At 59.0% G+C, this 57,671-nt stretch carries 43 protein-coding genes and 2 pseudogenes (1 of these 45 running past the window's edge); 26 read left to right on the top strand and 19 right to left on the bottom strand.

All coding sequences use genetic code 11. The features are described 5' to 3' along the window. On the bottom strand, positions 1 to 1,629 hold the 5' end (the start) of the coding sequence (locus tag AACY50_RS11655; protein WP_339495159.1) for a Tc toxin subunit A. It extends 2,109 nt beyond the left edge of the window; only the first 1,629 of its 3,738 coding nucleotides appear in the window; it begins with the start codon at positions 1,627 to 1,629; its stop codon lies beyond the left edge, outside the window. Between the two features lie 144 nt (positions 1,630 to 1,773). Then, positions 1,774 to 4,944 carry a hypothetical protein gene (locus AACY50_RS11650; RefSeq protein ID WP_339538590.1) on the bottom strand — a complete coding sequence of 1,057 codons (3,171 nt, stop codon included), beginning with the start codon at positions 4,942 to 4,944 and terminating at the stop codon, positions 1,774 to 1,776. A gap of 226 nt (positions 4,945 to 5,170) precedes the next feature. Between AACY50_RS11650 and AACY50_RS11645 the strand changes: the two are divergent. Beyond that, positions 5,171 to 5,317: pseudogene (locus AACY50_RS11645) on the top strand (DUF6124 family protein); the annotation flags it as partial. A gap of 144 nt (positions 5,318 to 5,461) precedes the next feature. On the opposite strand, the gene AACY50_RS11640 reads toward AACY50_RS11645, so the two are convergent. After that, positions 5,462 to 5,821 (bottom strand): PilZ domain-containing protein, encoded by a 360-nt coding sequence (locus AACY50_RS11640; RefSeq protein WP_339431007.1) that lies wholly within the window; start codon positions 5,819 to 5,821, stop codon positions 5,462 to 5,464. A gap of 231 nt (positions 5,822 to 6,052) precedes the next feature. Further along, positions 6,053 to 6,439: a tetratricopeptide repeat protein gene (locus tag AACY50_RS11635; protein WP_339431008.1), complete on the bottom strand. Its 387-nt coding sequence runs from the start codon at positions 6,437 to 6,439 to the stop codon at positions 6,053 to 6,055. Positions 6,440 to 6,631: 192 nt separating this feature from the next. Between AACY50_RS11635 and pyk the strand changes: the two genes are divergently transcribed. From pyk to AACY50_RS11615, 4 genes are all read left to right on the top strand, one after another. Next, positions 6,632 to 8,083 (top strand): pyruvate kinase, encoded by a 1,452-nt coding sequence (gene pyk / locus AACY50_RS11630; RefSeq protein ID WP_339431009.1) that lies wholly within the window; start codon positions 6,632 to 6,634, stop codon positions 8,081 to 8,083. Positions 8,084 to 8,282: 199 nt separating this feature from the next. Then, complete coding sequence (locus AACY50_RS11625) at positions 8,283 to 9,017, top strand: hypothetical protein (protein WP_339538605.1); 735 nt, start codon at positions 8,283 to 8,285, stop codon at positions 9,015 to 9,017. 275 nt (positions 9,018 to 9,292) lie between these two features. After that, positions 9,293 to 10,570, top strand: coding sequence for a delta-60 repeat domain-containing protein (locus AACY50_RS11620; protein WP_339538588.1), 1,278 nt, complete (start codon positions 9,293 to 9,295; stop codon positions 10,568 to 10,570). A gap of 214 nt (positions 10,571 to 10,784) precedes the next feature. Beyond that, on the top strand, positions 10,785 to 12,071 hold the full coding sequence (locus tag AACY50_RS11615; protein WP_339538587.1) for a hypothetical protein: 1,287 nt from the start codon (positions 10,785 to 10,787) through the stop codon (positions 12,069 to 12,071). A gap of 188 nt (positions 12,072 to 12,259) precedes the next feature. On the opposite strand, the gene AACY50_RS11610 is transcribed toward AACY50_RS11615, so the two are convergent. From AACY50_RS11610 to AACY50_RS11600, 3 genes are read right to left on the bottom strand one after another with little or no spacing between them, the layout of a single operon-like run. Continuing rightward, positions 12,260 to 13,009 carry an enoyl-CoA hydratase-related protein gene (locus AACY50_RS11610; protein WP_339465227.1) on the bottom strand — a complete coding sequence of 250 codons (750 nt, stop codon included), beginning with the start codon at positions 13,007 to 13,009 and terminating at the stop codon, positions 12,260 to 12,262. Positions 13,010 to 13,038: 29 nt separating this feature from the next. After that, positions 13,039 to 13,974, bottom strand: a complete 936-nt coding sequence (locus tag AACY50_RS11605; protein ID WP_339434287.1) for an iron-sulfur-binding ferredoxin reductase — start codon at positions 13,972 to 13,974, stop codon at positions 13,039 to 13,041. Then, positions 13,967 to 15,073 carry a GGDEF domain-containing protein gene (locus AACY50_RS11600; protein ID WP_339434288.1) on the bottom strand — a complete coding sequence of 369 codons (1,107 nt, stop codon included), beginning with the start codon at positions 15,071 to 15,073 and terminating at the stop codon, positions 13,967 to 13,969. The genes AACY50_RS11605 and AACY50_RS11600 overlap by 8 nt, the downstream gene beginning before the upstream one ends. Positions 15,074 to 15,532: 459 nt before the next feature. Between AACY50_RS11600 and AACY50_RS11595 the strand changes: the two genes are divergently transcribed. The 7 genes from AACY50_RS11595 to AACY50_RS11565 all read left to right on the top strand — a co-directional run bounded on the left by AACY50_RS11595 (position 15,533) and on the right by AACY50_RS11565 (position 32,007). Beyond that, positions 15,533 to 17,056: a fumarate hydratase gene (locus AACY50_RS11595; RefSeq protein WP_221730643.1), complete on the top strand. Its 1,524-nt coding sequence runs from the start codon at positions 15,533 to 15,535 to the stop codon at positions 17,054 to 17,056. Positions 17,057 to 17,258: 202 nt separating this feature from the next. After that, positions 17,259 to 21,776, top strand: a complete 4,518-nt coding sequence (locus tag AACY50_RS11590; RefSeq protein WP_339538586.1) for a SpvB/TcaC N-terminal domain-containing protein — start codon at positions 17,259 to 17,261, stop codon at positions 21,774 to 21,776. After that, positions 21,773 to 24,562: an RHS repeat-associated core domain-containing protein gene (locus AACY50_RS11585; protein ID WP_339538585.1), complete on the top strand. Its 2,790-nt coding sequence runs from the start codon at positions 21,773 to 21,775 to the stop codon at positions 24,560 to 24,562. Before AACY50_RS11590 ends, AACY50_RS11585 begins: the two co-directional genes overlap by 4 nt. 4 nt (positions 24,563 to 24,566) lie before the next feature. Next, a complete protein-coding gene (locus tag AACY50_RS11580; RefSeq protein ID WP_339538583.1) occupies positions 24,567 to 27,203 on the top strand; it encodes an RHS repeat domain-containing protein in 2,637 nt (878 codons plus the stop codon). A gap of 84 nt (positions 27,204 to 27,287) precedes the next feature. Continuing rightward, on the top strand, positions 27,288 to 29,048 hold the full coding sequence (locus tag AACY50_RS11575) for an ATP-binding protein (RefSeq protein ID WP_339466634.1): 1,761 nt from the start codon (positions 27,288 to 27,290) through the stop codon (positions 29,046 to 29,048). Next, positions 29,048 to 30,379 (top strand): sigma-54-dependent transcriptional regulator, encoded by a 1,332-nt coding sequence (locus AACY50_RS11570; RefSeq protein ID WP_339466621.1) that lies wholly within the window; start codon positions 29,048 to 29,050, stop codon positions 30,377 to 30,379. The genes AACY50_RS11575 and AACY50_RS11570 overlap by 1 nt, the downstream gene beginning before the upstream one ends. A gap of 308 nt (positions 30,380 to 30,687) precedes the next feature. Next, the gene (locus AACY50_RS11565) at positions 30,688 to 32,007 is read left to right on the top strand and encodes an MFS transporter (protein ID WP_221734371.1); all 1,320 of its coding nucleotides are present in this window, start codon (positions 30,688 to 30,690) and stop codon (positions 32,005 to 32,007) included. A 75-nt stretch (positions 32,008 to 32,082) separates the two neighbouring features. Here the strand turns inward: AACY50_RS11565 and AACY50_RS11560 are convergent, their stop codons facing one another. Beyond that, positions 32,083 to 32,841 (bottom strand): COG4705 family protein, encoded by a 759-nt coding sequence (locus AACY50_RS11560; RefSeq protein ID WP_339434054.1) that lies wholly within the window; start codon positions 32,839 to 32,841, stop codon positions 32,083 to 32,085. A 341-nt stretch (positions 32,842 to 33,182) separates the two neighbouring features. Between AACY50_RS11560 and AACY50_RS11555 the strand changes: the two genes are divergently transcribed. Beyond that, positions 33,183 to 33,437, top strand: coding sequence for a hypothetical protein (locus AACY50_RS11555; protein ID WP_339538581.1), 255 nt, complete (start codon positions 33,183 to 33,185; stop codon positions 33,435 to 33,437). Between the two features lie 254 nt (positions 33,438 to 33,691). Then, on the top strand, positions 33,692 to 34,321 hold the full coding sequence (locus AACY50_RS11550) for a flavin reductase family protein (protein WP_339538580.1): 630 nt from the start codon (positions 33,692 to 33,694) through the stop codon (positions 34,319 to 34,321). A gap of 4 nt (positions 34,322 to 34,325) precedes the next feature. Here the strand turns inward: AACY50_RS11550 and AACY50_RS11545 are convergent, their stop codons facing one another. After that, entirely contained in the window at positions 34,326 to 34,568 is a 243-nt protein-coding gene (locus tag AACY50_RS11545; RefSeq protein WP_339434057.1) for a hypothetical protein, read from the bottom strand. A 43-nt stretch (positions 34,569 to 34,611) separates the two neighbouring features. Further along, entirely contained in the window at positions 34,612 to 34,965 is a 354-nt protein-coding gene (locus AACY50_RS11540; RefSeq protein ID WP_339434058.1) for an antibiotic biosynthesis monooxygenase family protein, read from the bottom strand. A gap of 336 nt (positions 34,966 to 35,301) precedes the next feature. On the opposite strand from AACY50_RS11540, the gene AACY50_RS11535 reads away from it, so the two are divergent. Then, positions 35,302 to 36,231 carry an AraC family transcriptional regulator gene (locus AACY50_RS11535; RefSeq protein WP_339434059.1) on the top strand — a complete coding sequence of 310 codons (930 nt, stop codon included), beginning with the start codon at positions 35,302 to 35,304 and terminating at the stop codon, positions 36,229 to 36,231. 142 nt (positions 36,232 to 36,373) lie between these two features. Here the strand turns inward: AACY50_RS11535 and AACY50_RS11530 are convergent, their stop codons facing one another. Together AACY50_RS11530 and AACY50_RS11525 are read right to left on the bottom strand one after the other, a co-directional pair. Then, positions 36,374 to 37,822 carry an aldehyde dehydrogenase family protein gene (locus AACY50_RS11530; RefSeq protein ID WP_339495185.1) on the bottom strand — a complete coding sequence of 483 codons (1,449 nt, stop codon included), beginning with the start codon at positions 37,820 to 37,822 and terminating at the stop codon, positions 36,374 to 36,376. Next, a complete protein-coding gene (locus AACY50_RS11525; protein ID WP_339466628.1) occupies positions 37,822 to 39,459 on the bottom strand; it encodes a 5-guanidino-2-oxopentanoate decarboxylase in 1,638 nt (545 codons plus the stop codon). Before AACY50_RS11525 ends, AACY50_RS11530 begins: the two co-directional genes overlap by 1 nt. A 146-nt stretch (positions 39,460 to 39,605) precedes the next feature. Between AACY50_RS11525 and AACY50_RS11520 the strand changes: the two genes are divergently transcribed. Continuing rightward, complete coding sequence (locus AACY50_RS11520) at positions 39,606 to 40,487, top strand: LysR substrate-binding domain-containing protein (protein ID WP_339434062.1); 882 nt, start codon at positions 39,606 to 39,608, stop codon at positions 40,485 to 40,487. Between the two features lie 122 nt (positions 40,488 to 40,609). Here AACY50_RS11520 and AACY50_RS11515 read toward each other — a convergent pair whose 3' ends face one another. Then, on the bottom strand, positions 40,610 to 41,224 hold the full coding sequence (locus tag AACY50_RS11515; RefSeq protein WP_339466630.1) for an NAD(P)-dependent oxidoreductase: 615 nt from the start codon (positions 41,222 to 41,224) through the stop codon (positions 40,610 to 40,612). A gap of 45 nt (positions 41,225 to 41,269) precedes the next feature. Then, entirely contained in the window at positions 41,270 to 42,148 is an 879-nt protein-coding gene (locus tag AACY50_RS11510; protein WP_339434064.1) for an MBL fold metallo-hydrolase, read from the bottom strand. A gap of 114 nt (positions 42,149 to 42,262) precedes the next feature. Between AACY50_RS11510 and AACY50_RS11505 the strand changes: the two genes are divergently transcribed. Further along, complete coding sequence (locus AACY50_RS11505) at positions 42,263 to 43,168, top strand: LysR family transcriptional regulator (protein WP_339434065.1); 906 nt, start codon at positions 42,263 to 42,265, stop codon at positions 43,166 to 43,168. Between the two features lie 120 nt (positions 43,169 to 43,288). Beyond that, positions 43,289 to 43,465 carry a hypothetical protein gene (locus tag AACY50_RS11500; RefSeq protein WP_339434066.1) on the top strand — a complete coding sequence of 59 codons (177 nt, stop codon included), beginning with the start codon at positions 43,289 to 43,291 and terminating at the stop codon, positions 43,463 to 43,465. A 56-nt stretch (positions 43,466 to 43,521) separates the two neighbouring features. Here the strand turns inward: AACY50_RS11500 and AACY50_RS11495 are convergent, their stop codons facing one another. Beyond that, a complete protein-coding gene (locus tag AACY50_RS11495; protein ID WP_339538578.1) occupies positions 43,522 to 44,406 on the bottom strand; it encodes a helix-turn-helix domain-containing protein in 885 nt (294 codons plus the stop codon). 177 nt (positions 44,407 to 44,583) lie between these two features. Here AACY50_RS11495 and pobA point away from each other — a divergent pair, with 177 nt between their 5' ends. Together pobA and AACY50_RS11485 are read left to right on the top strand one after the other, a co-directional pair. After that, the gene (gene pobA, locus AACY50_RS11490; RefSeq protein ID WP_339434068.1) at positions 44,584 to 45,777 is read left to right on the top strand and encodes a 4-hydroxybenzoate 3-monooxygenase; all 1,194 of its coding nucleotides are present in this window, start codon (positions 44,584 to 44,586) and stop codon (positions 45,775 to 45,777) included. A 79-nt stretch (positions 45,778 to 45,856) separates the two neighbouring features. Continuing rightward, positions 45,857 to 47,374: an MDR family MFS transporter gene (locus tag AACY50_RS11485; RefSeq protein ID WP_339434069.1), complete on the top strand. Its 1,518-nt coding sequence runs from the start codon at positions 45,857 to 45,859 to the stop codon at positions 47,372 to 47,374. Between the two features lie 32 nt (positions 47,375 to 47,406). On the opposite strand, the gene AACY50_RS11480 is transcribed toward AACY50_RS11485, so the two are convergent. From AACY50_RS11480 to AACY50_RS11465, 4 genes are all read right to left on the bottom strand, one after another. Continuing rightward, positions 47,407 to 48,255 (bottom strand): cache domain-containing protein, encoded by an 849-nt coding sequence (locus AACY50_RS11480; RefSeq protein WP_339434070.1) that lies wholly within the window; start codon positions 48,253 to 48,255, stop codon positions 47,407 to 47,409. Between the two features lie 137 nt (positions 48,256 to 48,392). Continuing rightward, positions 48,393 to 49,247 (bottom strand): ATPase, encoded by an 855-nt coding sequence (locus AACY50_RS11475; RefSeq protein ID WP_339434071.1) that lies wholly within the window; start codon positions 49,245 to 49,247, stop codon positions 48,393 to 48,395. A 116-nt stretch (positions 49,248 to 49,363) separates the two neighbouring features. After that, the gene (locus AACY50_RS11470; RefSeq protein ID WP_339538577.1) at positions 49,364 to 50,356 is read right to left on the bottom strand and encodes an NAD-dependent epimerase/dehydratase family protein; all 993 of its coding nucleotides are present in this window, start codon (positions 50,354 to 50,356) and stop codon (positions 49,364 to 49,366) included. A gap of 54 nt (positions 50,357 to 50,410) precedes the next feature. Then, the gene (locus AACY50_RS11465) at positions 50,411 to 51,304 is read right to left on the bottom strand and encodes a LysR family transcriptional regulator ArgP (protein ID WP_339434073.1); all 894 of its coding nucleotides are present in this window, start codon (positions 51,302 to 51,304) and stop codon (positions 50,411 to 50,413) included. Positions 51,305 to 51,399: 95 nt separating this feature from the next. Here AACY50_RS11465 and AACY50_RS11460 point away from each other — a divergent pair, with 95 nt between their 5' ends. From AACY50_RS11460 to AACY50_RS11435, 6 genes and pseudogenes are all read left to right on the top strand, one after another. Next, positions 51,400 to 51,801 carry an ACT domain-containing protein gene (locus tag AACY50_RS11460; protein WP_339434074.1) on the top strand — a complete coding sequence of 134 codons (402 nt, stop codon included), beginning with the start codon at positions 51,400 to 51,402 and terminating at the stop codon, positions 51,799 to 51,801. Positions 51,802 to 51,806: 5 nt separating this feature from the next. Further along, positions 51,807 to 52,409, top strand: coding sequence for a LysE/ArgO family amino acid transporter (locus AACY50_RS11455; protein WP_339434075.1), 603 nt, complete (start codon positions 51,807 to 51,809; stop codon positions 52,407 to 52,409). A gap of 176 nt (positions 52,410 to 52,585) precedes the next feature. Next, positions 52,586 to 53,182, top strand: a complete 597-nt coding sequence (locus AACY50_RS11450) for a superoxide dismutase (RefSeq protein WP_095191553.1) — start codon at positions 52,586 to 52,588, stop codon at positions 53,180 to 53,182. A 119-nt stretch (positions 53,183 to 53,301) separates the two neighbouring features. After that, positions 53,302 to 53,433 (top strand): annotated as a pseudogene (locus AACY50_RS11445) (IS110 family transposase); the annotation flags it as partial. Positions 53,434 to 53,921: 488 nt separating this feature from the next. Further along, the gene (locus AACY50_RS11440) at positions 53,922 to 55,973 is read left to right on the top strand and encodes a putative bifunctional diguanylate cyclase/phosphodiesterase (RefSeq protein ID WP_339434076.1); all 2,052 of its coding nucleotides are present in this window, start codon (positions 53,922 to 53,924) and stop codon (positions 55,971 to 55,973) included. Positions 55,974 to 56,181: 208 nt separating this feature from the next. Further along, on the top strand, positions 56,182 to 57,516 hold the full coding sequence (locus AACY50_RS11435; protein WP_339434077.1) for an imelysin family protein: 1,335 nt from the start codon (positions 56,182 to 56,184) through the stop codon (positions 57,514 to 57,516). Positions 57,517 to 57,671 lie beyond the last annotated feature (155 nt).

Genomic DNA, 57,671 nt, shown 5'->3' with positions numbered 1-57,671 from the left:
CACCAGACTATCGGTAAGATCATGAGCCTGGGCTATCGCCAACGCCAGGTAGTGGTAAGTCTGAAGATCAATGCCCAAACCACTGCATAGCTGGCTGACCGTCAGATTGTCTTGGTCCGATGTCGGTATCAGCGCAAACGGTGTGCCGTCGAGTCTCAGCGGCTCGCGATAATTATCTTGATTGTTGAAGACCTGATCGAACTGCGACAGTGCATCACCGCGACCGTACAGTGACAGTTCATCGAGAAACACGGCGAAATCCGCTGCCGTGCAGTTGTAGCGTTCACGCAGTCGCTGAAACAGGCCCAACGCATGGATCACGTTGACCGAAATCGCCCACACCTCAGGCTTTTCGGCTCCACGCGCTTGCGCCCTGATCGCTGCCACCAACAGGGCGTCAGTCTGCTCAGGGGACAGATTCAGCCATTTGTCCAGGCGCAACTTGCGGTTGAGTCGATCAAATGTATTCAAGCCTCTTGGGGTATTGGGATTCACGATTATCCGATGAAAACTATTCCCTGACTGCGTGGTGATACCGATAGCGGGGTGAGCATTATCATTGATGTAAACCGAGCCGGATCGGCCGCCTTCCGGGACATCGGGCTCACTGGAGTAATTCACATTGGCCGAACGCCGCGGCGCGTAGTCCCCAACCGAAAAAAGACTTGTAATCTCCTCGGCCACAAGATTTGTACGTTGAGCCAAATAAAATATCTGATTGAGATTCAGATACTCAGTGTCTTCGGTGCCAAAGTTCTCCAGATAGAACTGATACATATCCTCGGGATATGTGTATTCCTCAGTAAGAAGCTGCTGCTGGTAAGGGCCCAGCCGAGAGGCATGAGCCAGAGCAGCAGCGGCAAGCCTGGTCAGGGACGCGGAGTGCAAGAAGTTGGGGAATTTCCTGTCAACGATGTTGGCAAAATCCCCCACTGATCGTCCGCTGAAACCCGCAACCCCATCAACCGTGACCCAATGCTGGTAATACGGCAGACCGTTGGGATAGCGTGCTGTGATCAATGCCTGTTCAATTGGAACTACCGTGTTCGCAGCGATGAACGCCTGTAGCACGCGTACGATCACGTCGACTGATGACTCCGGCGCGTTCACCGCTTTACTGTCGACCGTCAACGTCATCAAATCCGTGCGACGCTCATGCAACGGCAGCTGGGTGTCGTCACCAACGGATTCGATCAAGTCGCGAATCAAGCGATACAAAAAGACCAGATACGCCGAAGGCCCGAACATGGACTCCAGAGAATCCGAGGGGCACTTGGCTCTCAATTGCAGATCGAATATTCGCTCCAGTTGCGGCCCGTCAACGAGCGACATCAAACCACTGGACGGTCCTATCGACCCGGCTTTATCCCTCTCCACGTGATGTTCAATAAACCGACGCCGCACATAGCTCGCCAGGCTGTTGGCCCGGCGCAAAAAACGTCGCGCCTCTTCCTGCTCAAGTCCGTACTCGCCGACCAGCACCGGAATACCCTTTTCGACCAGTGGGAAAAACGATCCCCCTTCCTCAACGTAACTCCAGAGTTTCGAAAGCCGGTTTTGCGCAGTGGACGTTTGCTGACCAAACAGCTGAATGAACAACTGCGCAGCGGGACGGAGTGAATCAGCCATGGTCACATTCCTTGAGTCGATAACGGGCCCGGCCCGCCTGACTGTCGTGTCAGGCGGACCCAGCGTTCCATAAGGATTTAGCGCTTGAACGCAGCAGCCGCCAACTGTCATAAATGACAGGTTTAATGCCCGTTCATCGGAATTTTACAAGTGTGATTTACCCGTCGGTACTGATTCGATTTCAAACCGCTCACTGGCGACCCAGTCGGAACCCAGCGGATCGCTATCGCTTGGTTGCAGCTTGAAACGGCACCAGTTGCCACCCAACGGTAGCGCTTGGTCAGACAGGCCTTGCCAGTCAGGGTCGACCTGAATCGACGCTGCCCATGTCTTGTCCGGGTTGAAGGGGTCGACCAGAACACCGACACCTTGACGGCCCGTGCCGGCAAACAGCACCGGGTTGCTGACCCAGCGTCCCGGCGCGGGTATCTCAATGGTGGGCAGATAAGTTGCCAGCTGAAGCGTGCGTTTCGCGCTATCGGATTCAAACCCTTCGTAAGCCGCCACAACTTCGAGTTCATGATTGCCTTCGTTTTGCCCAGGCTTCAGCGTTACCGACCACGTCCGGTTTTCCCGCACCTCGACGCTTGCCTGGTCGCTACCCAGCGTCACGGTCACGGTGTCGCCGGGCGTCGCGAAACCCGACACCACGACCCGTCGGCCGACATGGTCATCGGCAGTCGGGGTTTCGATAAACGGAGCCGCCGGCACGACCTTGTAACGCAAACGCTCATTGGGCTGAGAGCGTTGTGGAGTGCCATTGTGGACGAAGGTTTGAAAAGCCCAGATGGTTGTGTTTCCCACCGGCAGACTCACTTCGGCTTCCCAGCTGTCTGACGCGTTCACTTCAATATCCGTCAGCAATGGCTCAGTAGCGCCTTCCAGCCAGACCTCCACCCGCGCGCCAGGTCGGCCAGTGCCAGCAATTTTCGAGGTGCGCGGCGCTTTCCCGCCAGGGATCGGCGTCGTGAATCGAGGCGGCGGCACCACCACCTTGAGTTCGTGCACAGCGCTGTTGGTCGACTCTTGCCCGTTAAGTATCTGTTGCGCGTGGAGGAAGTAATGCCTCAGCTCCAGATCGCGTAGTTCGATCGACCATTTGCCCTCCTCAAGCAATTCGAGCGGAGCGCCCAGCGTTCCTCCCATCTGGCTGTCATGCAATTGCATCATCGCGCCCTGCATGCCGTTATCACCTTCAATGGTGACGTCGTACCCCACTTCTGAGCCGGATACCGGCGCGACGATGAGCGGTTGCAACATGACTCTGTGGACAGTGAAGGTTTTCGATGCCGGCACTGAAGGGACATCGACAACGATCTGGGTAACGGTGACGCGGTGGAGGACTCCCGGTTCAAATGCTTTGGTTCGCTGAAATGCCCAGCGCTCACCCTCCACATCCGCTTCGTACTCCGAGCCGTCGTCGCTGAACCGGAGCTTCACCACCGCTTCAGACCAACAAGTGCCACTGAATATCGGCTCCAACCCCTCCTCGGAAGGATCATCCAGGCCTGGCGCCAGCGGTGGAATCGTGACGTGCAGTATGAAAGGACGTTGCGAGGGATGGTCTCCCAGATGCTGTGTAATGTGGACTTCCCGCTTGTTGGTTGGCCCCCACTTCACCAATGCCGGGGTCGACCATTTGCCGTTCACGACCGCTACACTTCGTGCAGCCTCGGTTGTATCGGGAAACCTGAGCGAGACGGTGGCGCCTGTGTAACCTTCACCGCTGAAGACGGGTAGATACTCCTCGGTGTAGCTCGCCTCGGTGATATCCGGCATGTTGTTGTGGACTTCGAATTCAAGCGGCAGCGATTCGATCCAGCCATTGGCGTTGTCGGCGATTTTTTGAATCACCTTCATCTTGTAGGAGCCAAGAGGCCAGACAACGGGGGCGGTTTCCCACTGACCCAGCCCATCGACGCGGATGTTGGGAGGTAAAGGCAGCGAGCTGTCGCTGGCAGAGAACTGGATTTCGGTGGAGAGGTTTTGATCGAAATGGCCCGTGCCGGAGAACTTCAAGCTTGTATCCGGGAGTAAGGTGACATCAGGTTTTTCCAGTTCGGGAGGGCGGATTCTGAAGGCTCGCGGTGCACTGCGTTCGGATGACACACCGCCCAGATCCTGTTCGACAACGAGACTGATCGGCCCTGGTGGCAAATCAGCGACAGAAGCAACCCACGAACTACCTTTCTCAGGCACAACCGCCGAGCCGACCAGCGAATTGGTGAGATCCAAATACACCGAAATACTGGCGCCGCTTACACCGTTGTCCCCTTCCAACACAAAATTCGGCTCCTGCGTAGAAGAGGGTCCTGGTTTGAGCACTTCAAGCACGCCGACGGCAACAAACGTGACCGCTCTTGAGTATCCGTGGCTGATATTGGGGTGTGTATACTGTACTTCAACAGTGAGTTCCCCAGATCGGATGCGTTCTTTTAATGGTGCCAACTTCCAAGAATCGGAAGCAGTTACTGAAGCTTCACTTAATACGTCATAGTGATCATCTCGACTCACTACCTGAAGTCTTAATCCGCGATGCCCCTTGCCACTGAAACTCAACTCGGACGTTCGCAAGACTTGCCCTTGCCGGGGAGACTCCAGCTTTGGCAAATATAAATAAAACATTTCTCTGACTGCAGATAAGCGAAAGTACTGACGATTCTTATAACGAGCCGTTTGGAACATCCCAATGGATTTTTTTCCTGGGGGGTACACCGTATCAAGCGGCGCAACCCAAGTCTGACCACAATCCACTTCAGCACCAAGTGCGTTGTGACTCCCGGGACCCACCTCCAACGCAAAAGCCGTCGTTCCGCCCCCCCCATAACCGCGAATGGTAAAGTCTTCTGAAATATCTTCGAAACTTAAAACGTCATGAATAATGTAGTAATCGAGATACCTGTAATCCGAAAATTCATCTCCGAGACGCCACTGGATGCGTAGCGACCTTGCGCCGTCGCTCGTATACGCTGTATTGACGACATTAACAACACGCCCGGGAAACCACTCGGAAACCTGATGATGAATGACGCCATCGACCATGTAATCTATCCATACTTGATGGGTTCCGTCCCAAGGAATTCGGAACTCCAATTTGAACGCCCATCCTTGAATGACAGAGCTATATGGCGCTAACAACTCTACTGGGGGAGGTTTCGACATAGAGGAAGCAAGATCATCACTCGATTGTTGCGGCCCCGCGCCAGAAACCAATGCATCTTCAGTTACTTCGCGAAGATCAGTTTGATTGACGAGTTCTTTGTCTTGCTGCCCGGAAATTTCCAGACTGGATTTGTCGCTGTCGTCGGAAGTCATTCACGGGGCTCCAATTGTCGGCGTCGCTAGTGGCGGGTCGTCCTAAGTTACGGCGGCCTGACTTACGCGCGCACCTGTCAACTTTGACAGTCCCGACCAACGGTAACTTTTCTCACGCTACAACATACGGATGTCCTTCAGCTACTAACACCCGGCTACACCAGGTTGCGCAGTTGCCGACAACTCACTCAGAATCCGCCGGCTTGTGCGCTTTAAAGTTGCCCCGGTCAGCATTCTGCTGCTCGACCTGGCCGACAACCTCGATGACAGGCCAAGGCATCTGGCGATGGCGATGGCGATCTATCAGATGAGTGAGATGGGGTTATTGCTGGCGGAAGAGGCGCTGGATCAGGAGCGGGCGATCGCGGTGGCCTGGTTTTGGATCACGGGCGCCTTTGAAGACGCCATCGCCAGCAAGCCCGCTCCCACAGGGTCTGCGTCGACAGCAACATCCATGCACAATGCAAAACTGTGGGAGGCGGCTTGCCAGCGATGGCAACAGCGAGCGCCGCCGAAATCAAGCCGAAGCCGGCAACGGCTGAAAACTGAAATAACGCTGCAACGCCTGCACCAGTTCCCCATATTCCGGCGGCGGTCGCTGCACAACGAACCCGGCGTCGTAATGCAGCGGCGTGGCGTCTTCATGGCACCACACGCAATACGCGGTGAAGTCGATGACTTGCTGGCAGCCATCGCTGGCGGGGATTTTCAGATGCAACTGGAAATCCACGCCAACCATCATGGGCAAATGGCTGATCAGCATCAGCCCGTCTGCGGACACGTTGCCGAGAAAACCGATGGGCTTGTCGGTAACGCTATTGAACACTCTAAGGAAATACGGCAGCTGATGCCGTTCAATCCGGCGGTCGGTAAACATGCGCAGTTCGCCATGCAAGGCTCCGTCACAGAGCCGCACCTTTGCTTCGGAACGTGCCTGAGTCGCAGGCACGCTCTCCCCGCTTCCGGTGTGACGGTCGCTACGTCGCCGTCACCTGACCACTTGCCAGTCGCAGGTGTTGCTCCGGGTTTACAGATTCGGCTCTAAACCCGGGTTAATCGACTATAGCTCAGCTTGTACACACAGCCAGATTTTGTCTGACAACTTCCATTAAAAGCGGGTTGGCCGCACGGCGGGGGTGGCGACCGGGATCGGGTAATGGCCCAGGCTCTGCAAGGTTTCCAGGCGCGCGCGTGCGCGGTAGGCGTATTCGCTGTTGGGGTACGAGGCGATGATGAACTGATAGGTCTGCGCCGCGTCGACAAACATTTTCTGACGTTCCAGGCACTGGCCGCGCATCATCGACACTTCCGGCCACACGTACGGGCGGGCACGGCTGGCGCGTTCGACCTTGGACAGTTCAAGCATGACCTGCTCGCAATTGCCGCGATCATAGGCGCTGTAGGCGTTGTTCAAATGATGGTTCATCGACCAACGGGTACAGCCCGTGACGGCGAGGACGCTGAGGGCAAGGGCGGCAATGGGCAACAATCGCATGAGGGTTCTCCTGTCTTGTGCTCTGTATCGACCCCTGCTCGGAAATCTTCAGGCGCGTTTGTCCCAAAGTTGCCGAGTTCAATAAAGAAAAGATTAGAACGAAGCGCTTCGCAAAAAGTAGTGCAAACGAACAATGACTACACCCCTCGAGCATAGTAGCCTTCGCTAGCGCTTGAACTCAGGAGTCTTTGCATGTCCGTCCGTCGTACCAAAATCGTCGCTACCCTTGGCCCGGCCAGTAACTCGCCGGAAGTTCTCGAACAGCTGATTCTGGCTGGCCTGGACGTTGCCCGTCTGAACTTCTCCCACGGCACCCCCGACGAGCACAAGGCTCGCGCGAAACTGGTGCGTGACCTCGCTGCCAAGCACGGCCGCTTCGTCGCCCTGCTGGGTGACCTGCAAGGCCCGAAAATTCGTATCGCCAAATTCGCCAACAAAAAGATCGAGCTGAAGATCGGTGACAAGTTCACTTTCTCCACCAGCCATCCGTTGACCGAAGGCAACCAGCAAGTGGTCGGCATCGACTACCCGGATCTGGTCAAGGACTGCGGCGTGGGCGACGAGCTGCTGCTCGACGACGGCCGCGTGGTGATGCGCGTTGAAACCGCCACGGCCACCGAACTGCATTGCGTCGTGACCATCGGCGGCCCGCTGTCCGACCACAAAGGCATCAACCGTCGCGGTGGCGGCCTGACCGCTCCGGCCCTGACTGAAAAAGACAAGGCCGACATCAAGCTCGCCGCTGAAATGGAAGTCGACTACCTGGCGGTGTCCTTCCCGCGTGACGCCGCCGACATGAACTACGCCCGTCAACTGCGCGACGAAGCCGGCGGCACTGCCTGGCTGGTGGCGAAGATCGAACGCGCCGAAGCCGTGGCCGACGACGAAACCCTCGACGGCCTGATCAAGGCCTCCGACGCGGTGATGGTTGCCCGTGGTGACCTCGGTGTGGAAATCGGCGACGCCGAACTGGTGGGCATTCAGAAGAAAATCATTCTGCACGCACGCCGCCACAACAAGGCTGTGATCGTGGCGACCCAAATGATGGAGTCGATGATCCAGAACCCGATGCCGACCCGCGCCGAAGTGTCCGACGTGGCCAACGCCGTGCTCGACTACACCGACGCCGTGATGCTTTCGGCCGAATCCGCCGCTGGCCTGTACCCGCTGGAAGCCGTGCAAGCGATGGCGCGCATTTGCGTCGGCGCTGAGAAGCACCCGACCGGTAAAACCTCCAGCCACCGCATCGGCAAGGAATTCACCCGCTGCGACGAAAGCATTGCGCTGGCGACCATGTACACCGCCAACCATTTCCCGGGCGTCAAAGCGATCATCGCGCTGACCGAAAGTGGCTACACCCCGCTGATCATGTCGCGTATCCGTTCTTCGGTGCCGATCTACGCCTACTCGCCACATCGCGAGACTCAGGCGCGTGCGGCGATGTTCCGTGGCGTGTACACGATTCCGTTCGACCCAGCCTCGCTGGAACCGCACGAAGTCAGCCAGAAGGCCATCGACGAACTGGTCAAACGCGGCGTTGTGGAAAAAGGCGACTGGGTCATCCTGACCAAGGGCGACAGCTACCACACCACCGGCGGCACCAACGGCATGAAGATCCTGCACGTGGGCGACCCGCAGGTCTGAGTGACCGGATGCTGAAAAAAACCGCCATGTGAATGGCGGTTTTTTTTCGCCCCTGTAAAGGCCGACACTGCAATTATTCATGCGTCAACTGTCAGGTCTTACAGTAAGGAGCCTGCCAAGGTCGATGCCTGCATCCCATCAAGAACGAAAGAAGGCCTTGCCTTCCTGAAGCCAAACAGATGAGAGCCAGCGGCACCCCATCGAAAAAGCACTGTTTCGGATGGCGCTGAACGGTACTGCGGACGCTACCTTCGGCAACAATGGTTTAGTCATCGTCGATCTACCGGCCACCCGCTGCGCATCAACACCTGCAACTGACCGTCAACCCAATAACGATCAGGCTCAGGCATCAGTAATGCCCGATGGCAAAAACCTTTTGCTGCAGAACCTGGACAGCCCATTCGGCGTCATCACTGTGCTGAACAGCGATGGCTCGCCGGACAAGACTTTCAACAAAACGGGTTATCTGAGTGTTGGTGAAAAAAAGGAATACTTTGCAATTCATCAATTGGCCTTGCAGCCCAATCAATGCGTTTTTGCCATCGGTGAAGCTTCTGCAAGCGTCAGAAAAGGATTGCTGATCAGTCGAGAGCCAAACGGCAAAGCCAATATTCAGTTCAACCGCACACAACCGCTCAAGACAGTGCTCGACTATGCAGAAACCGGGTGGCTTGCGGGCACAGCGCAGAGCGACGGAAAACTTCTCGTGGCAGGGAGAGCAGACTTGCCGATGGAGGCCACACGGAACGTTGTGATCGCTCGCTTGATCAGTGACGGCACACTCGACAGCTCATTCGGCAAAGGCACCGGCTCCCTGCGTTTCCCGCAGACCACGGGCTCATCACTCGCCATCGCGTTCATGCCTGACAACGTACTGTTTTTCAGTTGGACAACCGATACGAACATCAAAATCATGCGCGGCCTGCTTGGTTGAAGGTATGCAATCACCTCTGACAACCTCTTCAACCATGGGTATCGATGGCGTCAGGATATGGGTCCACCTGACTTTCTGAAAAATAAGCCCCGCCATTTGAATGGCGGGACTTTTTGCGTCCGGGTCAGGCAGGTGTGGCGCCTGTGCCGGCCTCATCGCTGACACAGCAAGCGTAAATCACAGAGTGACATCCCCCGTCTACTGTCAGACCTGACAGTAGACGGGGGATGGTGAGGGGTAGCTACTTGAGTCGCCCCCTACTCAAGGACAGCCACATGAACCACTCAGATCGATCTGTGCAGGCCGCAGGGTCGCTTGATGAAAGTTTTGCAGATGCAGGTATTTTTCGTCTCGACCTCGCGCAATTGGGCTCTGAAACAACCATCCTCGGCGTCACCACAGCCCTGGAGCACCTGTATTTCACCGGTCAGATACGACGTGGTGTCACCCATTCGCCCTACCTGCTGGGGCGCTTGCTGGCTGACGGAACGCTGGACAACCGCTTTGGCACGAATGGCGTCGTGACCGGTTTTTTTGCCGGAACAAACGAGTCCCGGGGGAACGCCGTGAGCGTTCTCAGTGACGGCAAAATTCTCGTGACCGGGTCTGTAGGAGGCGCACGTGATCCGGCATTGGCCCGATACCTGCCCGACGGAACGCTGGACGTCGAATTTGGAATGGCGGGGCATGTCGTACTTCCGCGACCTCAAGAGCTCAATGCCCTGATGTTCATAGACGTGGGGGGAGGTAAAGATCAGAGCGTGCCGGCAAACGTCTTGCCCCTCGACAATGGAAAAATCCTGATCGTAAATTCTTACGTCATCACTCATCTGGCGGACACCCGCGCCTTTATTTTCCAGCTCAACAACGATGGTTCGCTGGACACTTCTTTCAATGACAAGGGGTATGTCCAGGTCATTTATCCGGGTGCCGATCCTGCTGACGTCAAAGTGCATGGCGGTTTGATCGATCAGGACGGCAACATTGTCGTCTGCGGCCAACTGGCGCCACGCTCAGGCACGTCGGCGCCTCTGTTCGCGCGCTACGGACTCAACGGCAGCCTCGATCAAGGCTTTGGCAATGGCGGGTTTGTCATTGTGCCAGTGTCGGAGTCCGCCAGACTGGTGGCCATTATTCAACAACCGAACAACCGTCTGCTGGGCATCGGCAGAACCGAAACGCCCCAAGGTCTCTTGATCGGTCTGGAACCGGATGGCAGCGCCAATCTCCAGTTCAATCGAGGTCAACCCTTGCTCACCCGATTGAATAATGAGCCCACCTACTGGGCCGGCGGACTCATGCAACCGGATGGCAAGATCGTTTTGATAGGCAAGCAACTGGATGAAACAGCGACAGCCGTCGTCGCAAGAATACTCAGTGACGGTTCGTTTGATACAACATTCGCGGGCGTCGGTTGGGTGGGTACGGACGTTGGCGGCAGAACAACTTTCTACGCTGTCACGCTACAGAAGGATGAAAAGATCGTAGTGGCAGGAACCGGGACTACCCCGCAGTTTCAAGGTCAGGTACTGCGCTTGCACGGACTTGGCTGATTGTTACTTCAAGCGAGCAGAAAGCAAAAGCCCCGGCCGATGAATGACGGGGCTTTTGCTTTCTGCATGCGGCGCTCGAAAGGCAGCGCCCCTTGACCGTGAGGCGCGGCACGCACAACGAACAAACCAGTGTCAACTGTCAGACCTGCCAGTAGACGCGGCAGGATGATGGGCAGCTACTAAAGCCGAAAACAATCCATTCAAGGAGCGTTACATGGCCACTCCAAGCCCATCAGTCCGACAAGCCGGTTCACTGGATGAAAGTTTTGGTGAGAAAGGCATTTGGCACCTGAACATCCCTAACCTGCGGTCGCAAACCACACTTTTAGACGTTACAGCGCAATCCCTTTCGACACTGGAACGCCTTTATTTTACTGGCGATGCTTTTCATGATTCCGGAGGGCACTACATATTGGGCCGCTTGTTGCCTGAAGGATCGCTGGATAAATCGTTTGGCGTGGATGGCATTGTCAGCGGTTCACTTGGCTCTGCACCGGTCTCCATCGGCAATTCCATCATCCTGCAGGCCGATGGCAAGATTCTACTGATTGGACTGTCAGGCAACGTCCCCGTACTGGCCCGTTTCTTCTGCGACGGCAAACTGGATCGCGAATTCGGCTCCAACGGTCTTGTGACTCTGCCAATACCCCAAGGCTTGCAGGCTCAGTTCCCCGGTCAATCGAAACGTCAGGATCAAGACTCTTCATACAGCGTAAGCGCATCGACTGAAGGCAAGATCCTGATCGTAAAAACCTTTAATAATGGCTTGTCCCCCACCCCCCTCGCCTATTTGCTGAACATCGATGGCTCTCTGGACACTTCCTTCAATGGAAAAGGTTATGTCCAAGTGGTTCATCCGGAACATGACCCCAATGCCATAACAATGAACAGCGGATACATCGACGAAAAGGGCAGGATCATGGTCGGTGGCAATCTGTTGCTAGCTTCGGGTCGCTCAATGCCATTATTCGCGTGCTACACCCCTGACGGCCGGCCCGATACCGCTTTTGGCAACGGCGGATTTGTCGTCCTTTCATCGCCGTCAACACAGTTCACGACCGTCAGAGAAGTGATTCGCCAGCCGAACAATCGGCTTCTGGCGTTAGGGTGGGCAGGCAGCGCTGAACAGGGCCTTTTGATCAGCCTCGAACCGGATGGTAAAGCCAATATTCAGTTCAACCGTGGACAACCTTTGCTGACCCAAGTGGATGGCCGCAACACCACATGGCGAAATGCGGTCATGCAACCTGACGGAAAAATCGTGCTGCTCGGCAATAACCACTGGCCAGGAGAAGATAACAACGTGATAGTGGCCAGACTTCTGAGCGATGCGAAAGACGATCTCTCTTTCAACGACCAAGGTTGGGTCATTACTTCACTAGGGGCGGTTAATCGTTTCGACGGCCTCACTCTGCAGGACGATGGAAAAATCGTGATCGCGGGCTTTCTGTCAACGTCGGTGACTCAGGGCGTGATCCTTCGTTTCCACGGGAAGAGTTGAAGCCGACACACAGTCTGTCTGCAATTCAATGTCGCCCCGTCATGTGAATGGCGGGGGGCTTTTGTCTTTCTGATCCCAGAGGGGTTTTGACTGATCAAATGCAATCGCGAGCCTGCTCACTACAGGGGAATGAATTTCAGATTGGGGAGGACGCTTGCTCCCGAAAGGCCGCTACCGTCAGCGAAAATTCAATGCCGCTTGATAAACCCGGTCAACGCCGCCAGCGCTTCGGGTGAGCGCAACCGCTGAGTAAACAGTGCGCCCTCCTCTTCGATCACTTGGCGGATCTGCTCGCGATCCGGCGCTTTCATCAATTGTTTGCTGATGCGCACCGCTTCGGGCGGTAATTCGTCGAAGCGCAGCGCCATCTCCCGCGCCTTGGCCAATGCCGCTTCGCCGCTGCCCAACGCTTCGCTGGCAATGCCCCAGGCCGCGGCCTGCTCACCGCTGAAACCTTCACCGAGCAACAACAACTCTGCTGCTTTGGCCTGGCCAAGCAAGCGCGGCAGGATCAGGCTGGAGCCGAACTCGGGGCATAACCCAAGGTTGACGAATGGCATGCACAACCGTGCATCGCGACTGACATAGACCAGATCGCAATGCAGCAACAGCGTGGTGCCGATGCCCACCGCTGCGCCGGCCACAGCCGCGATCACCGGTTTTCGGCATTCGAGCAGGCCCTGCATGAAGTGGAACACCGGGCTGTCGAGGTCACTGGGCGGTTGCTGGATGAAGTCGGCGATGTCATTGCCGGCCGTAAAGCATTCGCTGCTGCCGGTGATCAGTACGGCGTTGATGTCGGGGTCGCTGTCGGCCTGCTTCAACGCCTCGGCGAGACGGCTGTACATGGCGCGGGTCAGGGCGTTTTTCTTGTCCGGGCGATTGAGGCGCAGGGTCAGTAAACCGCGCTCGCGTTCCAGCAGGATGGCTTCGGTCATGGCGTGTCTCGCGTCTGATGGATCAGCGCTCAACCACGGCTGAGGAATACGTCGGCCAGCAGTTGATTGCGCGGCAATCCGGCCAGGTACAGACGCCGGGCGAAGGCGTCGACACTGGCCGTCGAGCCGCAGACTAAGGCCAGGGTTTGCCGGGAAACAAGGCGCAGTTGCGCCAAAGCGGCGGGCGCCTCGGCCGCCGTCCATAGCTCGACGGTCAGGTTTTCACGCTGGGTGGCCAGTGCGCCAAGGGGTTTGGCCAGATAATGCTCACTGGCGTCATGGGCCAGGTGAATGACGCGGATGGCGCCCTGGTGATCCTGACGCAGCGCTTCACGTAAGACACCGAACAACGGGCCGAGGCCTGTACCCGCCGCCAGCAGCCACAACGGTCGGGTATGCCAGTCGGCGTCGTATTGCAACGCACCACCGCGCAGTTCGCCGAGGCGGATCGGGTCGCCGATCTGCAGACAACGTGCCGCGTCGCTGAACTCCCCGGGCTGGCGGCAATCGAGGTGAAACTCCAGAAAACGGTCTTCTTCCGGCAGGCTGGCCAGCGAATACGGACGTGCGATGTGATTGATCCACAACACCAGATGTTGCCCGGCGCTGTAGCGCAGCGGGCGCTGCGGACTCAGACGCAAACGCAGAACGCTGTCGCTCAGCCAGTCCAGCGCCTCGACAACTGCCGGGCGTCCGTCCGTCGCCGGATCGAAGGTGTGCACCTGCAAGTCTTCGACAACCTGGCACTGACAAGCCAGCCGCCAACCCTGCTGGCGCTGTTCGGCACTCAAGGCATCCGGGCGATTGTCGGCCGGCAGGCCTTGCACGCACTGCACCAGGCAGGCATGACAACGGCCGGCGCGGCAGCTATATGGCACCGGCACGCCGTTCTGATTGAGGGCATCGAGCAGGTTGCTACCCGCCGCTACCGACCAGTTCTGCTGACCCACACGAAGCTCAGGCATCTACGTTCTCCCAGGCTGCCGCACAGCGATTGCGCCCGTCACGCTTGGCTCGATAGAGCGCCTGGTCGGCGCGCTGCAAGGCGTCATCCAGATCATCGCCCAAGGTCAACAGGGTCATGCCGGCCGAGAGGCTGAGATCACGCACATTCACGCCGACCAATTCGACGTCGGTAAAGGCCACGCGCAGACGTTCGCAGCAGGCGGTCAGGCGTTCGGCGTCGCAGTCGGGCAGCAACACCACGAATTCCTCACCACCATAACGCGCCAATACGTCGCCGTCGCGCAGACACGCTTGGGCGACACCGGCAAAGGCCTGCAGCACCTGATCGCCGGCGGCGTGACCGTGCAGGTCGTTGATGCGCTTAAAATGGTCGAGGTCGATCAGCGCCAGGCCGTGCACCGCTTCGCTGTCCATCGCATTCAGTTCACGCGAGGCCAGACGCAAAAAGTGTCGACGATTGAACAGCCCGGTCAACTCGTCGGTGGCGACCAGGTCTTCGAGCTGGCGCATCATCCCGCGCAAGGTGTCCTGATGTGCCTGCAAGGCAAACCGGCGCTGGCGTATGCGTTGACGCGAAACCTGAACAAAGCGCGCATAAATCACCAGCCACGCCAGCACCATCGCCAGGATGCACACTTGCAGCACGGCGAGCGCTGGCTCCGGCAGGCGGAAGTGGTAACCGTCCCACAGGGTAATCGCGCAGAAACTGAAGAACACCAACAGAGCACAGCGGATGAACGCCCGTCGGCTCAGATGAAACAGACCGAACAGCAGGATCAGCACGTAGAACACCAAAAACGCGCCCCGGGCCTCGTCCAGGTGAGCAATCAGCCACGTCTGCCAGCCGAGCCCGAGCAGCACTTGCGCTTCGGTGAGGCTGGGGTCGGCAAAACGCATATTGCGTCCGCTCCAGAACAGGCCGAACAAGGTGGCTTGGCTGATCACCACCAGCACACTGCCGATGGTCACAGCACGCAGGGACTCGCCGAAATGACCGGTAAAAAACGCCAGCCACAGCAGCAGCAAAGCCAATCCATAGGTGGCTGCAGCGAGGGCGAAGCGTTTAAGCAAAAGACGTTGAATGGCGTTATGGGTCAATCGTTGACTCACCGTGCGTTTGGAGGCTGACCGAGTGTCCTACCCTACAGACCGGCTGCCACTTTAGTGGCGTAGTCGATAAATGACCATTGATTTTCGGGCCGGATAATTGGCGTCAAAAGCGTGGCCTCAAAAGCCCCTCACCGCCCTGGGAGACAGGGCCCGACTGAGGGGCAAGGATCTCGATTTGCCAATGAAATCCCCCGCCCCCCATCAAGCCATTCGACCAACGAATGAATCCCGGCGCGTGTATGCCCCACCGAGGCGCGGTATACTGCCGCGCCTTTTTAGCGTCGCGCCAGCAGCCCCGGCGTGCCCGGCCCAAAGGGCCAGCTTCAAGTTGCAAGCTCAAGGCCGCAAGCTCAAACAGTCCACGTACTGCCTTTGACTTGCCGCTCGAAGCTCGAAGCTCAAAGCTGCCCTATTAAAATGTTCCCGTCTTTTAGAGGAGCGCGACTCATGACCGTGATCAAGCAAGACGACCTGATTCAGAGCGTTGCCGACGCCCTGCAGTTCATTTCCTATTACCACCCCGTGGATTTCATCCAGGCGATGCACGAAGCCTACCTGCGCGAAGAATCGCCAGCGGCCCGTGATTCGATGGCGCAGATCCTGATCAACTCGCGCATGTGCGCCACCGGCCACCGCCCGATCTGCCAGGACACCGGTATCGTCACCGTGTTCGTGCGCGTCGGCATGGACGTACGCTGGGATGGCGCCACCATGGGCCTGGACGACATGATCAACGAAGGCGTGCGTCGCGCCTACAACCTGCCGGAGAACGTCCTGCGTGCCTCGATCCTCGCCGACCCGGCGGGCGCTCGTAAAAATACCAAGGACAACACCCCGGCAGTCATCCACTACTCCATCGTCCCGGGTAACACCGTGGAAGTGGACGTGGCGGCCAAGGGCGGCGGTTCCGAGAACAAATCGAAAATGGCCATGCTCAACCCGTCCGACTCGATCGTCGACTGGGTCCTGAAGACCGTTCCGACCATGGGCGCTGGCTGGTGCCCACCGGGCATGCTCGGCATCGGCATCGGCGGCACCGCCGAGAAAGCCGCGGTCATGGCTAAAGAAGTGTTGATGGAATCCATCGACATCCACGAACTCAAGGCCCGTGGCCCGCAGAACCGCATCGAAGAAATGCGTCTGGAACTGTTCGAGAAGGTCAACCAGTTGGGCATCGGCGCCCAGGGCCTCGGCGGCCTGACCACCGTGCTCGACGTGAAGATCATGGACTACCCGACCCACGCCGCCTCCCTGCCGGTGTGCATGATCCCGAACTGCGCTGCCACCCGTCACGCGCACTTCGTGCTCGACGGTTCCGGCCCGGCTTCGCTGGAAGCGCCACCGCTGGACGCCTACCCGGAAATCGTCTGGGAAGCCGGCCCGTCGGCCCGTCGCGTCAACCTCGACACCCTGACCCCGGAAGACGTGCAGAGCTGGAAGCCGGGCGAAACCGTGCTGCTCAACGGCAAAATGCTCACCGGTCGCGACGCCGCGCACAAGCGCATGGTCGAGATGCTCAACAAAGGTGAAACCCTGCCGGTCGATCTGAAAGGTCGCTTCATCTACTACGTCGGCCCGGTTGATCCGGTCGGTGACGAAGTGGTGGGCCCGGCAGGTCCGACCACCGCGACGCGGATGGACAAGTTCACCCGTCAGATCCTTGAGCAAACCGGTCTGCTGGGCATGATCGGCAAGTCCGAGCGCGGCCCGACTGCGATCGAGGCGATCAAGGACAACAAAGCCGTGTACCTGATGGCGGTCGGCGGCGCGGCTTACCTGGTGGCGCAAGCGATCAAAAAGTCCAAAGTGCTGGCGTTTGCCGAACTGGGCATGGAAGCGATCTACGAGTTCGAGGTCAAGGACATGCCGGTCACCGTTGCGGTGGACAGCAAAGGTGAGTCGGTGCACATCACCGGTCCTGCGATCTGGCAACAGAAGATCAGCCAAAGCCTGGCGGTAGAAGTGCAGTAAGCGCTTCGCCTCCATGAAAACGGCCGGCTCATCCCATGGATGATCCGGCCGTTTTTTGTTTGTACAAACCGAACGGGATAAAAACTCCGTCAATGCATACAAAATGATCTTGCGCACCTGTCAGATCTGACAGGTTCATTTCAATGCCTTTCTTGTTAGCGTCAGCCCATTCACGCCCACCCCGTGCGCAATGGATTCGACCATGCCTGATCAGCAAGAATTGAGCATCACCACACCCTCCATCGCCAAAAGCGCATCGATCGCCACCATCGGCAAAAGTTGGGGCGCTGTGGGCCCGACCGGAGCCGCCTCGTTCGAGTTGCCGATTCCAACGTCTGCCGGGCGGGGCTGGGATCCTCAGTTCTCGCTGAGTTACAGCAGTCAGAGTGGCAACGGTCCATTCGGCCTTTCCTGGCAGCTGGCCGGCGTGGGTCAGATCAATCGCAGAACCAACAAAGGCGTGCCACGTTATACCGATCACGACGAGATCGTTGGTACCGATGGCGAAGTGTGGATGCCGGAGCTGGATGAAAACGGTGAAATCAAATTCCGTGAAGAAAACACCTACAACGGCGTCGACATCGGCCCGTACAGAGTGGTGCGTTACTGGCCGCAAATCGAAAGCGACTTTGCCTTGCGCGAGCGTTGGCAGCGGCAGACCCGAGAAGCCGATCCACCGGTTTTCTGGCTGATACACGGCGCCGACGGCTCACTGCACCTTTACGGCAAGACCGAAGCGACACGCGTCGCCGACCCCGACGCTCCCGGACGCATCGCCGCTTGGCTGCTGTGCGAAAGCATGAACGCACGTGGTGAACACATCTGTTTCGAGTACAAGGCCGATGATCAGGATCCCGACCCGCTGCATGACTACCGCGCCCAGCGCTATCTGCGCCGCGTGTGCTACGGCAACTTCACGGCCAGCAGCAATCTGTATAGCTGGACCACGGACAATCCGACCGAACTGGACTGGCACTTTCATCTGCTGTTCGATTACGGCGAACGCAGCACATCACTGACCGATATTCCTGCTTACGACGGTGACACCCTGAAACCCTGGACAGTCCGCCCCGACCGTTTTTCAACCCATGGTCGGGGCTTTGAACTGGGCACGCGCAGACTGTGCCAGCAAGCGTTGCTGTTTCATCAGTTCTCCAAGGAAAAAACCGAGCAACCGAAACTGGTACGCCGCCTGCTGTTGGAATATCACCAACCGCAAAATATCGCGCAGTGGGCCTACAGCCAGATCAGCGCGGCGCACTATCAGGCATTCGATGCGAGCGGCATTGTCGAAAACACGCCGCCGGTCGAGTTCGACTATGCCCCCTTCGACATCAATAAAACCCCGGCGCGCTTCTTCGAAACCGATGTCCAGCCGAGTATCGAGGACGGTGGTTTTTACCAGTGTGTGGATCTTTATGGCGAAGGTGTGCCGGGTTTCCTCTGCAGTTATGACCAGGCCTGGTACTACCGCGAACCATTGCGTGCGACCAAGGGCACCGATGAAATCGGCTATGGGCCATGGACCGCACTGGAAAAGATTCCGCTCGCCGATCGCAACCGTCCGGTCCAGCAACTGCTGACCGACCTGACCGGTGACGGTCGGCTCGATTGGGTCATCGCGCAACCGGGTATCAGTGGTTTTCGCACCCTGACAGAACAACGCGAGTTTGCCGACTTCGTCCCCTTCGGCAAATTCCCACCAGAGTTTTTCAACACGCTCTCGACACTTGGCGACTTGAGCGGTGACGGCTTGAGTAGCCTGGCGTTGATCGGGCCCAGCTCCGTGCGGTTGTATGCCAACGAGCGCGAACAAGGCTTCGCCGCGCCTGAAGAGGTGCTTCACCAACCCGACGACGACCGCTTGCCACTGTTCAGCAATTCGCGCACAGAACTGGTGCTGTTGGGCAACCTGCTGGGTAGCGATATGCCCGAGCTGTGCCGGATACGCCATGACGAAATCCGCTGCTGGCCGAACCTGGGTCACGGCCGGTTTGGCACAGGCCGCAAGATCAGCGAGTTGCCCTTCAACTACGAGCAATTCGATTCATCCCGCGTACGTCTGGCCGATCTCGACGGTTCCGGTGCCGCGTCGCTGATTTATCTGATGTCGGATACCTTCGAGATCTACCTGAATCGCGGCGGCAACGGCCTGGAGCAAATACCGATCAGCGTGCCGTGGCCCGACGGCGTGCGCTACGATCGCCTCTGTCAGGTGAGTTTCGCCGATCTGCAAGGCCTGGGCTGCGCCAGCCTGATCCTGACGGTGACGCACATGCAGCCGCAGCATTGGCGCTACGATTTCGTTTCGGCCAAGCCGTATCTGTTGACCAGCAGTAACAACAACATGGGTTGCAGTACCAGCGTGGTCTACCGCAGCTCGGCGCAGGAATGGCTGGATGAAAAACGCCGCCTGCCCAGCCTTAGACGTTTTCCGGCTTGCCACTTGCCGTTCCCGGTGGCGGTGGTCAAAAAACAGCAGCAACTGGATGAAATCACCGGCAACTGCCTGACGCAGCGCTTCACCTGGTGCGAAGGTTTTTACGACCGCGTTGAGCGCGAGTTCCGCGGTTTCGGCTTGCTGCAGCAAACCGACAGTGAGAGCGCCAGCAACGATGAGGGAGAAGGCTTCAGCGAGCCGATGCGGGTCTTCACCTGGTTTCATACCGGGCAATCGATGAACCGGTCGCGTGACGACTATTTCAATCACGACGCACATTCGGTGCCACTGGGCGATACGCTGTTCAGCCGATATCACGAGGCGGACGACTGCGAGGAACAGCTGGATTCTTCTGACGCCGACACTCGCTACCAGATCTGCCGGGCACTGGTCGGCTCGGTCACGCGCATCGAGACCTATGCCGATACTGGCGAGGATGTTCCGCGGATCACCACGCCTTATACGGTCGAAGAAATGCGTTATCGGGTGCGTCAAGTGCGCGAGCAAGGCGCCTATGCCGCCGCAGTCTTGCTGCCGCTGGTGGTGGAAAGGATCAGCTACCAGTACGACGGTTTCGTCGATGACCCCATGTGTCGCAACGATGTGGTCCTGCGCTACAACACTTACGGCCAACCGACGCATTCAATCACAGTGAGCTACGCCAGGCGGCTCACCGAAACCGATACGCCACCGTTCGACGATCTTGATCAACAGCAGTGGTGGTACGACGCCCATGACCCGGCACAACGGTCGTTCTACCTCAATGAAAGCCGTTCTGTGTTCATCGATCTGGACAAGGATCCGCAGCATTGGCGTCTTGGTTTGCCCTATCAACAGCGTGGCAATGCATTGGTCTTGTCGTCCAATGGCACACTTCCCACCGGGCTTACACCTGCGCAGGTGTCCTATGAATGCCTGATGGAACATGAGGATTCGGCGTACTGGAATACCGAACGGGTGCTGACCACACAGTCCGTGCAGCGTTACGTGAGTACCGATGGCAAGCTGCTGGACGATGGCATTGCCGGATTCGAGGCATTGACCGGCCCCATGGAAGTGGCCCAACTGGACAAAACCGCGCTGGACGCTTACAGCGTTTTAGCGGATTTTGACGTACGCGGCGAACTGGAAAAGATCGGTTACCTGCCGATGCCTTTTCTGTTCTGGGAGGACTCCTCGGGCAGCGCCGAGCACAATCTGTGGTCGGCAAATTACAACTGCGCCGAATACGCCGGCCTCGACGGTTTCTACAAGGTGCGCCGCTATCGCGAAACCCTCAGCCATGGCTTCACTCACGCCGTATACGACGCGTATGCGCTGGCTGTCACCCTCGTGGAACTGCCGGATGGCTGTACCACCTGCATCGAGTACGACTACCACGCGCTGCAAGCGCTGAAAATCATCGATGCCAACCTGAACACTCATCAGGCGTTGTATGAACCTTCCAATCAGCCCCTGGCCACCAGTTTTTATGGCTCAGAGAACAACAGGGAAGCGGGTTTCAGGCCACTGAGCGAATACAAACTTCCGCAGGACCGGAGCCCGGCTACGGCAATTGCCAACCCGACCGATGCCGTGCAAAAAGCCGCGAGTACCCTGCGCAAGGATCTGTTCAGCTGGATGGGGCAAATTGCCAACCACACCCACGCCACTACGACATGGATTGCCCGGGGTTATCTGCTGCCCAGCGGCCACATCAGGGCCAGTACACGCCGCCAACTGACCCGGCGCAGCGGCGCCTTGACGCCTGATGAACAGGCGCTGCAAAACGCCATCGCAACAGTGCATCGCGAACCAGTGCACAGCGTGATCCTCAGTGCCGATCGTTACCCCGACGATCCGCTGGCGCAGATCCAGATCACCAAAGCCTGCGTCGACGGTTTTGGCCGGGCTCTGCAAACCCAGCAATTGGTCGACCCGGGCAAGGCGTATGCCGTGGACGACGACGGCTCGCTGATTATCGAGGATGGTCAGATCAAAGTGGTCGATGCCAACCCGCGCTGGCGCATCAGCGAGCGGGTCGAATACAACAACAAAGGCTTGCCCGTTCGTCAGTACCGCGCGTTTTTCGCCAACACCTATACCTACGTCAACGATCAGTCCCTACGCACACTGAGCCATCACGATCAGCTTCGCTATGACGTCAAGGGCCGCCAGGTCGGAATGGTCAATGCCAAGGGCGACTTTTCCCGAGAGACGTACCACCCTTGGTATCACACCAGCGAAGACTTCAACGACACCGCCGAGCTGTCATCGCCAACCAAGGCATCGCAGCCATGATTGCCAACGTGCATCGCCGTACACCTGCACTGGCGGTAAGCGATGCGCGTGGTTTGCCAGTGCGGCAGGTCGGGTACTTGCGCAGTGTGACGGCCGACAGCCCCGTAGCGCTGGTAACCCGTCGGCAGCATGACTACGCCGGGCGTCTGGTCGAGCAATGGGATCCGCGCTTGTCGGCACCCTGCCTGACCACGGTTTACAACCTGGACGGCACGGTATTGAAATCCGACAGCGTCGACGCCGGCTGGCGCCTGACCCTGCCGGGTCTGGCCGGCGAGCCGTTGCGGCGCTGGGATCAGCGCGGTAGCCATTGGCAGACGATCTTCGATGAGCAACTGCGGGTGGTCGCGGTCGAGGAAAATGGCCAACCCGATGTCGACGTTTTTACTTACGCCGACGCCTCGGCCGAAGCCGGATACAACCGTCGCGGCCAGTTGCTGGAACAGAAAGACCGTTCCGGTTCGTTGCTCACGGACAGCTTTTCCCTGACCGGCCAGCCGCTGCGGGAAACCCGCACGTTCCACGACGGTGAGCCGTTCACCACTCACCATGTGTTCAGCTCGCTCGGCGCGCTGCTCGAGCAGACCGACGCCGGTGGCCATCGGCGACGCTCGCGCTACGGCCTGGCCGGGCACCTTCGGCAGGTACAACTGTTGATCAGCGGCCAGAGCCAATGGCAGCCCGTGTTGCTTGATGCGCAGTACAACGCCGCCGACCAGATCATCGAGCAGCAGGCCGGTAATCTTGTCCTCAGTCGCTGGACGTACGACCCGGCAGACAGTCGTCTGCACACTCAGTCCAGTCGCAAAGACACCGGCGCAGTGCTGCAAGACCTCGAATATTTCTACGATCCCGTCGGCAATATCACCCGCATCGAAGACCACGCCTTTCAACCACGTTACTTCGCCAATCAGTTGATCGATGGCCACCGCAACTTCACCTACGACTCGCTCTATCGGTTGACCAGCGCCACCGGCTACGACGACGCCCCGCCACCGGACATTCCCGGCCTGCCGCAACCGGGCGACCCGAACAATCGCCTCAACTACACCCAGACCTACCAGTACGACAACGGTGGCAACCTGATCGAACTGTGTCACGTACGCGCCGGCAACAACTCGACCCGGCAAATGTTCATCGATCTGAAGAGCAATCGCGGGGAACGCTGGAAAACCGGCGACGAGCCGCCGGATTTCGACACTTTGTTCGATCGCCACGGCAATCAACTGACCGTGCAACCGGGCCAGCCACTGCTCTGGAATGCCCGCGATGAGCTGGAAAGCGTGATCCTGGTCCAGCGCGATGGCGGTTCCAATGATGCCGAGTACTACGGTTACAGCCAGGGTATGCGCGTGTTCAAGCGCCACGAAACCTTCGCTGCCAACGCCGAACATTTCCACCAGGTGCGCTATCTGCCCGGGCTTGAAATCCGCACCCGCGACAGCGGTGAAGAACTGCACGTCATCACGCTCGGCAACGCCCGCTGCCTACATTGGGCAGCGAAAAAAATCGATGAAATCGCCAATGACCAAATGCGTTACAACCTCGAAGATCATCTCGGTTCCAGCGTGATGGAACTGGATCAAGACGCCGTCATGATCAGCCAGGAAGGCTATTACCCCTTTGGCGAAACCGCGTGGATGGCACCGAACTCGGAAACCACGTACCGCTTCATCCGCTATTCGGGCAAGGAAATGGACGTCAGCGGTTTGTATTACTACGGCGCACGCTATTACGCGCCGTGCTTGCAGCGCTGGATCAGCACCGACGCAGAGCAGGCGGATGGTCTGAATTTATATGCATTCGTGGGGAATAACCCGGTCCGTTTTATCGATCCGGACGGTAACACGCGGGCAGAAAGCGTGATCATGCTGTATTCGGCGTTTGCTTCCGCCGTAGAAGGGCACTCCGAGGAAGTACTATGGCAACTACACAACATCATTAATCAAAATGTTGCACTGAACATGGCGGTGAATCTGGCGGGAGAAACCGTCAGAGGTATTGTCGGTTATGAAGGTGGATCTTTGGGCGGCACCCAATTTGACACCCTGTTTCCAGCACTTGAAGTGAAACCGAACGTGTTGAAACCTTCATCGTTGGTCGGTGGCAACATCGGGGGTGATGTCGCTGGGGCCATCCTTGAGCCGGTGGCAAACCATATCGGCCTGCAAGTCGGGCCTTTGATCCCGCAGACCTCGCAAATGTCCGTCAGCGCGATTGATCAAAGCCTGGGGATCGAGGCCCCCGTCAAGGAAATCAATTCATGGAAAGACTTCAAGAGCGAAGTGCTGCATCCGGCACTCAATTCGTTATTCAACCCATTATTTTTAATGAACAGGGTATTCGGGTCAGTGGTGGGGATTATTCCCGGCGCGCTTAATATGGGAAGTCGGGCGCAGGAAGCACAAGACATCAAGAACCGGCTTGACCCGGTGAAAATTGAAAAGATCGAAAAAATGCTCAGCGACTGGAAAGCGGCCATCGAACAACGGTCTGCATGGGCGGAAAACGCTTTTGACGCATTGGGCGTTGACAGTGTTTCGCCTGCCAATGTGCTCCCGAATGTCAATGCCAATACTTCCAGCGAAACGCTGGCCATCATTACGCGCTCTGGCTTGCAACAGAAAAACCGAGCCGTACTCGCCAACATCGCACAGGCTCAGGCCGGACTTGCGCGATACAAAGAGATGGGGACCACTGACAATCTGTACAAAGCAAGACAACGGCATCTTGCATCAAAAAAGCCGGGAAACACCTTGCTCACCAAGTTTAAAAACGGTCACTGAAACCATGCATTCACGCACGCCCTCCCTGACAGTGATTGACGGACGAGGCCTGCCAGTCCGCAAGGTCGCCTACCTGCGAAGCATGGCAGGCAACACGTCAAGCACCCTGGTGATCTGCCAGGAACACGATTTAGCCGGGCGTCTGATCACGCAACGCGACCCGCGCTTGTCCATGGCGAACACGGCAACTGTTTATTCGTTGAATGGCAATGCGGTGCTTATCGACAGCGTGGATAGCGGCTGGCGTGTGGTGCTGCCAGGGCTGGCCGGTGAACCTTTGCGCAGGTGGGATCAGCGCGGCAGCCATTGGCGCACGTGCTTCGATGAACAACTGCGGCTCGTGGCCGTCGAGGAAAATGGCGAGGTCGATGTCGATGTGTTCACCTATTCCGACGCCTCGGCCGAAGCCGGATACAACCGTCGCGGCCAATTGCAGGAACAGAAAGACCGTTCCGGTTCGTTGCTCACAGACAGCTTTTCCCTGACCGGCCAGCCGCTGAGCGAAACCCGCACGTTCCACGACGGTGAGCCGTTCACCACTCACCATGTGTTCAGCCCGCTCGGCGCGCTGCTCGAGCAGACCGACGCCGGCGGCCATCGGCGACGCTCGCGCTACGGCTTGGCCGGGCACCTTCGGCAGGTACAACTGTTGATCAGCGGCCAGAGCCAATGGCAGCCCGTGTTGCTTGATGCGCAGTACAACGCCGCCGACCAGATCATCGAGCAGCAGGCCGGTAATCTTGTCCTCAGTCGCTGGACGTACGACCCGGCAGACAGTCGTCTGCACACTCAGTCCAGTCGCAAAGACACCGGCGCAGTGCTGCAAGACCTCGAATATTTCTACGACCCCGTCGGCAACATTACCCGCATCGAAGACCACGCCTTCCAGCCGGTCTATTTCGCCAACCAACTGGTCGACGGTCACCGTGATTTCAGCTACGACTCGTTGTACCGACTGGTCAGCGCCAGCGGTTACGACGACGGCCCGCTCTCGGACATTCCCGGCCTGCCAACGCCCACCGACCCTAACAACCGCCTCAACTACACCCAGACCTACACTTACGACACCGGCGGCAATCTGGTGAAACTGGTGCATGTACGGGCCGGCGCCAACCGCACCGTGCAGATGCGCATTGATTCAGTCAGCAATCGCGGCGTGCGCTGGAAACCGGATGATCCGGAGCCTGACTTCGGCACACTGTTCGACCGCCACGGCAACCAGCAGAACCTGCAACCGGGACAGGCCATGCACTGGAATGCACGGGATGAACTGCAACGCGTGACGCTGATTGCCCGAGACGGCACTGATGACGATGCCGAACACTACCGTTACAGCCAGGGCGTGAGGGTGTTCAAACGCCATGAAACGTACACCGACAGGACTGTGCACTTTCATCAGGTGCGCTACCTGCCGGGCCTGGAAATCCGCAACAAGGACAACTGCGAAGAACTGCACATCATCTCGGTAGGCAGTGCGCGTTGCCTGCATTGGGCGAAAAAACCACCCGATGAAATCGCCAATGACCAAGTGCGTTACAACCTCGAAGATCATCTCGGCTCCTGCGTGATGGAGCTTGATCAACAGGGCGACCTGATCAGCCAGGAGGGTTACTACCCGTTCGGTGCCACAGCGTGGATGGCCGCACGCCACGCCGTCGAAGTGGGCTACAAATTCATCCGTTATTCGGGCAAGGAGATGGATGTCAGTGGCTTGTACTACTACGGCGAGCGCTACTACTCGCCGTGGTTACAGCGCTGGATAAGCGCCGACCCGAATGGCGATGTCGATGGCCTGAACCTGTACGCCATGGTTGGCAACAATCCACTCCTGTACGTCGACAGGACCGGCGGAAAAAAAGCCGTATTCGAATTGCTTGGCGACTTTCTCGGGATGCTGGACAAGGCTCAGACAGCGGCGAACCAGATACATAATCTGGCGACTGAATTCGACGGGCTTGTTCCGGAAAACGCCGACATCAACGAACTGCGTGCAAGTATGACTTTCGGCACCTTCCTCAAGTCAAAACACGGCATAAAATCGGTCTTCAAGGGAATAGCTGCGGGAGGTACGGTAGTCGGGCTCTTGGGCAGCGTCGTACCGGGTGCCGGGAATGCCATCGGCCTGGCAGTCGGTGCGGTTGTCGGAGCCGTGGCGATGCCTTTGTTACGCTACCACTTCTTCAAGAAAGGTCTGAAGTTGGCGCAAACGCTACACACTCAAGAACTCAAGGATGGCCTGAATACACTCGGCGAGACTGTTTCAAACGGGGTCGAAACAGTAAAGGACCTGGTCAATGGCGGCGCCGCCCTGATCGACGGCATCAAAACCTTCACCAATAACCTCAATGCCTACTCTGAGGATATTCAGCAAAGGTTCTACAAACAGCTGGACTCACTGGATGACGAAAAACAACGTCAAGTCATGAAGCTGGCGAGGACCGGAGTCGACCCGTTCGATGCCATCGACAGGATAAAGGAAACAGCTCAGACAGTACTCAACGCGCGTAGCGAAGCCGAAGAGGTTACCGAACGTCTGCAGCAACTGGAACAATCAATCGCTGAAGAACCGAGACCCAGACCCGTTCCCAAACCGAGGTTGAATCTCCAGCTTCGACGCCAGGCGCGGGAAACCGCTGTCTGAGCGACGAGGTTCGCGCGAACATCGCGCTTCGCCACGTGGGCGCATGCTATCGTGCCCGCCCGTCCTGCCGACCCTTCGCCCAGCATGCTGCCGACTTCCCGTACCTTGCGTCTGTCGTTGTATACCCTGCTGATCATTGCCGGCGCAGCGCTTGCCGCCATGCTTGCGATCCGCCACGCCGAACGCCAGGCGCTGGAGGAAGACGCCGCCCGCGCCAACCAGCAACTGGCGTTGTACGCCAATTCCCTGCACACCCTGATCGACCGCTACCGCGCCCTGCCCGCTGTGCTGGCGCTTGATCCGCAATTACGTTCGGCGCTGGCCGGGCCGGTCGATGCCGACGAGCAGGCGGCGCTGAATCTCAAGCTGGAAAAGATCAACGGCGCGGCGCAATCCTCGACCCTTGAACTGCTTGATCACACGGGCCTCGCCGTAGCGGCGAGCAACTGGCGCTTGCCGAGCAGTTACGTCGGCCACAATTACGGTTTCCGCCCCTACTTCAGCCAGACCCGCACCCAAGGCACCGGGCGTTTTTACGCGGTGGGCGTGACCAGCGGGATTCCCGGCTACTTCCTCTCCAGCGCGGTACTCGGCGATAACAATGAGTTCCTGGGGGCGATGGTGGTCAAGCTGGAATTCCCCGAACTTGAACGCGAATGGAGCCAGGGCAACGACACGCTATTGGTCAGCGATGCACGCGGCATCATTTTCATCGCCAACCAGCCCGGCTGGCGCTATCGCTCGTTGCGACCGTTGAGCGCCAGCGATCTGGCCGAGATCAAGGCCACCCGTCAGTACGACAAACAGTCGCTGGTGCAACTGACCCATCTGTCGCTGCGCCTTTTCGATGACAACAGCGAACTGCGCCGGGTCGAAGGCCCGCAAGGCACAGCAGATTATTTGTGGGAATCGCTGCCGCTGGCCGCCGAAGGCTGGACGCTGCACCTTTTGCGTCGCCCGCAAGTGGCGTTCGAAGACCTGCGCAACGCCGGGCTCGCCGCTGCCGGCGTGTGGCTGGCGCTGGTGTTTCTGCTGCTGTTTCTCAACCAGCGCTGGCGCCTGTCGAAAATCCGCCAGCGCAACCGTGAAGAGCTGGAGCAACTGGTCGAGGAACGCACTCGCGAGTTGCGCACCGCACAGGACGGTCTGGTGCAATCGGCCAAACTCGCGGCATTGGGCCAGATGTCCGCCGCGCTCGCCCACGAAATCAATCAACCGCTGACCGCTCAGCGCATGCAACTGGCGACGCTGCGCCTGCTGCTCGACCATGGTCGGGTCGATGACGCCTATAAGGCACTCAAACCGGTAGACGATATGCTCACGCGCATGGCCGCCCTCACCGGCCACCTGAAAACCTTCGCCAGAAAAAGCCCCGGCGGTTTGCGCGAGCGCCTGGATCTGGCGACGGTGGTTGATCAGTCCCTGCAACTGCTCGATGCGCGGCTGCGCGACGAACAGGTCAGTCTGGTGCTGCACCTGACTCGTCCGGCGTGGGTACGCGGTGATGCGATCCGTTTGGAACAAGTGCTGATCAACCTGTTGCGCAATGCACTCGATGCGATGCAAGGCAAACCGTGCAAGCGTCTGGAAATACGCCTGCAGGCCGATGAGCAACTGTGGCAACTGAGCGTCAGCGACAATGGTGGCGGCATTGCCGCAGAGCATCTGAACCAGGTATTCGATCCGTTCTTCACCACCAAACCGGTGGGCGACGGTCTGGGTCTGGGCCTGGCGGTATCTTTCGCCATCGTCCATGAGTCCGGTGGACGTTTGAGTGTGGAAAATGGCGAGACCGGTGCGGTGTTCACCCTGTCTGTGCCGATCGATCTGGAGGCACGTATCTGATGCTCAATTCGGTAATGGTGGTCGATGACGAAAGCAGCATTCGCAGCGCAGTCGAGCAGTGGTTGAGCCTGTCGGGCTTTGAGGTGCAACTGTTCAGCCGCGCCGAAGAATGCCTCGCCGCACTGCCCGCGCACTTTCCCGGAGTGGTCCTCAGCGATGTGCGCATGCCCGGTCTCAGTGGTCTGGAACTGCTGGCCGAGGTGCAGCGCCGCGATGCCGACTTACCGGTGATTCTGCTCACCGGTCACGGCGATGTGCCGATGGCGGTCGAAGCGATGCGCGACGGCGCCTACGACTTTCTGGAAAAACCGTTCAGCCCGGAAACATTGCTCGGCAGCCTGCGCCGGGCCTTGGAAAAACGCCGGTTAATCCTGGAAAACCGTGCCCTGCACGAGCAGGCCGACAACCGCGCCAAACTCGATGCGACGTTACTCGGCGTGTCCCGTGGGTTGCAGACGCTACGCCGGCAGGTACTGGATCTGGCAGCGTTGCCGGTCAACGTGCTGATCCGTGGCGAAACCGGCAGCGGCAAAGAGTTGGTGGCGCGTTGTCTGCACGATTTCGGCCCGCGTGCGGACAAACCATTCGTGGCGCTCAACTGCGCGGCGATCCCGGAGCAATTGTTCGAGGCCGAACTGTTCGGCCATGAAAGCGGTGCGTTTACCGGGGCGTCCGGCAAGCGCATCGGCAAGCTCGAATACGCCGATGGCGGCACGCTGTTTCTCGATGAAATCGAAAGCATGCCGCTGGCTCAGCAGGTGAAGTTGCTGCGGGTGTTGCAAGAGCAGAAGCTTGAGCGCCTGGGCTCGAACCAGAGTATTCGGGTGGATTTACGGATCGTCGCGGCGACCAAACCCGACTTGCTCGATGAAGCCCGGGCCGGACGTTTTCGCGAAGACCTGGCGTATCGCCTGAACATTGCCGAGTTGCGCCTGCCACCGTTGCGAGATCGCCGCGAAGACATTCCCTTGCTGTTCGAGACCTTCGCCCAGAATGCCGCTCTGCGTCTGGGCCGAACCTTTGCATCCTTGAGTGGTGCGCAGTTGAGTCATCTGCTCAGCCACGACTGGCCGGGCAACGTGCGCGAACTGGCCAACGTTGCTGAACGTCAGGTGCTGGGGCTGGATGAGCCGGCACCGGGAATTGATCCGGGGCAGTCGCTGGCAGCGCAGCAGGAGGCGTTTGAAGCGCAGTGCTTGCGCGCCGCGCTGACCCGGCACAAGGGCGATGTGAAAGCGGTGCTCGAAGAGCTGCAACTGCCGCGCCGCACGTTCAATGAAAAGATGCAGCGCCATGGGTTGAGTCGGGAGATGTTTGTTCCAGGCAGTTGAATGTTGCGGTGCCGATTCGGGCCACTTCGCGAGCAAGCCCGCTCCCACAGTGGTCGGCAGTGTTCACACGGTCTGTCCGGTGCAAGCGTGGCTTGCCCGTGAAGAGGCCGGCACAGGCAATAAAGACCTGCCCACCTCAATGAGCAATTTTCCGCTCACCACCCACCAGCCATAAGCGGATTTCCGCTCAAAAAAAACCGCCACCCCCTCTAAACCGGCCCTCTCCCCGTTGGCACAGCTCCTGCTATAGCCCCAGCAGGCTGCGTTTCTACGCGCTCCACAAAAACAATTAAACGAAGGATCCTTCAATGGATAACTCCAACGCCCTGCCTCTTGGGTCGGCTGCCGTGCCGGTCAAAGAACGAACCACCGCCAGCCGGATCAAGTCGATCTTCAGCGGTTCCGTCGGCAACATGGTCGAGTGGTACGACTGGTACGTCTATGCCGCCTTCTCGCTGTACTTCGCCAAGACCTTTTTCCCCGCGGGCTCTTCCACCGCGCAACTGATGAACACCGCCGCGATCTTCGCCGTGGGCTTCCTGATGCGCCCGATCGGTGGCTGGCTGATGGGCCTGTACGCCGACAAAGTCGGGCGCAAGAAAGCCCTGATGGCTTCGGTTTACCTGATGTGCTTTGGCTCCTTGCTGATCGCCCTGAGCCCCAATTACGAAACCATTGGCATCGGTGCACCGATCCTGCTGGTGTTTGCCCGTCTGCTGCAGGGCCTGTCGGTCGGCGGCGAATACGGCACCTCGGCCACCTACCTGTCGGAGATGGCGACCAAGGAACGTCGCGGTTTCTTCTCAAGCTTCCAGTACGTGACCCTGATCTCCGGCCAGCTCATCGCGCTGGGCGTGTTGATCGTGCTGCAACAGACCCTGACCACCGAGCAGTTGTACGCGTGGGGCTGGCGTATTCCGTTCGCTATCGGCGCGCTGTGCGCAGTCGTTGCGCTGTACCTGCGTCGCGGCATGGAAGAAACCGAGTCGTTCACCAAAAAAGAAAAAGCCAAGGAAAGCGCCATGCGCACCTTGATGCGTCACCCCAAAGAGCTGTTGACCGTGGTCGGCCTGACCATGGGCGGCACACTGGCGTTCTACACCTACACCACCTACATGCAGAAGTACCTGGTGAACACCGTCGGCATGAGCATCTCCGACTCGACCACCATTTCCGCGGCCACGCTGTTCCTGTTCATGTGCCTGCAACCGATCATCGGTGGCCTGTCGGACAAGATCGGTCGTCGTCCGATCCTGATCGCCTTCGGCGTGCTCGGTACGATCTTCACCGTGCCGATCCTGATGACCCTGCACACCATTCAAACCTGGTGGGGCGCGTTCTTCCTGATCATGGCAGCGCTGATCATCGTCAGCGGCTACACCTCGATCAACGCCGTGGTGAAAGCGGAATTGTTCCCGACTGAAATCCGTGCGCTGGGCGTCGGCCTGCCGTACGCACTGACCGTCTCGATCTTCGGCGGTACTGCCGAATACATCGCGCTGTGGTTCAAGAGCATTGGCATGGAAAGCGGTTATTACTGGTACGTCACCGCGTGCATCGCCGTGTCATTGCTGGTGTACATCACCATGAGAGACACCCAGAAGCATTCGCGGATCGTGACGGACTGATCGGGTTTCACAGCCACTGCAACGGTGGCTGTGCGGGTCCCTTCGCTGGCTTGCCAGCGAAGGGGTAACTCGGTATCAAGTCAACTCGGCAGTAGCGTGTTGTGTGCCATAACGTTTCTGCGCATAAGAAGCCCCCACGATCATCGCCAGCAGAATCCCCGCCAGCACCGCCGACGAACCAATGGTGCCGAAGTCCAGCCCACCCTTCTCATGAGACTTGGTCATCAAGTCGCCCAGCGTTGCGCCAAACGGCCGCGTCAATACGAACGCCACCCAGAACAACAACACTGTCGAAATCTTCGTGAAGTACTTGAGCAGCACCACCACAGCAATGGTCGAGCCGATCAGCAATGCGCCGCCGGCAAAACCAAGCCCCGAATCGTCGGCCAGGTAATCCCCAAGCGCGGTGCCCAGGGTGTTGGAAAACAGAATCGCCATCCAATAGAACATCTCGCCACGCAAGGTCTGCACCTTGCTGACATTGAGCGAGTCACCGCTCAGTCGCCACGCCGAGAAGATCGCCAACAGAATCGCGATCAGGATCATCGAACCGGTGGCGTAACCCAAATCCAGCGTGCGGTCCATGAAGTCGGACATGGTGGTGCCGGCGGTGCTGGTGGACAAAATCACGATCCAGTAAAGCAGCGGCTTGTAGGTCTTGGCCATCAATTGCGTGATCAGCGTCAGGACGAACACGCTGATCAGAATCAACGAGCTGATCGCGTAGCCGACATTGAGGGTCATCGACAGCAAATCCCCCGCGGTTTCCCCCAGGGTCGTCGCGCAGATTTTCATGATCCAGAAAGCCAGGGTGATTTGAGGCAGTTTATTCATCGCGGGTAACGCTCCATTGTGTGACGGCCGGTTCTTGATTTTCTGGCCGTGGGCAGACTGGCGTTGCAGCGGTGAAAAAGCGGTCGGGAATTCATGAAAAATCTGTCACAAACGGCAAAACAGCGATTAATCGCTGATTAATCCTGGCGCTGCATCCTGCCAACACCTGATCGATGACCTGCGTGTCGTTTGCTGCGAAGACGTAAGCGATTTAAATGCGCCGCCCTTAACATCAAATTAATCGATTGTTTTTAGCATTATTTTGCGCTTTTTAATCAGATTTATTGGCGTAGCATTCAACCCATGCAAGACACACCCCCAACGAATCTGGAGTAACGAACATGAAAACCAAACTGATCCTCGCCCTGACCCTGTCCGTACTGGCCGCCAACACCTTCGCAGCCGACGGTTTTGATCGCACCGGCTCGGCCATTGCCGCCGACGGCTACGACCGCACCGGCTCCGCCATCGTCGCTCAAGACGGCTACGACCGCACCGGCTCCGCCACCGTCGCTCAAGACGGCTACGACCGCACCGGCTCCGCCACCGTCGCTCAAGATGGCTACGACCGCACCCAATCAGCTTCGATCAGCTGATAATTCATTAACCAGCGCACAGCCCGGCTTCGGCCGGGCTTAGTCATTTCTGGGGCAAACAAAATGTAGGGTTCCACACAAAAACCCTGTGGGAGCGGGCTTGCTCGCGAAGGCGTCCGTTCAGTCGATACTGATGGCAACTGACACGACCTCTTCGCAAACAAACCCACTCCACAAGATTTGCATTTGTCTGGAAATTGCATCACCCGGCTTGCACTATTGCCCCTACCCAATGCACTCCAGGATCCCAAGCCATGCCCGATGACATCCATTTCTACGAACCCGCCCACGGCCACGGTCTGCCCCACGATCCGTTCAATGCCATCGTCGGCCCGCGCCCTATCGGCTGGATTTCTTCGCAGGATGCCAACGGCCAGTTGAATCTGGCGCCCTACAGCTTCTTCAACGCCTTCAACTACATTCCGCCAATCATTGGTTTCTCCAGCGTCGGACGCAAAGACAGCCTGAACAACATGGAACAGACCGGCGAATTCGTCTGGAACCTCGCCACCCGCCCGCTGGCCGAGCAGATGAACCAGAGCTGCGCGATGGTTGCACCTGAGGTCAACGAGTTTGAATTGGCAGGCCTGACGACAGTCGCGTCAAAGGTGATTTCCGTGCCCCGCGTCGCCGAAAGCCCGGTGTCCTTCGAGTGCAAGGTCACGCAGATCATTCAGTTGCAACGTGCCGATGGCGAGACAGTGCCGAGCTGGCTGATTCTGGGCGAAGTGGTCGCCGTGCATATCGCCAAGTGGCTGTTGAAGGATGGGATCTACGACACCGCCGCGGCAGAACCGATTCTGCGCGGCGGCGGGCCGGCGGATTATTTCCAGCTGGGGCCTGAAGCCCTGTTCAAGATGTGGCGACCGGGGGCCGCCAAGTAACGGATTACCAGATCAACTCGGCGTCTTCAGTGACGCCCTTGAGGCGATCCAGCTCATTGATGGCAGCGTCATCGGCGGCGATGGCGCCGGGAAACACCTGATCATCCAGCAATTTGTGAAAGCGCGGTGCACCGCCATCCACCAGGGCCTTGACCGCGATTGCCGCGTAATAACCCTTGTTGCCACCCAGTTCGACGGGGACGACTGCGGAAACTGCTTCGAAGTGTTCGAACTCTTTACGTGCCATGTCGCAAGTCCTGGCTCAGTCAATTAAGCCGGACATTAAACCCTCAACCGGCGAGTTTGTGTACCGGTGCCGAACATTGGCCGAGGGCCTGGGCTGGCGAGACATCCTTGAAGGTGTGGAAATCCAGACTGTTGACCACGAGCTCCTGCACCAGCTCGGCGAAGATTTCCATCGACGGGCTGCTGAAATACGCGGTCATCGTCTGCTGATTGCTCCAGAAACCGCAGACCATCCACAACTCGGGATCACACTGCGAATGCTGCAAGGCAAAGCTCAGGCAACCGGGCGCGGCGCGGGACGGTTCGATCAATGCGCTCAGGCGCACACCGAGTTCCGCCGAGCGCCCGGCGCGCGCTCGAACCAAGGCCATATGACTGACGGGAATCTGCTTGGACATGTTCAACCCTCCCAGGGAGTCGCGTGGCAGCCGGGGACGGGCTGCGACAGGATCCAAGATTAAGGGGCGAGCGCCAGGGGCCGTTAGTCGATTCCTGCCGTCGCGTTGCACAATCCTGCGAGACTGCGCGTTGTCGCTGCAACCGTCTGCAAAACCTCGTCACATGGCTGTCACATGCGTTTCAAGCAAGTTCCAGGCTCTGCGTCCCGCTATGGGCGGGAACATGAGCAACACCGCGCAGAATCAGGCAAGCATTTCGCAGAATGTGTCTACCGTTCACGCTTGCACAAACATATGCTCTGCTCCACTCCACATCCCTTGCCGAGGATGCCGTGCATGACGTCATTCGATCCGATTCAAGCCCCACTCGACGCCGACATGGAAAAGCAACGCGCTGAACTGGCGGCGATCATTCGCCGCAACACCACGGACGATGGCAGTTACGCCACGGCCATCGGTTCGCTGTTCATGTCGCGCCACACAAAGTCCCACGACTTCGCCCCGGTGCTGGCACAACCCGCCCTGTGCATCATGGCTCAGGGTCGCAAAGAGGTGCGACTGGTCGACGAGTTCTTCAATTACGATCCGCTCAATTATCTGGTGGTCTCGGTCTCGATGCCGCTGAGCGGGCGCGTGGTCAACGTGTCGCCGCAAGATCCGATCCTCGCCGTGCGTCTGGACATCGACCCGGCTGAGATCACCGCACTGATCGCCGACGCCGGCCCGCTCGGTGTACCGACCCGGCCGACCGGACGCGGTTTGTACGTTGAAAAAATCGACAGTGCGATGCTCGACGCGGTGCTGCGTCTGGCCCGTTTGCTGGATGCGCCGAAAGACATCGCCATGCTCGCGCCGCTGATCCGTCGGGAGATTCTCTATCGCCTGCTGCGCAGCCCGCAGGGCCATCGACTGTATGAAATCGCGATTGCCAACAGTCAGAGCCACCGCATCAGCCAGGCCATCAAATGGCTTAACGGCAACTTCGAGCAACCGCTGCGCATTGACGATCTGGCCAAGGAAGTGAACCTCAGCGTGTCGACACTGCATCATCGTTTCAAAGCGATGACGGCGATGAGCCCGCTGCAGTATCAGAAGCAATTGCGCCTGCAAGAGGCGCGGCGTCTGATGCTGGCCGAAGGGCTGGAAGCGTCGGCGGCAGGGTATCGCGTGGGGTATGAAAGCCCCTCACAGTTCAGCCGCGAGTACAGCCGTTTGTTCGGCGCGCCGCCGTTGCGGGATCTGGCGCGGTTGCGGCAGTCGGTCTGATCCAGACTTTTTACTGTGTTCGCTGCCCTCATCGCCAGCAGGCTGGCTCCCACAGTGGTGGTGTCCACAACATCTGTGTTCACTACTAACCCCCTGTGGAAGCTAGCCTGCTAGCGATGGCGTCAGTCCGGGCCACTCAATTTCAGAGCGCCCGGATCACATGCTTGATTTCCTGAAACGCCGACAAGCCCCACGGCCCCAATTCGCGGCCGATGCTGCTCTGCTTGTAACCGCCCCACGCCGTCTGCGGGAAGATCACCTGCGGCGCGTTGAGCCACACAAGCCCCGCCTGCAGAGCGTTGGCGACCCGGTCGGCGGTCTCGGCGTTACGCGTCACCACACTGGCGACCAGCCCGAACTGGCTGTCGTTGGCCAGGGCAATCGCCTCGGCTTCGCTGCTGAAACGGCGCACGCACAGCACCGGGCCGAAAATCTCTTCGCACCACAGCGCACTGTCGAGGGGCACGTCAGTGAAGATCGTCGGCTGTAAAAAATAGCCGCGCGGCAGATCCGCCGGACGGTTACCACCGCACACCAGCTTCGCCCCGGCACTCAACCCACGGTCGATGTGGCCGAGCACACGCTGATACTGCGCCTGATTGACCAGTGCGCCCATTTCCACGTCCGGATCGAACGGTTCGGCTACGCGGATTTTTTCCGCGCGGGCCTTCAGGCGCACGAGAAACGCGTCCGCCAATTCATCGGCAACCAACACCCGGCTGGTGGCCGAGCACATCTGCCCGGCGTTGAAGAAACCGCCGCCACAGGCCAGTTCCACCGCCAAATCAAGATCAGCGTCTTCGAGCACCAGCAGCGAAGATTTACCGCCCAGTTCCAGGCTCACGCCCTTCACACTCTCGGCGGCGCGCTGCATCACTTGCACACCGACAGCGTTGCTACCGGTGAAGGAAATCCTGGCGATACGCGGATCCGCCGACAGCGGCGCCCCCACGGCCATACCGGTACCGCAGACCACGTTGAAGACGCCTTTGGGCAGGCCCGATTCAGCGATGATTGCCGCCAGTTCCAACTCGGGCAACGGCGTGACTTCCGACGGTTTGAGCACCACACAGCAACCGGCGGCCAGGGCCGGGGCGAGCTTCCATGCGGTGGTGACCATGGGAAAATTCCACGGCACGATCAGCCCGACCACACCGCACGGTTCGCGGCGCAGACGTGCGCTGAAATCATCGCTGGGCAGCGGCACCTCCGTGTCTTGTTGCGCGTCGAGGCCCTCGGCCAGTTCCGCGTAATACTCGAAGGTGGCGATCACGTCGTCGACATCGATGCCCGCTTCGAATTGCGGTTTGCCGTTGTTGCTCGATTGCAACTTCATCAAGTCCTCGCGGCCATTGCGCACGCCGTTGGCGATGTTGCGCAGGATCGCGCCGCGTTCGGCCCCCGTGGTGGTCGACCAATCCTTGAAGGCTTCGGCGGCCACGGTCACCGCGTGATCGACGGCCCGCTCATCACCGCCATTGACCGTGGTCAGCAGCGCTTCGGTGGCCGGGTTGATCACGCGCAAATGCTCGCGACCGGCCGACCATTGGCCGTTGATGTAGAGGCCGTCGAGTGTGGTTGGAAAACTCATCATTTGGCCACCGCCTGCATCCATTGATGCTGGTCGATTTCGATCACGCTCGGCCCCTGACGATCCGTCGCGGCGCGCAGCGCACCACGCAATTGCTCAACCGAGCTGATCGCCTCGGCCGCGCAACCCAACGCCTTGGCCACACCAATGAAGTCCGGGGCGTAGATGTCGACGCCGACCGGTTCGATGGCGCGGTTGACCATGTATTTTTTGATTTCTTCGTAACCCTGGTTATTCCACAGCAAGACGATCACTGGCGTGCGCGCTTCGACGGCGCTGGCCAGTTCCGGCAGGGTAAATTGCAAACCGCCGTCGCCGATCAGGCACACCACTGGCGGGCGCGCACCGTTGTCGCAGTGGCCGCCAAGCCACGCACCGATGGCTGCCGGCAAAGCGTAACCGAGGGTGCCGTAACCGGTCGACGAGTTGAACCAGCGGCGTGGACGCTCCGGGTTGAAGGTCAGGTTGCCGGTGTACACCGGTTGCGTGGAGTCGCCGACGAACACCGCGTCCGGCAATTCGTCCAGGACCGTTTCGAGGAAACGCGTCTGGGCCTGGGTCGGTGCATCCCAGGTCGCGGCCAGATCATCACGCAGACGTGCCGCACGCATCTGGCCCCAATCGTTGCGGCGCTCGGCCAATGGTTTGTGCGACAACGCACTGAGCAGCGCCTGTGCCGCGTTGCGCGAATCGGCGACCAACGCGAGATGCGGCGGGTAGTTGCGCACCGTCTGATCAGCATCGATATCAACGCGCAGCAGCTTGCCGGGAATCTCAAAACCGCCGGCGAACGTGACGTCGTAATCGGTCTCGGCCAGTTCGGTGCCGATCGCCAGCACCACATCGGCATCGGCGACCAGTGCACGAGTGGCAACCAGGCTTTGCGTCGAGCCAATCAACAGCGGATGACTGGACGCCAGCATGCCTTTGGCGTTGATGGTCAGTGCCACGGGCGCGTCGAGCAACTCGGCCAGTTCGGTGAGTTCAGCGGCAGCATCAATGGCACCGCCTCCAGCAAGAATCAACGGACGCTGGGCGCCGGCCAGCAACTCGGTCATGCGGCTCACGGCGGCCGGCGCAGCGCCGGCCCGGTCGATGTTGACCGGGACGCTGAGGAGCAAGTCATCAGCCTCCTCAACCAGCACGTCCAACGGGATTTCGATATGCACCGGACGCGGTCGCCCGGCCTGAAACAGCGCAAAGGCGCGCGCCAGCACCACCGGCAACTCAGCGGCCGACATCAGCGTGTGGGAGAACGCCGCGACGCCCGCGACCAATGCGCCCTGGTTCGGCAACTCGTGGAGCTTGCCACGCCCGCCTCCCAACTGGCTGCGCGACTGCACGCTGGAGATCACCAGCATCGGTATCGAATCGGCGTAAGCCTGGCCCATCGCCGTGGTGATGTTGGTCATGCCGGGGCCGGTGATGATGAAGCACACGCCCGGTTTGCCACTGGTGCGCGCATAGCCGTCGGCCATGAACCCGGCGCCCTGCTCATGCCGTGGCGTGACGTGGTTGATGCTCGAACGGGCCAGCCCGCGATACAGCTCCACGGTGTGTACCCCGGGAATGCCAAACACCTGCTCGACCCCGTAATCCTCGAGTAACTTGACCAGTACTTCGCCACACGTCGCCATGTCGATTGCCCTTTATATTCAGTTGAAACACAGGGCCCTGGGTGGGAGCGGGCCGTGGAATGGGCTCATTGAACGGGCAGCAGGTAGCGGCAACAATCGATTAAAAGTCATACTAGCCATGTCCTCACGTCATACCTTGGATCCCAATGAAGCGATTGCCTCCCCTGCCCGCCCTGCACACCTTTCTGATCACCGCGCAGTGCTGCAACTTCACCCGGGCGGCCGAGCAGTTGCACATCACCCAGGGGGCCGTGAGCCGACAGATCGCCGGGCTTGAGGATCATCTGGGTTATGAGCTGTTCATTCGTCAGGCGCGTGGCCTGGCGCTGACGAGTGAAGGTCGCGAATGGCTGCCACGGGTGGAGAAAATCTTCGGCCTGATCAGCGAAGGTACCGAGCAGATCGGTCTCAAGCGCCAAACCCTGCAAATCAAGGCGCCAAGTTGCGTGATGCGCTGGCTGGTACCGCGTCTGCTGCAATGGCAGAGGGAACGCCCTGACGTGCCGGTCAAACTGACCACCACGCTGGCCCATGGCGTGGACTTCCAGCGCGAGCCATTCGATGCGGCGGTGATTTACGGAGCGCCGCCGGACAACTCCTCCACAGCCCTGCATCTGTTTGATGAGCAACTGACACCGGTCTGTTCGCCCGCGTTGTTGAAAGGCCCGCCGGCGTTATCCGCACCGTCCGATCTGCAACAACATCTGCTGCTGCATCCGACCGCAGACACTCAGGACTGGACCGTGTGGTTGACGGCCGCCCATCTGCAATTGAGCAATGTGAACATGGGCCAGCATTTCGAGACGCTGGATCAGGCAATGTCGATGGCGTCCCACGGGACGGGTGTGGCGATCGGGGATTGGTCGCTGATCGGCGATGACTTGCGTGCCGGACGACTGGTGATGCCGTTCGAGCTGAAGGTGAAGACGGGGCTGGCGTATTACGTGGTGTTGCCGCAAGGCGGGGAGCCATCACCGAAGCTGGAAGAACTGATGATCTGGCTGGTGGAGCAGGCCCACACCCGCTGAACACCCTAATCGAATGTACAAGCGGGCTTGTTCGCGAAAGCGGTGTATCGGTCACCCATCAGGTTGACTGATACTCCCTCTTCGCGAGCAAGCCCGCTCTCACATTTGTTCTGCGCTGTTGCTTAGTAACCGACCGTAAACCGCTGACGCGAATGCTTCGGCGCCTCAACTTCGTCGATCAGCGCAATCGCGTAATCGGCAAACGTGATCCAGCTGCGACCTTCGGCACTCACCAGCAAGTGATCCTTGCCGACCCGGAATGTGCCGGTGCGCTCACCTTCGACAAACTCCGCCGACGGCGACAGGAACGTCCAGTCCAGTTCCGTCTCCTGACGCAGCGCATCCAGAAACGCGGCACCAGCGCTGGCTTCGACTTTGTACTCTGCCGGAAAACCAGCGCTGTCGATCACCCGCGTGTCGTCCGGCAGCAATAGCGAACCGGCACCGCCAACCACCAGCAGACGCTTCACCCCCGCCTGCTTCACCGGCCCGACAATCGCGCTGGCCGGCACCGTGGTGAAGTGCGCGGCGGTGATCACCACGTCGTGACCGGCAACGGCATCTTGCAGCGCCGCCGAATCCAGCACATCGACATTCTGGCTGGCCACACCCGCACGGGCGCCGATCTTCGAGGTATCGCGAGCGATGGCGGTGACGCTGTGGCCGCGGCGCAGGGCTTCTTCCAGCAATTGGCTACCGGCACGACCGGTGGCACCAATGATTGCGATCTTGCTCATGACATTCTCCAGTTGGCTTGAGAGTGCTGCGTTTTCAGAATCGGGTTACCACTGCATCTCACCCTTGGCGACTTTGGCGCTCAGCGCCAGCGAGCTTTCTTCACCCAGTTTCGGGTAGCGCTTTTTCATCGCGGCGATCAATGCGGTGGAGTCTTTGGCCTTGGCGGTTTCTGTGTCGAAAGCCTTAATGTAGTCGGCGGTGAATTTCACGCTGGCCAACGAACGGCTGCTGTCACCGAGGTAGTGACCCGGCACCACGATTTTCGGCTTCAGGGTTTGAATCGAATGCAGGGTCTGCAGCCAGTCGGCGTGGGATTGCGCGGTCTGGGTGTCGGCCATCCAGACGTGGATGTTCTCGGCGACAACCACACCACCGACCACAGCCTTGAGCGACGGAATCCACACAAAGCTGCGATCCGGTTGCTTGCCGTCCAGCCCGATCACCTGCAATTTCTGCCCTTCCAGCATCAGGCTGTCGCCCTTGAGCACGCCCGGCACAATGGTTTTGGCCGGTACGTCGGCGCCCATTTTCGGCCCCCAGAACGCGAGTTTGCCGGCGACGGTTTGATTGATGTGATCGACAGTCGGCTGCGAAGCCAGCACCTTGGCGTCAGGAAAGGCTTTGGTCAGGGTATCGAGGCCGAAGTAGTAATCCGGATCACCGTGGCTGATGTAAATGGTGGTGAGTTTTTTACCGCTGGCGCGGATCTTTTCGACGACTTGCTCGGCCTGGGATTTACCAAACTGCGCGTCGACCAGGATCGCGTCCTTTTCGCCACTGACCAGTACCGAAGTCACCGGGAAAATGGCTTGGGTGCCAGGATTGTAGACATCGAGGGTCAGGTTGGCAGCAGCGGCATGCGCGGCGAAACCGAGGGTGGCAGTGGCAAGCAAAACGCGTTTGAGAGTGGTGAAACCGATCATCTGTTGCTCCGGTGTCCGAATGCCGTGTCTGGCGATGGGACAGAGCTTAGTTGCATGAGTCAGTACAAAAAATGCGATGCTTGGACATAGTTTGTTTCTGAAAGCGGGCAAATCATGGATCGTCTCCAAGCAATGCGGGTGTTCGTCACAGTGGTGGATCTGGGCAGCCAGTCAGCGGCGGCCGATCATCTGGACCTTTCACGCCCGGTGGTTTCACGTTATCTGGCGGAACTGGAGGACTGGGTCGGCGCACGCCTGATGCACCGCACCACGCGCAAGTTGAGCCTGACCGCCGCCGGCAGTGAAATCCTGCCGCGCTGCCGGCAGATGATCGAGCTGTCGACTGACATGCAGGCCGCTGTCAGCGAGCCCCACGATGCACCGCGCGGGTTGCTGCGGATCAGCGTCAGCACCTCGTTCGGCCAGGCACAACTGGCCGACGCGATGGCCGCCTACGTCAAGCGCTACCCCGGTGTCAGCATCGATATGCAGATGCTCGACCGCACGGTGAATCTGGTGGATGAGCGTATCGATCTGGCGATCCGCACCAGCAATGATCTGGACCCGAACCTGATTGCCCGGCGCCTGACCGTTTGCCGTTCGGTGGTCTGCGCGGCTCCCGCGTATCTTCAGGAACATCCGGCGCCGCAACGGGTGGAAGAGTTGAGTCAACACAACTGCCTGACCCACTCGTATTTCGGCAAGAGCCTGTGGCATTTCCAAGAGGATGGCGAACCGGTGTCGGTGCCGGTACAGGGCAACATCAGCGCCAACGAGGCCAGCACATTGTTGCGCGCGACGCTGGCCGGCGCGGGGGTGGCGATGCTGCCGACCTATCAGGCCGGGGTGCATATTCATGCCGGAGAGTTGATTCGCTTGTTGCCCCACGCCGAACCGCGGCAGATGAACATCTACGCGGTCTATGCCTCACGCAAGCACATGCCGGCGGCGCTGCGCAGCATGCTGGATTTTCTGGTACTCAGATTCCCAGAAAACCCGACGTGGGATATCGACCTGTAACCCCGGTCATAACGGCTCTGAATGTCACGCTAGATGCGCAAACGCTGACGCTGGCAAGTCGTCACCGCTGACCTATGCTCAAAGTAGTACCCAAGGGTATACGTTCAGAGGTCAGACACCATGAACATCAAAACAAGAAGATACCTCGCGATTTTCATCACCTGCGCCGCCACACTGGCGTTGTACGGCACTGCAGCCTGGCGGGTCGAGCAACTGCGACAACTGCCTCGCGAATACGCCAGTTGCAACCTGGAGCACTGCATTCCACACAATGCCACGCTGAATGCGTTGCGTTGATGTAACAACGCGCAAACGCGGCCTGCTCCCACAGAGGGATTGAGGTGTTTACAGGTTTACTGCTCGGCCTTCAGGCGGTCGCGGAAAGCCTTTGGCGAAATCCCCACCCGGCGCCGGAACAGGCGCGTGAAGTTGGTCGGATCGGAAAACCCCAACAACTCCGACATCTCGTAAATCGTCATGCTGGTGTACGTCAGCAAGCGCTTGGCTTCCAGTAACTGGCGCTCGTGCATGATCTGCAACGCCGGCTGCCCCGCCAGTTCACGGCAAGTGCCATTAAGGTGTGACACCGAAATCCCCAACCGATGCGCCAGGTCTTCGACCTTCACATGCTGGCGATACGTCTCTTCCACCAATTGAATAAAACCGTTGAGGTATTCACGCTGGCGCTGCGGCCGCTGGCTGGCGTTATGGCGCACGATCGCCTGACGACTGACCCAGACCATAATCACGCTGACCAGCGAATGCATGAGCATTTCCCGCGCCGGTTGGTGGCCGTTGTACTCGGCCTGCAGCGCAGTAAACAGGCTGTTCAGGTAATCGCCGTCCTTGCCCGCCGAATAGCTTTCAGCCAGGGCCAGAGCGTTTACCGAATCGCCCAGTTGCGCCTGCAAATGATGGATCAGCGGCGTGGCGAGGGTGACGATAAATCCTTCGACGTCCTCGGAAAAACGGAAGCCGTGCACCGACAGCGGTGGCAGCACCTGAATCGCGGGCGTGTGCAGTTGTGTGCGCTGACCTTCGATTTCAAGCTCTGCCTGACCTTTGAAGACGAAGAGCAATTGGCACAAATCGGCGTGGCGGTGGGGTTTGATTTCCCATTGATGTTCGCGACTGCGTGAAGAAATGGTTTCACAGTGCAGCAAGTCAGGGGTTGGCCAGTCCAGGCTTTCACCGTAGAGCTTGAACACCGGAATCGAAGGCAGCTCAGGCTTGTTCATCACTTCAATCCAGGCCTCGGGGTTGTGGGCGATAATCGCACCGATTGGCAGAATGTACAGGTATCGGCTCAGTTTTCACCTTCAATTGACAGACCCGCAAGGGAAAAATGCAAGCACTCGATCCATAAAAATCATTCAACGGTCTTGGCCGTGTGAAGCTTGCGAGTCATAAAAACAATGAAAACGCTGAAAACCCAAGTCGCCATCATCGGCGCCGGTCCATCCGGATTGCTCCTCGGCCAGTTGCTGCACAACGCTGGCATCGACACCCTCATCCTCGAACGCCAGACACCCGATTATGTACTCGGCAGAATCCGCGCCGGCGTGCTTGAACAAGGCATGGTAGAGCTGTTGCGCCAGGCGGGCGTGAGTCAACGGATGGACGCCGAAGGTCTGGTTCACGGCGGTTTCGATCTGGCGCTGGACGGGCGCCAGGTGCACATCGATCTGCACGCGTTGACCGGCGGCAAAACCGTGATGATCTACGGCCAGACCGAAGTCACCCGCGACCTGATGGCCGCTCGTCGGGACGCGGGCGCACCGACGATTTATCAGGCGATCGATGTCGTTCCTCACGGCATGAAAACCGACGAAGCCTTTGTCACCTTTGAAAAGGACGGCGAAACCTGGCGCGTCGACTGCGACTACATCGCCGGTTGCGACGGTTTCCACGGCGTCGCCCGGCAGTCGATTCCGGCTGACAGCCTGAAGGTCTTCGAACGGGTTTATCCGTTTGGCTGGCTGGGAATTCTGGCCGACACGCCACCGGTGCATGAAGAACTGGTCTACGCCCGGCACGAACGCGGCTTCGCACTGTGCAGCATGCGTTCGGCAACTCGCACCCGTTATTACCTGCAAGTGCCGGCGGATGAAAACGTCGATGACTGGAGCGATCAGCGCTTCTGGGATGAACTGAAGTCCCGTCTGCCCGTGGCGCTTGCAGAAAACCTGGTCACTGGGCCGTCGATCGAGAAAAGCATCGCGCCGTTGCGCAGTTTTGTGGTCGAACCGATGCAATACGGACGGATGTTTCTGGTCGGCGATGCCGCGCACATCGTCCCGCCTACCGGCGCCAAGGGCTTGAATCTGGCCGCCAGCGATGTCAGCACACTGTTCAATATTCTGCTGAAGGTCTATCGCGAAGAACGCGTCGACCTGCTCGAGAAATATTCCGAAATCTGCCTGCGTCGGGTGTGGAAGGCCGAGCGGTTTTCCTGGTGGATGACGTCGATGCTGCATCGCTTCGACGATCACGATGATTTCAGCCAGCGCATCAGCGCCTCGGAACTGGACTACTTTGTCAGCTCGCAAGCAGGGCGAAAAACCATTGCAGAAAATTACGTCGGACTTCCTTACGAGGCTATCGAATAGCTTCCTACCGACTTACACTGGCGAGCCTCCCCGCTCGCCTGGCCATTTGCGGGACTCTCACTGCCCGCAGGTGTTGTTCGTGCCCCATCTCAATCATCCCGAAACGCCCAAACCGGCCATTCGCAGCGTGCTGGTCGCGCTGATGATGGCGATCTTTCTTGGCGCACTGGATCAGACCATCGTCGCCGTGTCGATGCCGGCCATTTCCGCCCAATTCAAAGACGTCAACCTGTTGGCCTGGGTGATTTCCGGGTACATGGTGGCGATGACCGTGGCGGTGCCGATCTACGGCAAGCTCGGTGATTTGTATGGCCGGCGCAAACTGATGCTGTTCGGCATGGGCCTGTTCACCCTCGCCTCATTGTTTTGCGGCATGGCGCAAAGCATGGAGCAACTGGTGCTGGCGCGGATTCTCCAGGGCATCGGGGCCGGCGGGATGATTTCGGTCAGTCAGGCGATCATCGGCGACATCGTGCCGCCACGCGAACGCGGACGCTATCAGGGTTACTTCAGCAGCATGTACGCGGTGGCCAGCGTCGCCGGGCCGGTGTTGGGCGGCTACATGACCGAGTACCTGTCGTGGCGCTGGGTGTTTCTGATCAACCTGCCGCTGGGCCTGGGTGCTTATTGGGTGGCGCGGCGTAACCTGCGCGGCCTGCCGATCCCGCAGCGCAAACCGATCATCGATTACCTCGGCACATTGCTGATGATCATTGGCCTGACCGCTCTGTTGCTCGGCATCACCCAGATCGGTCAGGGTCATTCGTGGCGCAGCAGCGAAGTGCTTGGGCTGTTCGCGTGTGCGGTGCTGGTGCTGGCGCTGTTTGTCTGGCATGAACGCCGCGCGCGTGAGCCCTTGCTGCCGATGCACCTGTTCGCCAACCGCAACGCCCTGCTGTGCTGGTGCACGATTTTCTTCACCAGTTTCCAGGCGATTTCGCTGATTGTGCTGATGCCGCTGCGTTTTCAAAGCGTCACCGGTGCAGGGGCCGACAGCGCCGCGTTGCACTTGCTGCCCTTGGCCATGGGGCTGCCGATCGGCGCCTACTTTGCCGGGCGTCGCACCTCAGTGACCGGTCGTTACAAACCGCAGATTCTGACCGGCGCGATGTTGATGCCGATCTCGATCCTGGGCATGGCCTTCAGTCCGCCAGAGGCCACGCTGCTCAGCGGCGTGTTCATGTTGCTCAGCGGGATTGCCGGCGGCATGCAGTTCCCTACCTCTCTGGTAGGCACGCAGAACTCGGTGGCGCAACGCGACATTGGCGTGGCCACCAGCACCACCAACCTGTTCCGCTCGCTCGGCGGCGCGGTGGGTGTGGCGCTGATGTCGGCGCTGTTGCTGGCATTGTTGCAGGACTCCAGTTTCGCCCACCTGGCGAGCAGTTCGCTGATGAGCGAGGGGCATTCGGGCAATGTGTTGCTTGATGGTTTGAACGCGGCGCCGGGTGATGCTCGAAACGCTTTGCGCGCGGAGCTTTCGGTGACCTTCCGGCATTTGCTGTGGGTCAGTGCGGCGGTGTCGCTGCTGGGGCTGACGGCGGCGATTGCGATGCCGAACAACTTGCTGCGCGGCAGAGAGCACGGCACCCAATAGCAGCCATGCCCGCTCCCACAGGATCTGGCTGATCAAGGGCTGTAGTAACCGACCGCTACCAGAAAATGGCCAACCTTCTTCAGGTAGGCATGCTTGTCCTCGACCTTGCCGGTCACCGGGTTTTTCCAGCGGTATTCGTATTCGCCATCATCCTGTTTGGCAATCAGCGCCAGTATCGGCTCACCCACCGGTTTGCCTTCCGGGTCCTTGACCTTGCTGAAGTCGGTATTGATCAAGCGCAGATTGGTGCCGTGGGCGACATAGCGCCGGGTATCGAGGTCGACGACAAACACATACAGGTCATCCTGCAAATAGCCGCCCTTGAGCGAGTTGATCGCCGTCAATGTGCCCTTCTCGTCTTTGCCCAGATCGGTAGCCGCCTTGTTCAGCAACGCCATCGCCTGCTCCGCCGACGCCCGCGGCAGGTAATAACCGACCGCCAGAATCCGTTGGCCGATGCGCTGGTAAAACACATGCTTGCGCTCGACCTTGCCATCCGACCAGTTCTGCCAGCGGTACTCGGCTTGCTGGATGCCGTTGCCCTCGGGCACTTTCAAGGCATTTTTGAAGGCTTTCTGCAGATCCGGCCCGAGCACCTCGCTCACATCACGGCCGATCAACGCCGACGAGGGCCCGCCGCTGGCGAGCATGACGCCCTTGGTGTCGACCACAAACACATAGCGGTCCTTGTCGACAAACTCACCCTGGCGACTGAACGCGGCGAACGCCTTGTCGCCGTTGTCGTGGTAGTAGGCCAGTGCTTTTTCCAGCAAGGCGATGGCGGCCTGGCTGTCATCCTTGGCAGTGGTCGCGGCGTTGGCCTGGCCGAACCCGGCCAGGAGCATCACGCCGAGCCAGGCCACTTTATGCAAAAAACCCATAGCGCATCCCTCGTTCTTGTTGGTGTTTCAAGAGCGTAGACGGCTTGGGATGATGCAGGGACATTCAGAAGGTTTCTGGAGATTACACCGTGCTGTGGCGAGGGAACGTGCCCACTCGCCACACGTTTGATCAAGCTTTAAGGCCGGGCATTGATCTGCTGCTGCAAGTTCTGGATCTGCGCCTGAAGCGTGTTGATGTTGCGGGTCATCTGGCGACGGAACGCATCGAACTCAGCGGTATTGGCGGCACCTTGCGGTGCTGCCGGGCGGTTGTCCTGTTCGCTTTTGAGAACGACGATTTCCTGCTCCAGTCGATCAATTGCCGCGCTCGGATTGCCCTGTTTCTTCAGTGCGGCGATGTCCGCGCCGAGGCTCTTGAGCTGCGCATCGAAACCCTTGAGCTGGGCGTCGACCTTGCTGGTATCGGCCGGGGCGTTTTTCAGCGTGGTCAGCTCTGTACTCAGGGCTTTGACCTGTGCCTGTAACTGGCTGTTGGCGTTTTGTTGCTCGCTGGTCTGGGCGCTCATCTGTGCCAGACGCTTGTCCAGTTCACTGGTCTGGCCGGCAACGCCCTGCTGCTGTTTGCTCTGATCGAGCAACTTGCCTTCCAGTTGCTTGATCTGCAGCTTCAACGCTTCGCTGTCGCTGGTGACGTTGGATTGACTGGCGACGACCTTGCCGGAAATGTCCTGCAGGCGCCCCGCCGCTTCTTCGCTGATGCGCGCGAAGCTTTCCTGGGTTGCGACCAGTTGCTGCTCCATCAGCGAGATCTGCTGAAAACTCCACCAGGCAAGGCCGATGAAGGCGAAAAACAATGCGCCAACCAGCGCCCACAAAGGCCCGGTGCTTGCCGCTTTGACCTTGACCACGGGCGGTGTACGCGAGTGCACGGAGGTGCGGGCGGTGGTCGGAATGTCATCGTCGTCGAAAGTGTCGGCACGCAGGCTCGGTACATCATCGAAATCGTCGTGGGCATCATTACGCATGGACATTGAGGCAACCTTTGTGAAACGCGGTGATGGCAGATGGGGGCGAAGTATAAACCCCACAGCCGCAGGGATTGACCCTCAACCTGTAGTGCGGTTCATTGCCGGTCGGCCGATTCGTTTCAACGAATGTCCTGAGCTTTCCACCAACCGCAGAACTCGTCGAGGGCGGTCCACAGACTGACTTTCGGATCGTAGTCCAGATAATGCCGGGCGCGACTGATGTCGAGGGTGAAATTTTTGTTCATCACCTGCATCCCCAGCCGCGACAGCGTCGGCTCCGGACGTCCCGGCCAGAGCTTGCACGCCCCTTCATTGAGCGCGGCCACGCTGTAGGCCAGCCCGTAGGAGCGATACCGGGTGACCTCTGGGATCTCCATTTTGCGCATCACATAGTTGACCACATCCCACAGCGGCACCGGCGTACCGTTGCTGATGTTGTAGGCCTTGCCCAGCGCGGAACCGGCGGCCAGCAAACTGCTGAGCATGGCTTCGTTGAGGTTTTGCACGCTGGTGAAATCGACCTTGTTCAGGCCATTGCCAATGATCGCCAGACGGCCCTTGCGCTGCATGTTCAACAGGCGCGGGAAGATGCTCATGTCGCCGGCACCGGTGACGAAGCGCGGGCGCAGGGCGATGGTTTCCAGACCGAATTCCTGCGTGCCGAAAACCTTTTGCTCGGCCAGATATTTGGTCGCCGCGTAGTGATGCCTGAAGCGCTTTGGCACTTGTTCTTCGGTCAGGTTCAGGTGGTCGCGGCCATCGAAGTAGATCGACGGTGACGACAAATGCACCAGCCGTCGAACCCGTCGCTTCAGGCAGGCCTCGACAACGTTTTCAGTGATCTGCACGTTACCTTGATGAAAATCCTGATAGCGCCCCCACAGCCCGACGGCACCGGCGCAATGCACCACCGCTTCGACGTCGGTGCAGAGTTCGCGCACCAGATCCGGGTCAGTCAGATCACCAGGGACAAACTCGGCGCCACGGCGGACCAGGTGCTCGACGCTCTCGGCCCGGCGGCCGTTGACCCGCACATCCAGGCCCTGCTCCAGAGCGAAACGCGCAAAGCGTCCACCAATGAAGCCGCTTGCGCCGGTGACCAGAATTTTCATGTAAAGCTCCGCTGTCTTTCGATTTGCCTGATTCGTGTGTCTTGACGCTGGCCGTCAGTCCAACGGCACCAGCCATTGTGGCGAAGATCGCACCAATTGCTCGGTCAGCAAGCCCAGCAACTGACCGCCGTTGCGCCAATGATGCCAGTAGAGCGGCACGTCGATCGGTTTATCTGGCAACAGTTCGCGCAGTACACCGCGTTGCAATTGCTCACGCACTTGCAGTTCCGGCACCAGCCCCCAACCGAGCCCGGCTTCAGTCAGGCGGATAAAACCTTCAGAGGATGGGCACAAATGGTGCTCGAATCCCCCATCGACACCCAGTGATGCGAGATAGCGATGCTGAAGAAAATCATCCGGGCCGAACACCAGCGCCGGGGTGCGCGGCAGTTGTTCGGCACGCACGCCATCGGGGAAATGCCGGGCGATGAACGCCGGGCTGGCCAGCGCGCGATACCGCATGGCGCCGAGCAAGACGCTGCGGGCGCCGGCCACCGGCCGCTCGCTGGCGCAAACACACGCCGCCACTTCACCGGCGCGCATGCGTTTGAGGCCGACGGTCTGATCCTCCACCACCAGATCCAGCAACAAATGCTGTTCGGCACAGAAATCCCCCACGGCTTCAGCCCACCAGGTGGCGAGGCTGTCGGCATTGATCGCAATGCGCAGTCGCTCGGGTAAACCTTCTTCATCCAACGCCGGCACAAGGGTCTGCAAATCACGTTCAAGCAAACGTACCTGTTGCACATGGTTGAGCAGGCGCCGGCCAATTTCGGTCGGCGACGGCGGCGTACCGCGCACCAGCACGGGTTGGCCGACCCGCGCCTCAAGCAGTTTGATCCGCTGCGAGATCGCCGATTGCGACAGGCCCAGCACCTGCGCCGCGCGCTCGAATCCGGCTTGCTCGACCACGGCGGCCAAAGCAGACAGCAATTTGTAATCGAACATCATTTTTCCTAATGAGCGATCAGCATTATTGGTTTTTCTTATAACGCGTCCGACTGGAGAATAGCCAGCAAGCACTCTCTCTCAAGGACCTTTCCATGGCTGGCGAAACCTCACTCTCGACTCTGCTGCGCAGCATGAGCCCGCAGCTCAACGCCGGCGACTATGTGTTTTGCACCTTGCCCGACGGGCAACTGCCAATTGGCCTGGAGATTGTCGGCTGCTTTCGTGAACAAGAAGGTCTGACCGTGATTCTGCAACGCTCGCTGGCCGAACAGGCCGGCTTCAGTTTCGATTACGTGGCCGCGTGGATCACCCTCAACGTGCACTCGGCGCTCGAAGCCGTCGGCCTCACTGCCGCATTCGCCACCGCACTGGGCAAGGCCGGGATCAGTTGCAACGTGATCGCCGGTTACTACCACGATCACCTGTTTGTCGGTCAGGCCGACGCCGAACGCGCCATGCACGTGCTGCGCGATCTCGCAGCCAACGCGGAGTGAATTCTATGTGGCAAAGCTATGTGAACGGGTTGCTGGTGGCGTTGGGGCTGATCATGGCGATCGGCACCCAGAATGCTTTTGTGCTGGCACAAAGTCTGCGTCGTGAGCATCACTTGCCGGTCGCCGCACTCTGCGTTGCCTGCGACGCGCTGCTGGTGGCAGCCGGGGTGTTCGGCCTTGCCACTGTACTGGCACAAAACCCGACATTGCTGGCGGTGGCGCGCTGGGGTGGCGCGGTGTTCCTGATCTGGTACGGCAGCCAGGCGCTACGCCGGGCGTTCTCGAAACAGCGCCTGGATCAGAGCGAAAACCAGACCGTGCGCTCGCTGCGGGCAGTGATGCTCAGCGCCTTGGCAGTGACCTTGCTCAACCCGCACGTTTATCTGGATACCGTGTTGTTGATCGGCTCTCTTGGCGCCCAACAATCGGTGCCGGGCGCTTATGTGGTGGGCGCCGCCAGTGCGTCGTTGCTGTGGTTTTTCACGCTGGCGCTGGGGGCGGCATGGCTCGCGCCGTGGCTGGCCCGGCCGAGTACGTGGCGGATCCTCGATCTGCTGGTGGCGGTGATGATGTTCGCGGTGGCAGGACAATTGATACTCGCTCCGTGATTTATTCCAAAAGGCTCTGGAACCTCTATCCCACACAGTTGTTGCGTGGTTAAGCCGCAACCCCGGTGCTATGATCCGAACCCTGCGCCGCAAAGAGTAAAAACTCGTCGTCGCATTTCTGGCCGCCCGTGATCGGCCTTGCGCTCACCGCAACAGACCTGATTAGGAGAATCATCATGGCTTTCGAATTGCCGCCGCTGCCTTACGCACACGATGCCCTGCAGCCGCACATTTCCAAGGAAACCCTGGAATTTCACCACGACAAGCACCACAACACCTATGTCGTGAACCTGAACAACCTGGTGCCGGGCACCGAGTTCGAAGGCAAGACCCTGGAAGAAATCGTCAAGTCTTCCTCGGGCGGCATCTTCAACAACGCCGCTCAGGTCTGGAACCACACGTTCTACTGGAACTGCCTGGCGCCAAACGCCGGCGGTCAACCAACCGGCGCGCTGGCTGATGCAATCAACGCAGCCTTCGGTTCGTTCGACAAGTTCAAGGAAGAGTTCAGCAAAACCTCGATCGGCACCTTCGGTTCCGGCTGGGGCTGGCTGGTGAAAAAGGCTGACGGTTCCCTGGCACTGGCCAGCACCATCGGCGCCGGCAACCCGCTGACCAGCGGCGACACCCCGCTGCTGACTTGCGACGTTTGGGAACACGCTTACTACATCGACTACCGCAACGTTCGTCCCAAGTACGTCGAAGCGTTCTGGAACCTGGTCAACTGGAAGTTCGTCGCTGAGCAGTTCGAAGGCAAAACCTTCACCGCTTAAGCTGCGCGCCAGAGAAGAAACCCGGCTGATGCCGGGTTTAATGAGATGGTCAGCCTGACCGAGAAGCCCTGCAGGTTTACGCTTGCAGGGCTTTTCTCGTTTTCGGCGGAGGATCTCTCATGAATACGATAACGCTTCTCGGTATCGACATTGGCAAACACAGTTTCCACCTGCATGGCCAGGATGCCAAAGGTCATCAGGTATTGCGCAAGAAAACCAACCGCGGCCAATTGCTCAGCACATTGGCGCAGGTACCTGAGAACCTGGCATAAAAATCAGCTTTAGAGGCTGAGGGTTTTTTCAGGACAGTCGGGAGCGGCTACTCATCGAGGGTCGAGCGTTGTTGCAGCAACGCTCACAATGAGCCCGGATACATTAGCGCAAGCCAGCTTTACCGAAAACAGCCCATGAGGTTGCAGGAGATGGGCTGACCATACATTTTTATGCCTTTGATTCAGGCAGGAGATAGCGCTTTTCTCACATTTAATGCGGGCTGCCGCCACTTGCCGACCTTGCACAGAGGGCTAACATCAAAAAAGGAAAAAATGTCCCGCAACGCTCAAGTTGAGGGCCAAAACTACCGACACAGTACAAATAGGACTAATACTCTAGTCAGCAGCCTGTCGGCCCAGGCCCTGGGCAAATTTTTCTGGACCTGATTGTCCCTTTGACTGCCAACACCGGATTGCCAATACTCACGGCAACTTGACGCTACCCGCACGGAACAAGGAATAACCCTTTGAAGCTGGAACTCAAGAACAGCTTGTCGGTGAAGTTGCTCCGGGTCGTGCTCCTGTCGGCATTGATCGTGGGCGTGGTCTTGAGCTGCGCGCAAATTGTTTTCGATGCCTATAAAACACGCCAGGCCGTTGTCGGTGACGCCGAACGGATCCTCGACATGTTCCGCGACCCCTCCACTCAGGCTGTGTACAGCCTGGATCGGGAGATGGGCATGCAGGTGATCGAAGGCCTGTTCCAGGACGACGCCGTGCGCCAGGCCTCCATCGGCCATCCCAATGAAGCGATGCTCGCGCAAAAATCCCGTGAGTTGCAGCATTCCAACAGCCGCTGGCTGACCGACCTGATTCTGGGTCAGGAGCGCACCTTCACCACGCAACTGGTGGGTCGCGGTCCCTACAGCGAGTACTACGGCGACTTGAGCATCACCCTCGACACCGCGACCTATGGCGAGAGTTTTATCGTCAGTTCGGTGATCATTTTCATTTCCGGTGTATTGCGTGCCCTGGCCATGGGCCTGGTGCTTTATCTGGTCTATCACTGGCTGCTGACCAAACCGCTGTCGCGGATCATCGAGCATCTGACCGAAATCAACCCCGATCGCCCCAGCGAACACAAGATTCCGCAACTCAAGGGCCACGAGAAAAACGAACTGGGAGTCTGGATCAACACCGCCAACCAGTTGCTCGAATCCATCGAACGCAATACCCACCTGCGCCACGAAGCCGAGAACAGCCTGCTGCGCATGGCCCAATACGATTTCCTCACCGGTCTGCCAAACCGTCAGCAACTGCAGCAGCAACTGGACAAGATCCTCGTCGACGCCGGCAAACTGCAACGCCGCGTCGCGGTGTTGTGCGTGGGGCTGGATGATTTCAAAGGTATCAACGAACAGTTCAGCTACCAGACCGGCGATCAGTTGTTGCTGGCGTTGGCTGATCGCTTGCGCGCCCACAGCGGCCGCCTCGGTGCCCTCGCCCGTTTGGGTGGCGACCAGTTCGCCCTGGTGCAGGCCGATATCGAACAGCCTTATGAAGCGGCGGAGCTGGCACAAAGCATTCTTGATGATCTGGAGGCGCCGTTCGCCCTCGACGACCAGGAAATCCGCCTGCGTGCGACCATCGGCATCACCCTGTTCCCGGAGGACGGCGACAGCACCGAAAAGCTGTTGCAGAAGGCCGAACAGACCATGACCCTGGCCAAGACCCGCTCGCGCAATCGTTATCAGTTCTACATCGCCAGCGTCGACAGTGAGATGCGTCGCCGTCGCGAACTGGAAAAAGACCTGCGCGATGCCTTGCTGCGCGATCAGTTCTACCTCGTCTATCAACCGCAGATCAGCTACCGCGATCACCGTGTGGTTGGCGTCGAGGCGCTGATTCGCTGGCAACACCCTGAACACGGTCTGGTCCCGCCCGACCTGTTCATTCCGCTGGCCGAACAGAACGGTACGATCATCGCCATCGGAGAATGGGTGCTCGATCAGGCCTGCAAGCAATTGCGCGAATGGCACGATCAGGGCTTTGTCGACCTGCGCATGGCGGTCAACCTGTCCACCGTGCAACTGCACCACGCCGAATTGCCGCGGGTGGTTAACAATCTGCTGCAGATGTACCGCTTGCCACCGCGCAGTCTGGAGCTGGAAGTCACCGAAACCGGCCTGATGGAAGACATCAGCACCGCCGCCCAGCATTTGCTGAGCCTGCGCCGCTCCGGCGCGCTGATTGCCATCGACGACTTCGGCACTGGTTATTCATCGCTCAGTTATTTGAAAAGTCTGCCGCTGGACAAGATCAAGATCGACAAGAGCTTCGTCCAGGACCTGCTGGATGACGATGACGATGCGACCATCGTTCGCGCGATCATTCAACTGGGCAAGAGCCTGGGCATGCAGGTGATTGCCGAAGGCGTGGAAACCGCCGAGCAGGAGTCGTACATCATTTCCGAAGGCTGTCACGAAGGTCAGGGCTACCACTACAGCAAACCGCTACCGGCGCGCGAGTTGAGCGCCTACCTCAAGCAGGCGCAACGCAGCAACGCGGCCATCCTTTAAAAGATCGCAGTCTTCGGCAGCTCTCGTGAATCCCATTCGCCTGCAAGAGCTGCAGAATGCCAAGAGGCTGCGATCGTTTGATCTCAATACACGAATAAGAAATATTTCCAGGCACATCCCTTTACAGATAATGCGAAAGATTTGCATTATGTCGCAGTTTTGCGCTCCCAGCGCGAGTCCACTCAACTACCGAAGCAGGATGTTCGCCATGATTCGTATGCCTCTGGCTACCGCCAGTCTGCTGGCCATCGCCATTTCCCTCGCCGGTTGCGGCGAAGGCAAAGACAAGCCCGCCGCCCCGACCACGCCGACTCCAGCCGCCAGCACCACTGCTCCTGCCGCCGCCGCTAAAATCGACGACGCCGCCGCCAAGGCTGTGGTCGCGCATTACGCCGACATGGTCTTCGCCGTTTACAGCGATGCCGAATCCACCGCGAAAACCCTGCAAACCGCCGTCGATGCGTTCCTTGCCAAGCCGAACGCCGACACCCTGAACGCCGCCAAGGCTGCCTGGGTCGCCGCGCGCGTTCCGTATCTGCAGAGTGAAGTGTTCCGCTTCGGCAACACCATCATCGACGACTGGGAAGGTCAGGTTAACGCCTGGCCACTGGACGAGGGTCTGATCGACTACGTCGACAAATCCTACGAACACGCACTGGGTAATCCGGGCGCCAGCGCCAACATCATCGCCAACACCGAAGTGCAGGTCGGCGAAGACAAGGTCGACGTGAAAGACATCACCCCGGAAAAACTCGCCAGCCTGAACGAGCTGGGCGGTTCCGAGGCCAACGTTGCCACCGGCTACCACGCCATCGAATTCCTGCTGTGGGGCCAGGACCTGAACGGTACCGGTCCTGGCGCGGGCAACCGCCCGGCTTCCGACTACCTGGAAGGCGCTGGCGCTACCGGCGGTCACAACGATCGTCGTCGTGCCTACCTCAAGTCCGTGACCCAACTGCTGGTCAGCGACCTGGAAGAAATGGTCGGTAACTGGAAGCCGAACGTGGCTGACAACTACCGCGCCACCCTGGAAGCCGAACCCGGCGAAAACGGCCTGCGCAAAATGCTCTTCGGTATGGGCAGCCTGTCCCTGGGCGAACTGGCGGGCGAGCGCATGAAGGTGTCCCTGGAAGCCAACTCCCCTGAAGACGAACAGGATTGCTTCAGCGACAACACCCACAACTCGCACTTCTACGATGCCAAAGGCGTTCGTAACGTTTACCTGGGCGAGTACACCCGTGTTGACGGCACCAAAATGACCGGCGCCAGCCTGTCGTCGCTGGTGGCCAAGGCTGACCCGGCTGCCGACACCGCGTTGAAAGCCGATCTGGCTGCGACCGAAGCCAAGATCCAGGTCATGGTCGACCACGCCAACAAGGGTGAGCACTACGACCAATTGATCGCCGCCGGTAATACCGCTGGCAACCAGATCGTGCGCGACGCCATCGCCTCGCTGGTCAAGCAGACCGGTTCGATCGAAGCCGCAGCCGGCAAGCTGGGCATCACCGACCTGAACCCGGACAGCGCTGATCACGAATTCTGATCACGCTTGTCTGACTGAAAAAGGCGACCTTCGCAGACTGTGTGAAAACACACTGATGAAGGCCCAACAAAACGCCCCGACTTGTTCGGGGCGTTTGTTTTTGTGCGGGCAACAGACGAAAAAAGGCCTTTCAGCCCATTAGCGCCATCAACTGG

Origin of the sequence: Pseudomonas sp. RA_15y_Pfl2_54 (genome assembly GCF_963971015.1) — a bacterium.
Classification (GTDB): domain Bacteria; phylum Pseudomonadota; class Gammaproteobacteria; order Pseudomonadales; family Pseudomonadaceae; genus Aquipseudomonas; species Aquipseudomonas baetica_A.
This window is presented reverse-complemented; position numbering and strand designations above follow the sequence as displayed.

Bases quoted from the DNA above. Each gene is read 5' to 3' on its own strand.
- AACY50_RS11480 (WP_339434070.1), bottom strand. From the start codon at position 48,255: ATGGGTTTTTTGCATAAAGTGGCCTGGCTCGGCGTGATGCTCCTGGCC.
- AACY50_RS11475 (WP_339434071.1), bottom strand. From the start codon at position 49,247: ATGTCCATGCGTAATGATGCCCACGACGATTTCGATGATGTACCGAGC.
- AACY50_RS11550 (WP_339538580.1), top strand. From the start codon at position 33,692: ATGCCCGATGACATCCATTTCTACGAACCCGCCCACGGCCACGGTCTG.
- AACY50_RS11590 (WP_339538586.1), top strand. From the start codon at position 17,259: ATGCCTGATCAGCAAGAATTGAGCATCACCACACCCTCCATCGCCAAA.
- AACY50_RS11460 (WP_339434074.1), top strand. From the start codon at position 51,400: ATGGCTGGCGAAACCTCACTCTCGACTCTGCTGCGCAGCATGAGCCCG.
- AACY50_RS11520 (WP_339434062.1), top strand. From the start codon at position 39,606: ATGAAGCGATTGCCTCCCCTGCCCGCCCTGCACACCTTTCTGATCACC.
- AACY50_RS11565 (WP_221734371.1), top strand. From the start codon at position 30,688: ATGGATAACTCCAACGCCCTGCCTCTTGGGTCGGCTGCCGTGCCGGTC.
- AACY50_RS11635 (WP_339431008.1), bottom strand. From the start codon at position 6,439: ATGCGATTGTTGCCCATTGCCGCCCTTGCCCTCAGCGTCCTCGCCGTC.
- AACY50_RS11570 (WP_339466621.1), top strand. From the start codon at position 29,048: ATGCTCAATTCGGTAATGGTGGTCGATGACGAAAGCAGCATTCGCAGC.
- AACY50_RS11515 (WP_339466630.1), bottom strand. From the start codon at position 41,224: ATGAGCAAGATCGCAATCATTGGTGCCACCGGTCGTGCCGGTAGCCAA.
- AACY50_RS11605 (WP_339434287.1), bottom strand. From the start codon at position 13,974: ATGCCTGAGCTTCGTGTGGGTCAGCAGAACTGGTCGGTAGCGGCGGGT.
- AACY50_RS11610 (WP_339465227.1), bottom strand. From the start codon at position 13,009: ATGACCGAAGCCATCCTGCTGGAACGCGAGCGCGGTTTACTGACCCTG.
- AACY50_RS11505 (WP_339434065.1), top strand. From the start codon at position 42,263: ATGGATCGTCTCCAAGCAATGCGGGTGTTCGTCACAGTGGTGGATCTG.
- AACY50_RS11555 (WP_339538581.1), top strand. From the start codon at position 33,183: ATGAAAACCAAACTGATCCTCGCCCTGACCCTGTCCGTACTGGCCGCC.
- AACY50_RS11535 (WP_339434059.1), top strand. From the start codon at position 35,302: ATGACGTCATTCGATCCGATTCAAGCCCCACTCGACGCCGACATGGAA.
- AACY50_RS11470 (WP_339538577.1), bottom strand. From the start codon at position 50,356: ATGAAAATTCTGGTCACCGGCGCAAGCGGCTTCATTGGTGGACGCTTT.
- AACY50_RS11435 (WP_339434077.1), top strand. From the start codon at position 56,182: ATGATTCGTATGCCTCTGGCTACCGCCAGTCTGCTGGCCATCGCCATT.
- AACY50_RS11585 (WP_339538585.1), top strand. From the start codon at position 21,773: ATGATTGCCAACGTGCATCGCCGTACACCTGCACTGGCGGTAAGCGAT.
- AACY50_RS11455 (WP_339434075.1), top strand. From the start codon at position 51,807: ATGTGGCAAAGCTATGTGAACGGGTTGCTGGTGGCGTTGGGGCTGATC.
- AACY50_RS11580 (WP_339538583.1), top strand. From the start codon at position 24,567: ATGCATTCACGCACGCCCTCCCTGACAGTGATTGACGGACGAGGCCTG.
- AACY50_RS11620 (WP_339538588.1), top strand. From the start codon at position 9,293: ATGAACCACTCAGATCGATCTGTGCAGGCCGCAGGGTCGCTTGATGAA.
- AACY50_RS11545 (WP_339434057.1), bottom strand. From the start codon at position 34,568: ATGGCACGTAAAGAGTTCGAACACTTCGAAGCAGTTTCCGCAGTCGTC.
- AACY50_RS11640 (WP_339431007.1), bottom strand. From the start codon at position 5,821: ATGTTTACCGACCGCCGGATTGAACGGCATCAGCTGCCGTATTTCCTT.
- AACY50_RS11540 (WP_339434058.1), bottom strand. From the start codon at position 34,965: ATGTCCAAGCAGATTCCCGTCAGTCATATGGCCTTGGTTCGAGCGCGC.
- AACY50_RS11615 (WP_339538587.1), top strand. From the start codon at position 10,785: ATGGCCACTCCAAGCCCATCAGTCCGACAAGCCGGTTCACTGGATGAA.
- AACY50_RS11495 (WP_339538578.1), bottom strand. From the start codon at position 44,406: ATGAACAAGCCTGAGCTGCCTTCGATTCCGGTGTTCAAGCTCTACGGT.
- AACY50_RS11510 (WP_339434064.1), bottom strand. From the start codon at position 42,148: ATGATCGGTTTCACCACTCTCAAACGCGTTTTGCTTGCCACTGCCACC.
- AACY50_RS11500 (WP_339434066.1), top strand. From the start codon at position 43,289: ATGAACATCAAAACAAGAAGATACCTCGCGATTTTCATCACCTGCGCC.
- AACY50_RS11595 (WP_221730643.1), top strand. From the start codon at position 15,533: ATGACCGTGATCAAGCAAGACGACCTGATTCAGAGCGTTGCCGACGCC.
- AACY50_RS11450 (WP_095191553.1), top strand. From the start codon at position 52,586: ATGGCTTTCGAATTGCCGCCGCTGCCTTACGCACACGATGCCCTGCAG.
- AACY50_RS11530 (WP_339495185.1), bottom strand. From the start codon at position 37,822: ATGAGTTTTCCAACCACACTCGACGGCCTCTACATCAACGGCCAATGG.
- AACY50_RS11560 (WP_339434054.1), bottom strand. From the start codon at position 32,841: ATGAATAAACTGCCTCAAATCACCCTGGCTTTCTGGATCATGAAAATC.
- AACY50_RS11650 (WP_339538590.1), bottom strand. From the start codon at position 4,944: ATGACTTCCGACGACAGCGACAAATCCAGTCTGGAAATTTCCGGGCAG.
- AACY50_RS11575 (WP_339466634.1), top strand. From the start codon at position 27,288: ATGCTGCCGACTTCCCGTACCTTGCGTCTGTCGTTGTATACCCTGCTG.
- pobA (WP_339434068.1), top strand. From the start codon at position 44,584: ATGAAAACGCTGAAAACCCAAGTCGCCATCATCGGCGCCGGTCCATCC.
- AACY50_RS11465 (WP_339434073.1), bottom strand. From the start codon at position 51,304: ATGTTCGATTACAAATTGCTGTCTGCTTTGGCCGCCGTGGTCGAGCAA.
- AACY50_RS11525 (WP_339466628.1), bottom strand. From the start codon at position 39,459: ATGGCGACGTGTGGCGAAGTACTGGTCAAGTTACTCGAGGATTACGGG.
- pyk (WP_339431009.1), top strand. From the start codon at position 6,632: ATGTCCGTCCGTCGTACCAAAATCGTCGCTACCCTTGGCCCGGCCAGT.